This is a genomic window from Chromatium okenii, assembly GCF_002958735.1.
Taxonomy (GTDB): Bacteria; Pseudomonadota; Gammaproteobacteria; order Chromatiales; family Chromatiaceae; genus Chromatium; species Chromatium okenii_A.
In genome coordinates, this window is sequence record NZ_PPGH01000013.1 from 115,344 (window position 1) to 167,735 (window position 52,392).

At 50.2% G+C, this 52,392-nt stretch carries 64 protein-coding genes, 1 tRNA gene and 3 pseudogenes (1 of these 68 cut by a window edge); 32 read left to right on the forward strand and 36 right to left on the reverse strand.

The genetic code is table 11. The features are described from left to right. From CXB77_RS02345 to CXB77_RS02390, 10 genes are all read right to left on the reverse strand, one after another. Positions 1-438, reverse strand: the 5' end (the start) of a protein-coding gene (locus tag CXB77_RS02345) for a molybdopterin molybdotransferase MoeA (RefSeq protein WP_105072643.1). The gene continues 807 nt to the left of window position 1, outside the view; the window shows 438 of its 1,245 coding nt (coding positions 1-438); its start codon is at positions 436-438; the stop codon falls past the left edge of the window. 4 nt (positions 439-442) lie between these two features. Next, on the reverse strand, positions 443-973 hold the full coding sequence (gene moaB / locus CXB77_RS02350) for a molybdenum cofactor biosynthesis protein B (RefSeq protein ID WP_105072644.1): 531 nt from the start codon (positions 971-973) through the stop codon (positions 443-445). Next, the gene (locus CXB77_RS02355) at positions 970-1,854 is read right to left on the reverse strand and encodes a metal ABC transporter solute-binding protein, Zn/Mn family (RefSeq protein ID WP_105072645.1); all 885 of its coding nucleotides are present in this window, start codon (positions 1,852-1,854) and stop codon (positions 970-972) included. The genes moaB and CXB77_RS02355 overlap by 4 nt, the downstream gene beginning before the upstream one ends. 83 nt (positions 1,855-1,937) lie before the next feature. Beyond that, a complete protein-coding gene (locus CXB77_RS02360) occupies positions 1,938-2,165 on the reverse strand; it encodes a hypothetical protein (protein ID WP_105072646.1) in 228 nt (75 codons plus the stop codon). A gap of 17 nt (positions 2,166-2,182) precedes the next feature. After that, the gene (locus tag CXB77_RS02365; RefSeq protein ID WP_105072647.1) at positions 2,183-3,823 is read right to left on the reverse strand and encodes a methyl-accepting chemotaxis protein; all 1,641 of its coding nucleotides are present in this window, start codon (positions 3,821-3,823) and stop codon (positions 2,183-2,185) included. Between the two features lie 117 nt (positions 3,824-3,940). Beyond that, entirely contained in the window at positions 3,941-4,384 is a 444-nt protein-coding gene (locus CXB77_RS02370; RefSeq protein ID WP_105072648.1) for a hydrogenase maturation protease, read from the reverse strand. Further along, positions 4,381-5,823: a Ni/Fe hydrogenase subunit alpha gene (locus CXB77_RS02375; RefSeq protein ID WP_105072649.1), complete on the reverse strand. Its 1,443-nt coding sequence runs from the start codon at positions 5,821-5,823 to the stop codon at positions 4,381-4,383. The genes CXB77_RS02370 and CXB77_RS02375 overlap by 4 nt, the downstream gene beginning before the upstream one ends. A gap of 76 nt (positions 5,824-5,899) precedes the next feature. Next, positions 5,900-7,915 carry a proton-conducting transporter membrane subunit gene (locus CXB77_RS02380; protein ID WP_431520695.1) on the reverse strand — a complete coding sequence of 672 codons (2,016 nt, stop codon included), beginning with the start codon at positions 7,913-7,915 and terminating at the stop codon, positions 5,900-5,902. After that, complete coding sequence (locus CXB77_RS02385; protein WP_105072650.1) at positions 7,912-9,021, reverse strand: NAD-dependent epimerase/dehydratase family protein; 1,110 nt, start codon at positions 9,019-9,021, stop codon at positions 7,912-7,914. Before CXB77_RS02385 ends, CXB77_RS02380 begins: the two co-directional genes overlap by 4 nt. Positions 9,022-9,038: 17 nt before the next feature. Continuing rightward, on the reverse strand, positions 9,039-10,325 hold the full coding sequence (locus tag CXB77_RS02390; protein ID WP_105072651.1) for a nucleotide sugar dehydrogenase: 1,287 nt from the start codon (positions 10,323-10,325) through the stop codon (positions 9,039-9,041). Between the two features lie 227 nt (positions 10,326-10,552). On the opposite strand from CXB77_RS02390, the gene CXB77_RS02395 reads away from it, so the two are divergent. From CXB77_RS02395 to CXB77_RS02490, 22 genes are all read left to right on the forward strand, one after another. Continuing rightward, a complete protein-coding gene (locus CXB77_RS02395) occupies positions 10,553-11,134 on the forward strand; it encodes an Rpn family recombination-promoting nuclease/putative transposase (RefSeq protein ID WP_242445359.1) in 582 nt (193 codons plus the stop codon). Between the two features lie 347 nt (positions 11,135-11,481). Then, positions 11,482-11,718, forward strand: a complete 237-nt coding sequence (locus CXB77_RS02400) for a DUF4351 domain-containing protein (RefSeq protein WP_105072652.1) — start codon at positions 11,482-11,484, stop codon at positions 11,716-11,718. Between the two features lie 266 nt (positions 11,719-11,984). Then, positions 11,985-12,971: a hypothetical protein gene (locus CXB77_RS02405; protein ID WP_146108649.1), complete on the forward strand. Its 987-nt coding sequence runs from the start codon at positions 11,985-11,987 to the stop codon at positions 12,969-12,971. Between the two features lie 113 nt (positions 12,972-13,084). Beyond that, positions 13,085-13,273: a hypothetical protein gene (locus CXB77_RS02410; RefSeq protein WP_105072654.1), complete on the forward strand. Its 189-nt coding sequence runs from the start codon at positions 13,085-13,087 to the stop codon at positions 13,271-13,273. Positions 13,274-13,324: 51 nt separating this feature from the next. Then, positions 13,325-14,344, forward strand: coding sequence for an AAA family ATPase (locus CXB77_RS22780; protein ID WP_277949328.1), 1,020 nt, complete (start codon positions 13,325-13,327; stop codon positions 14,342-14,344). 55 nt (positions 14,345-14,399) lie between these two features. Then, positions 14,400-14,648, forward strand: coding sequence for an AAA family ATPase (locus CXB77_RS22785; RefSeq protein ID WP_277949329.1), 249 nt, complete (start codon positions 14,400-14,402; stop codon positions 14,646-14,648). A 264-nt stretch (positions 14,649-14,912) separates the two neighbouring features. Then, on the forward strand, positions 14,913-16,496 hold the full coding sequence (locus CXB77_RS02420; protein WP_242445360.1) for a hypothetical protein: 1,584 nt from the start codon (positions 14,913-14,915) through the stop codon (positions 16,494-16,496). A gap of 92 nt (positions 16,497-16,588) precedes the next feature. Next, entirely contained in the window at positions 16,589-16,855 is a 267-nt protein-coding gene (locus CXB77_RS02425) for a BrnT family toxin (protein WP_105072693.1), read from the forward strand. Then, positions 16,842-17,117, forward strand: a complete 276-nt coding sequence (locus CXB77_RS02430) for a BrnA antitoxin family protein (RefSeq protein WP_105072656.1) — start codon at positions 16,842-16,844, stop codon at positions 17,115-17,117. The genes CXB77_RS02425 and CXB77_RS02430 overlap by 14 nt, the downstream gene beginning before the upstream one ends. Positions 17,118-17,238: 121 nt before the next feature. Further along, entirely contained in the window at positions 17,239-18,324 is a 1,086-nt protein-coding gene (locus CXB77_RS20860) for a DUF1566 domain-containing protein (RefSeq protein WP_242445361.1), read from the forward strand. 49 nt (positions 18,325-18,373) lie between these two features. After that, on the forward strand, positions 18,374-18,562 hold the full coding sequence (locus CXB77_RS02440) for a hypothetical protein (protein WP_105072657.1): 189 nt from the start codon (positions 18,374-18,376) through the stop codon (positions 18,560-18,562). Between the two features lie 51 nt (positions 18,563-18,613). After that, entirely contained in the window at positions 18,614-19,276 is a 663-nt protein-coding gene (locus CXB77_RS20865; protein ID WP_242445362.1) for a hypothetical protein, read from the forward strand. A gap of 2 nt (positions 19,277-19,278) precedes the next feature. Then, positions 19,279-19,938: an AAA family ATPase gene (locus tag CXB77_RS20870; RefSeq protein WP_242445363.1), complete on the forward strand. Its 660-nt coding sequence runs from the start codon at positions 19,279-19,281 to the stop codon at positions 19,936-19,938. Next, positions 19,887-20,102 (forward strand): hypothetical protein, encoded by a 216-nt coding sequence (locus CXB77_RS20875; protein ID WP_242445364.1) that lies wholly within the window; start codon positions 19,887-19,889, stop codon positions 20,100-20,102. The genes CXB77_RS20870 and CXB77_RS20875 overlap by 52 nt, the downstream gene beginning before the upstream one ends. A 101-nt stretch (positions 20,103-20,203) precedes the next feature. Beyond that, entirely contained in the window at positions 20,204-20,386 is a 183-nt protein-coding gene (locus CXB77_RS02450; RefSeq protein ID WP_146108650.1) for a hypothetical protein, read from the forward strand. Further along, entirely contained in the window at positions 20,383-20,877 is a 495-nt protein-coding gene (locus CXB77_RS02455; protein WP_105072659.1) for a hypothetical protein, read from the forward strand. Before CXB77_RS02450 ends, CXB77_RS02455 begins: the two co-directional genes overlap by 4 nt. A 67-nt stretch (positions 20,878-20,944) precedes the next feature. Beyond that, the gene (locus CXB77_RS02460; RefSeq protein WP_105072660.1) at positions 20,945-21,247 is read left to right on the forward strand and encodes a hypothetical protein; all 303 of its coding nucleotides are present in this window, start codon (positions 20,945-20,947) and stop codon (positions 21,245-21,247) included. A gap of 283 nt (positions 21,248-21,530) precedes the next feature. Next, positions 21,531-21,767, forward strand: coding sequence for a hypothetical protein (locus tag CXB77_RS02465; RefSeq protein WP_105072661.1), 237 nt, complete (start codon positions 21,531-21,533; stop codon positions 21,765-21,767). A 412-nt stretch (positions 21,768-22,179) separates the two neighbouring features. After that, positions 22,180-23,022, forward strand: coding sequence for a KilA-N domain-containing protein (locus CXB77_RS02475; RefSeq protein WP_105072663.1), 843 nt, complete (start codon positions 22,180-22,182; stop codon positions 23,020-23,022). Between the two features lie 77 nt (positions 23,023-23,099). Beyond that, the gene (locus tag CXB77_RS02480) at positions 23,100-24,029 is read left to right on the forward strand and encodes a DUF1566 domain-containing protein (protein ID WP_146108651.1); all 930 of its coding nucleotides are present in this window, start codon (positions 23,100-23,102) and stop codon (positions 24,027-24,029) included. A gap of 98 nt (positions 24,030-24,127) precedes the next feature. Next, positions 24,128-24,361 (forward strand): hypothetical protein, encoded by a 234-nt coding sequence (locus CXB77_RS02485; RefSeq protein WP_105072665.1) that lies wholly within the window; start codon positions 24,128-24,130, stop codon positions 24,359-24,361. Beyond that, positions 24,358-24,639 carry a type II toxin-antitoxin system RelE/ParE family toxin gene (locus CXB77_RS02490; protein WP_105072666.1) on the forward strand — a complete coding sequence of 94 codons (282 nt, stop codon included), beginning with the start codon at positions 24,358-24,360 and terminating at the stop codon, positions 24,637-24,639. The genes CXB77_RS02485 and CXB77_RS02490 overlap by 4 nt, the downstream gene beginning before the upstream one ends. Positions 24,640-24,814: 175 nt before the next feature. On the opposite strand, the gene CXB77_RS24340 is transcribed toward CXB77_RS02490, so the two are convergent. The 8 genes from CXB77_RS24340 to CXB77_RS02515 form a co-directional block, all read right to left on the reverse strand. Continuing rightward, the gene (locus tag CXB77_RS24340; RefSeq protein ID WP_172452495.1) at positions 24,815-24,946 is read right to left on the reverse strand and encodes a DUF599 family protein; all 132 of its coding nucleotides are present in this window, start codon (positions 24,944-24,946) and stop codon (positions 24,815-24,817) included. Next, entirely contained in the window at positions 24,943-25,308 is a 366-nt protein-coding gene (locus CXB77_RS02500; protein ID WP_277949332.1) for a DUF599 family protein, read from the reverse strand. Before CXB77_RS02500 ends, CXB77_RS24340 begins: the two co-directional genes overlap by 4 nt. Positions 25,309-25,691: 383 nt before the next feature. Beyond that, positions 25,692-26,087: an SPFH domain-containing protein gene (locus CXB77_RS20880; protein ID WP_242445365.1), complete on the reverse strand. Its 396-nt coding sequence runs from the start codon at positions 26,085-26,087 to the stop codon at positions 25,692-25,694. Continuing rightward, complete coding sequence (locus CXB77_RS22790) at positions 26,084-26,209, reverse strand: hypothetical protein (protein ID WP_277949330.1); 126 nt, start codon at positions 26,207-26,209, stop codon at positions 26,084-26,086. Before CXB77_RS22790 ends, CXB77_RS20880 begins: the two co-directional genes overlap by 4 nt. A 64-nt stretch (positions 26,210-26,273) precedes the next feature. Then, a complete protein-coding gene (locus CXB77_RS20885) occupies positions 26,274-26,429 on the reverse strand; it encodes a hypothetical protein (protein WP_242445366.1) in 156 nt (51 codons plus the stop codon). Positions 26,430-26,439: 10 nt separating this feature from the next. After that, positions 26,440-26,655, reverse strand: coding sequence for a hypothetical protein (locus CXB77_RS20890; RefSeq protein ID WP_242445367.1), 216 nt, complete (start codon positions 26,653-26,655; stop codon positions 26,440-26,442). A 130-nt stretch (positions 26,656-26,785) separates the two neighbouring features. After that, positions 26,786-27,433, reverse strand: coding sequence for an SPFH domain-containing protein (locus tag CXB77_RS02510; protein ID WP_242445368.1), 648 nt, complete (start codon positions 27,431-27,433; stop codon positions 26,786-26,788). Positions 27,434-27,896: 463 nt separating this feature from the next. Next, positions 27,897-27,986: transfer RNA gene (locus tag CXB77_RS02515), tRNA-Ser, on the reverse strand. A gap of 369 nt (positions 27,987-28,355) precedes the next feature. Between CXB77_RS02515 and dksA the strand changes: the two genes are divergently transcribed. The 4 genes from dksA (at position 28,356) to CXB77_RS02535 (ending at position 31,344) form a co-directional block, all read left to right on the forward strand. Beyond that, positions 28,356-28,802, forward strand: a complete 447-nt coding sequence (dksA, locus tag CXB77_RS02520; protein ID WP_105072669.1) for an RNA polymerase-binding protein DksA — start codon at positions 28,356-28,358, stop codon at positions 28,800-28,802. 333 nt (positions 28,803-29,135) lie between these two features. Beyond that, complete coding sequence (gene gluQRS / locus CXB77_RS02525) at positions 29,136-30,050, forward strand: tRNA glutamyl-Q(34) synthetase GluQRS (RefSeq protein WP_105072670.1); 915 nt, start codon at positions 29,136-29,138, stop codon at positions 30,048-30,050. 132 nt (positions 30,051-30,182) lie between these two features. Continuing rightward, the gene (locus CXB77_RS02530) at positions 30,183-30,728 is read left to right on the forward strand and encodes a cytochrome b (protein WP_105072671.1); all 546 of its coding nucleotides are present in this window, start codon (positions 30,183-30,185) and stop codon (positions 30,726-30,728) included. Positions 30,729-30,846: 118 nt separating this feature from the next. Then, the gene (locus CXB77_RS02535; RefSeq protein ID WP_105072695.1) at positions 30,847-31,344 is read left to right on the forward strand and encodes an outer membrane protein assembly factor BamE; all 498 of its coding nucleotides are present in this window, start codon (positions 30,847-30,849) and stop codon (positions 31,342-31,344) included. A gap of 27 nt (positions 31,345-31,371) precedes the next feature. On the opposite strand, the gene CXB77_RS02540 is transcribed toward CXB77_RS02535, so the two are convergent. The 8 genes and pseudogenes from CXB77_RS02540 to ftsH (CXB77_RS02575) form a co-directional block, all read right to left on the reverse strand. Next, positions 31,372-31,806: a type II toxin-antitoxin system RatA family toxin gene (locus tag CXB77_RS02540; protein ID WP_105072672.1), complete on the reverse strand. Its 435-nt coding sequence runs from the start codon at positions 31,804-31,806 to the stop codon at positions 31,372-31,374. Positions 31,807-31,892: 86 nt separating this feature from the next. After that, positions 31,893-33,227: a phosphoglucosamine mutase gene (gene glmM / locus CXB77_RS02545; protein ID WP_105072673.1), complete on the reverse strand. Its 1,335-nt coding sequence runs from the start codon at positions 33,225-33,227 to the stop codon at positions 31,893-31,895. Positions 33,228-33,230: 3 nt separating this feature from the next. Next, positions 33,231-35,134, reverse strand: a pseudogene (gene ftsH / locus CXB77_RS02550) (ATP-dependent zinc metalloprotease FtsH). Positions 35,135-35,218: 84 nt separating this feature from the next. Next, entirely contained in the window at positions 35,219-35,839 is a 621-nt protein-coding gene (locus CXB77_RS02555; RefSeq protein ID WP_105072674.1) for an RlmE family RNA methyltransferase, read from the reverse strand. A gap of 9 nt (positions 35,840-35,848) precedes the next feature. After that, complete coding sequence (locus CXB77_RS02560) at positions 35,849-36,649, reverse strand: hypothetical protein (RefSeq protein ID WP_242445369.1); 801 nt, start codon at positions 36,647-36,649, stop codon at positions 35,849-35,851. A 122-nt stretch (positions 36,650-36,771) separates the two neighbouring features. After that, a complete protein-coding gene (locus tag CXB77_RS02565; protein ID WP_105072675.1) occupies positions 36,772-37,131 on the reverse strand; it encodes a high-potential iron-sulfur protein in 360 nt (119 codons plus the stop codon). 132 nt (positions 37,132-37,263) lie between these two features. Further along, positions 37,264-37,815, reverse strand: a complete 552-nt coding sequence (locus CXB77_RS02570) for a C40 family peptidase (RefSeq protein ID WP_242445370.1) — start codon at positions 37,813-37,815, stop codon at positions 37,264-37,266. Between the two features lie 7 nt (positions 37,816-37,822). Continuing rightward, positions 37,823-39,730: an ATP-dependent zinc metalloprotease FtsH gene (gene ftsH / locus CXB77_RS02575; protein ID WP_105072676.1), complete on the reverse strand. Its 1,908-nt coding sequence runs from the start codon at positions 39,728-39,730 to the stop codon at positions 37,823-37,825. Between the two features lie 243 nt (positions 39,731-39,973). On the opposite strand from ftsH (CXB77_RS02575), the gene nagZ reads away from it, so the two are divergent. Genes nagZ through CXB77_RS02590 form a run of 3 tightly spaced genes read left to right on the forward strand, consistent with a single transcriptional unit; the run spans position 39,974 to position 41,862 of the window. Continuing rightward, positions 39,974-41,017 carry a beta-N-acetylhexosaminidase gene (gene nagZ / locus CXB77_RS02580; protein WP_105072698.1) on the forward strand — a complete coding sequence of 348 codons (1,044 nt, stop codon included), beginning with the start codon at positions 39,974-39,976 and terminating at the stop codon, positions 41,015-41,017. Beyond that, a complete protein-coding gene (locus CXB77_RS02585) occupies positions 41,017-41,568 on the forward strand; it encodes a hypoxanthine-guanine phosphoribosyltransferase (RefSeq protein WP_105072677.1) in 552 nt (183 codons plus the stop codon). The genes nagZ and CXB77_RS02585 overlap by 1 nt, the downstream gene beginning before the upstream one ends. A 21-nt stretch (positions 41,569-41,589) precedes the next feature. Beyond that, entirely contained in the window at positions 41,590-41,862 is a 273-nt protein-coding gene (locus tag CXB77_RS02590; RefSeq protein WP_105072678.1) for a late competence development ComFB family protein, read from the forward strand. Between the two features lies 1 nt (position 41,863). Here the strand turns inward: CXB77_RS02590 and CXB77_RS02595 are convergent, their stop codons facing one another. Continuing rightward, a complete protein-coding gene (locus tag CXB77_RS02595) occupies positions 41,864-43,270 on the reverse strand; it encodes an HDOD domain-containing protein (RefSeq protein ID WP_105072679.1) in 1,407 nt (468 codons plus the stop codon). A gap of 160 nt (positions 43,271-43,430) precedes the next feature. On the opposite strand from CXB77_RS02595, the gene motA reads away from it, so the two are divergent. Next, positions 43,431-44,285 (forward strand): flagellar motor stator protein MotA, encoded by an 855-nt coding sequence (gene motA, locus CXB77_RS02600; protein ID WP_105072680.1) that lies wholly within the window; start codon positions 43,431-43,433, stop codon positions 44,283-44,285. Positions 44,286-44,300: 15 nt separating this feature from the next. Further along, positions 44,301-45,257: pseudogene (gene motB, locus CXB77_RS02605) on the forward strand (flagellar motor protein MotB). Positions 45,258-45,262: 5 nt separating this feature from the next. Here the strand turns inward: motB and CXB77_RS02610 are convergent. Genes CXB77_RS02610 through folB form a run of 3 tightly spaced genes read right to left on the reverse strand, consistent with a single transcriptional unit; the run spans position 45,263 to position 47,497 of the window. Beyond that, positions 45,263-46,699: a cryptochrome/photolyase family protein gene (locus tag CXB77_RS02610; RefSeq protein WP_105072681.1), complete on the reverse strand. Its 1,437-nt coding sequence runs from the start codon at positions 46,697-46,699 to the stop codon at positions 45,263-45,265. 8 nt (positions 46,700-46,707) lie between these two features. Continuing rightward, a complete protein-coding gene (locus tag CXB77_RS02615) occupies positions 46,708-47,091 on the reverse strand; it encodes a DUF2782 domain-containing protein (RefSeq protein ID WP_242445371.1) in 384 nt (127 codons plus the stop codon). A gap of 46 nt (positions 47,092-47,137) precedes the next feature. Further along, positions 47,138-47,497: a dihydroneopterin aldolase gene (gene folB / locus CXB77_RS02620; RefSeq protein ID WP_105072682.1), complete on the reverse strand. Its 360-nt coding sequence runs from the start codon at positions 47,495-47,497 to the stop codon at positions 47,138-47,140. Between the two features lie 90 nt (positions 47,498-47,587). On the opposite strand from folB, the gene plsY reads away from it, so the two are divergent. Further along, a complete protein-coding gene (gene plsY, locus CXB77_RS02625) occupies positions 47,588-48,196 on the forward strand; it encodes a glycerol-3-phosphate 1-O-acyltransferase PlsY (RefSeq protein WP_105072700.1) in 609 nt (202 codons plus the stop codon). 11 nt (positions 48,197-48,207) lie between these two features. Here plsY and CXB77_RS02630 read toward each other — a convergent pair whose 3' ends face one another. From CXB77_RS02630 to CXB77_RS02640, 6 genes and pseudogenes are all read right to left on the reverse strand, one after another. Then, on the reverse strand, positions 48,208-49,293 hold the full coding sequence (locus tag CXB77_RS02630) for a TRAP transporter substrate-binding protein (RefSeq protein WP_105072683.1): 1,086 nt from the start codon (positions 49,291-49,293) through the stop codon (positions 48,208-48,210). Positions 49,294-49,363: 70 nt separating this feature from the next. Next, on the reverse strand, positions 49,364-50,047 hold the full coding sequence (locus CXB77_RS20895) for a hypothetical protein (RefSeq protein WP_242445372.1): 684 nt from the start codon (positions 50,045-50,047) through the stop codon (positions 49,364-49,366). Between the two features lie 40 nt (positions 50,048-50,087). Further along, a complete protein-coding gene (locus CXB77_RS20900) occupies positions 50,088-50,282 on the reverse strand; it encodes a hypothetical protein (protein ID WP_242445373.1) in 195 nt (64 codons plus the stop codon). Further along, positions 50,266-51,135, reverse strand: a pseudogene (locus CXB77_RS20905) (hypothetical protein). The gene CXB77_RS20900 and the pseudogene CXB77_RS20905 overlap by 17 nt, the downstream one beginning before the upstream one ends. Further along, a complete protein-coding gene (locus tag CXB77_RS20910) occupies positions 51,132-51,602 on the reverse strand; it encodes an Orn/Lys/Arg decarboxylase N-terminal domain-containing protein (RefSeq protein ID WP_242445374.1) in 471 nt (156 codons plus the stop codon). Before CXB77_RS20910 ends, CXB77_RS20905 begins: the two are co-directional and overlap by 4 nt. A 139-nt stretch (positions 51,603-51,741) precedes the next feature. Continuing rightward, complete coding sequence (locus tag CXB77_RS02640) at positions 51,742-52,272, reverse strand: saccharopine dehydrogenase family protein (RefSeq protein WP_242445375.1); 531 nt, start codon at positions 52,270-52,272, stop codon at positions 51,742-51,744. Positions 52,273-52,392: the final 120 nt, after the last annotated feature.

The window sequence follows — 52,392 nt, forward strand, 5'->3', positions numbered from 1 at the left end:
ACCAACGCGGCGGATGTTCGCGCCAGCTTTGCAATCCAGCGGAATGCGCACTTGATCGCCGTTGCGTTCGCAAATTTCCTGCACCACGACGGTATCCGCGCCAGCGGGAATCGGTGCGCCGGTGAAAATCCGTGCTGCCGTGCCTGATTCCAGTGCCACGCCAGTTGCGCCCGCCGGAATCCGTTGCGTCACCAGCAGTTGCCCGTCATGCGTTGCCAAATCGGCGTGACGAATCGCATAACCATCCATCGCGCTGTTATCCCAACTGGGCACGGCGCTGGCACTGGTTAATGGCGCAGCCAACACGCGCCCCAGTGCTGCATCGAGCGGAATGATTTCGCTGGCGGTGATCGGCGTGACGTGCGCCAGCAAAAAATCAATGGCTTCCTGTTTGGTGAGTGGACGGCGCGAATCGGTGCAAGTGTTGGGAATACGCATAAAATCAATGCTCTAACAGGCGCGGCAGCAGTTGCGCGAAATTACAGGGGCGAGTGCGGTTGTCCAATTGCGCCAGCAAAATCTGTTCCCACGCGGTGCGACACGCGCCAGTCGAACCGGGTAAACAGAAAATAAACGTGCCATTCGCCAAACCGCCGAACGCCCGCGATTGCACGGTTGAAGTGCCAATTTCCGCCAGCGACAAGTGCCGAAACAGTTCGCCAAAACCTTCGATCTGTTTATCGAGCAGCGGCAGCACTGCTTCTGGAGTGCTGTCGCGTCCGGTGACGCCAGTGCCGCCGGTGCTCAGAATGACGTGCACTGCGGCATCGGCAATCCACTGCGAAAACACCGCTCGCAATTGGTAAACGTCATCGCGGACGATGGCTTTGGCGACGACCTGATGCCCAGCGCATTCAGCGGATTCCTTGAGAAATTTGCCAGAAGTGTCCTGCGCTTCAGTGCGGCTATCGGAGACGGTGAGGATGGCGATATTGAGCGGTGAAAAGGCTGGCGCAGTGAAAGATGCGGTCATTTGCTGGCAGCCGTTTCTGCGAGCACACGCGCAATGCGCCGCAGCGTTGCAAAATAATCGGCAGCCAGCGGATCAATACTTTCTACTTTGCCATCAATCGCTTGCGCCACCTGCGCTGCAGCTTTGGGAGAGAATTGCGGTTGCACCAAAATGACATGCACTGCTTCGCGCTGCGCTTGTTCAATTAACGCAACAAGCTGACGAGCGCTGGGTTCTTTGCCGGCATGTTCAATCGTGATTTGTTCCAGACCGTAAGCCGCTGCGAAATAACCCCACGCCGGATGAAACACCATAAATCGCCGTTGGCGCAGTCCCATCAATTCAGCGCGAATTTCGTGGTCAAGTGCGTCCAATTCAGCGGTAAATGCGGCGAGATTAGTGCGGTAATCCGCAGCGTGAGTGGAATCAATGTTCGCCAGCGCGGTTTCCATCGTCACCGCCATTTGCTTCACCAACAGCGGACTTGTCCATAGGTGCGGGTCGAGTTCGACGCTGGCGTGCTCATGCGCGGGCTTTTCATTTGCTGCATCGTGCTCATCATCTTCATGCGCAGCCAGCGGTTGCAGCGCGATTCCGTCACGCGCATCAATGATTTTGAGTTGCGGATTTGCCGCTTGAATGCGCGGCAGCCACGCAGTTTCAAACGGAATTCCGATTCGAATGTACAGATCGGCATTTGCTAATCGCTTGATTTGACTCGGCGTTGGTTCGTAAGTGTGCGGATTTGCGCCCGGTTTCACCAACGCTTCAGCGATGACATGACTGCCGCCAATGCGTTCCACAAAAGTTTGTTGCGGCAACACGCTGACGAAAATGTGCAGCGGTTCTGCGCTCTGCGCCAGCGGAATAAACAATAAAAACAAATAACACAATTTTTTCATCAATGAGCGCCTCTTTGCGCTACAACAGAATAATCAACACTGGTGAATTAAATACTTGCGGATTGATGTAAAAAAACAGCGATTTAACGCAATTCAGCGTATCGCTGTTTAATTTTCTGGATTTTATACACCACGCTTTTATTGAGCAGATGAAATACTTTGCGTTGGGTGACGCGATAACTGCTGTGCGAATCACCAATGAGTTCTAATCGCGCTTGAAAATACGCCATATCCGTTTCCAGCCGCGCCAGCCGCAATCTCTGGCGCTGGCGGTCATCAATCTCAGCAACTGGAGTTTTTGGATCAGCCATTGCCGAATTGCTCAATGTTAGCGCGTGTCGCCAAACCGTTCGGCGTGGCTGCGCAATTCTGTTGCCAATTGGATGAGTTTGACGCTTGCAGTTTCCAAATGCGCCAAACCAGTGTTACCGCGATGCGTGGCATCACTAATCGCAATCACGCCTTGATTGATTTCATTTGCCACTGCGGTTTGCTCCTCGGCGGCGCTGGCAATTTGTAGCATTGATGCCGAAATACCACCAATGGCATCTGTCATGGATTTCAACGCCAAACCCGCTTTATTTGCAGCAGTCATGGCGGTTTGCGCACTTTGTTGACTGTGCACAATTACGGTTCCTGCTCGCCGCGAACTCTGTTGCAATTGCGCCACCATCACCTCGATTTCCCGCGCTGAAGCGTGCGTCCGCTGCGCCAAAGTACGCACTTCATCGGCAACCACCGCAAACCCGCGCCCCGCCTCGCCAGCGCGAGCCGCTTCAATTGCCGCGTTAAGCGCCAGCAAATTGGTTTGTTCGGTCACGCTCTGAATCACTTCTAAAACTTTACCAATGCCGAGCATGTCTTGTTCCAGCGAGCGAATGGTGTCGCTGGCATGAGTGACATTTTCAACCAACGTGGTGGTCGCGCTCACGGTATCGGTCACTGCCCCTTGTCCCTGATCGGTAAGCGTTTTTGCCTGTTGCGCAGCGGTCGCAGCATCCGCAGTGTTGCGAGCAATTTCTTCCGCCGAAGCAGTCATTTCGTGCATTGCTGCCGCGACCTGTTCAGTTTCTGAAAGCTGGCGCTGGGCACTGCCCCGTGCTTCCATCAGACCATCTGACATCTGTCCCGTCGCAGCAGCCAGCGTCAGCGCCGAACCGTTGATTTGCTCTACCAGCGTCCGCAGCCATTCAGTCATGCGATCAAAATCCCGCGCCAGCTCGCCAATTTCATTGCGCACCGTCAGATTGACACGCACTGACAAATCCGAGTGCTGAAGAATACGCATCATCGTTGTGCGCAGCTTGCCAAATTGACCAATGATTGAATGGTAGAACCCAAAACCCAATAAAATCACCAGCGCAATTGCGCCAATTGCTAATGCAATAAAAACCATCAGCGCATTATGATAAGTCAATTGCGCTTGTTCGCGTTCCTGTTCAGCAACGCGCAATTGCAAATCCACCAATGCAGTAATGGTTTCGCTAATTGGATCAATTTGTTCATATAGCGGACCGTCAAAATCGTGCAATTGCCCAGCAACGCTACCTTGTTGACTGCGTAATCGCGTTAGCAACCGCATAACGCTGGCATTGGCGGCAGCAAAACGGCTGGTTGCTTGATCAGCAAGGAATTTTTCATCAGCGGTAAGTTGCGTCTGAAGATAGGCTTGCCAATGGTTGCTAATACGCTCTTGCGCCAATTGCACTGCTGCCTGCGTTTGTTCCGCAGTGAAGCGTCCGGCATTGGCTTTATTGACTGCATCAATAATTCGTACTGCGTATTCATCAGCAACACTTTTCAATTGTTCTAATGGCACCACGCGATCCAGATAAATGCGATCAATTCCTTGATTCACTGCTCGCAAAAGACTAATAGAAGTCACGCCAATAAGGAGCATGGCAAGACTTGGTATTAAAGCGAGCAGGATAATTTTTGTGCTGATTTTGGCGTGATCTATCCATTGCATTGCTGGTGTATCTCGGTTGATTTCAAGTGCTCAAGTGCAGCGAAAATTGGGCAACAAGTTAGATTTTCCAATGTTAGCAATGACGGATGACGCTCAAGCGAACGGTCAAAATTGCATTTATGGACGCAGCAGCGGTGCTATTTCTGCGAGCATCGCGGTCATCGCGGTTTCACCCGCAGGTGACAGGCGATAATCGGCGTAATCAAATGACGCGCCGCCGCCGGTGATGAGATAGCTTTCTGGCGTGTGGTTGTAGAGTGCAGCGCACCAGCCCAGCAGTTCACGCGGATCGAGAAAGTGCGCCATGCTGGATGCTGCGCATACGCTTGGAATGAGGCGCTGACTGCGCACTGCGCCGGGTTCGAGATCAACTGCTGCGTCGAGAAAAATCACCCGTTGCACGGCGAGCAGTTCGGTGATCAGTTCAGCCGTGAGAATGTGGCGAGCGATGACGCTCACATGCGCGGGAACGCCGTTTTGTTCCAGTCGATCTGCAACCAACACGCCAAGCGCATCATCGCCACGAATCGGGCTGCCGTAACCAATCACCAAAATCTTCATGCAAAACATCCGTCTGCGCGAGTCAGCGTGTCCACGATTTGCCCAGCAGCATTTTTCAATTCAATGCGCAGTGGCATCTGTCCGAAAGCGTGTGAAGCGCACGACAAACACGGATCGAAGCAGCGAATCACTGCCTCCACGCGATTTAACATGCCTTCTTGCAGGTGGTTTCCATCGACGTAAGTTTCCGCAACCTGCTTAATCGCTTGATTCATCGCCAGATTGTTGTGACCGGTGGCGATAATGAGATTGACCCAAGTAATCAGCCCATCGTCATCAATGCGGTAATGGTGAATGAGCGTGCCGCGTGGCGCTTCGGAAACGCCGATCCCTTCATTGCGATTGCTGCGGGCGCGAGCGCGGACGCGAGAATCCAGAATCGCTGCGTCTTTAAGCAATCGCTCCATCATTTCAATGGCATAAATGATTTCGACCAAACGGGCGTAGTGATAATGAAAGCTGCTGGTGATCGGACCGGATTCCTGCAACATGTGGAATTCCGCCAGCGCGACATCGGCATAAGGCGTTCCGCAGGCTTGCGCGTTATTGAGTCGCGCCAGCGGGCCGACACGATAAATACCTTTCGGATAACCCTGCGGTTTGTAATACGGAAATTTCATGTAACTGAAATCCTCCACCGCCTCGCCAATCAGCCGTTCAAATTCTTCCGGCGGAACCATGTCTTCCACGATGCGCCCTTGCGCGTCCTTAATTCGCAACAGCCCGTCGTAATGTTCCAAATTGCCCTGCGGCGTGACCAAACTCAGAAACATGGTCGGTAACGTGCCGAAATGGTCGGCTTCATGTTTGAACTTCGGCAGCAGCGTCTTGAAAAAAGCGTAGGTGCGCCGCGCAATTTCCAGCGCCTCCGGCAACAGTTTGAGCATGGCATCACGTTTTTCCAGCGTGAGCGGTTCATTGACACCGCCGGGCACAACCCACGTCGGATGAATCTTTTTGCCACCGAGCATTTCGATGATGGTTTGCCCGATCTGGCGCAGGCGAATTCCGTCGCGGGCGAGATCGGGATGCTGGCGCATCACGCCGAAAATGTTGCGCGACGCGGGATCGGAGTCCCAGCCGAGCAGCAAATCCGGCGAGGACAGATGAAAAAACGACAGCGCGTGTGATTGTAAAAACTGCGCTAAGTTCATAATCCGCCGAAGTTTTTCCGCTGTTGGCGGAATACTGACCGCCAGCAAATGATCGCAGGCTTTGTTGGAAGCGAGCAGGTGACTGACTGGGCAAATGCCGCAGGTGCGAGCAGTGAGCGCGGGCATTTCGCGGTAGGGGCGACCTTCGCAGAATTTCTCAAACCCGCGAAATTGGGTGAGATGAAACCGCGCATCTTCTACTGCGCCGTCGTCGCTGAGTTGCAGGCTGATGCGGGCGTGACCTTCGATGCGCGTGACCGGTTCAATGCTGATGGTGCGGCTCATGGTGAAGATTCCTGTAAATGATGAATGCAAAAAATGATGCAATGAATGGAGACAAAACGTTGATCGTGATCAATCTTTAAGTCCACGAAATCACCCACAGCAAGGCTAATAACGTTGCCAACGTCCAACCCAAATAAACCCGCACATTGCCGGATTGCAAACGCACCACGCGCCGTGATGCAGATTCCACTGCCTGCGCGATTGGCAAATACAATAATCCCCACAAACGATCCGTGATTTTAAGTCGATAGCGCGGCATCGTGTCATTCAATGCCGGGTGCGTTTCATCCATTTCAAAGAGCAGACCAAATACGCGCCGCATTGGTTGTGCGAATGCAGTTGCGGTGTATTGCATTCGCGGTGATGGTGGCGCAAACCCGCAATCCCACGGATCACGGCGGCGCATTCGGCGCGGCACTCCACGCAAAAACCACCAGAACGCCGATCCCGCAATCAGCGCCAACAACACAATCGTCAATGGTGCGCTGTAACTTGCAGTGTCTGAGGAAATGGGTGTTAACCACAGCCAACCATTGGCGCTGGCTTGCGGCAAACCGACATGCAGCAGCCCTTCAGATACTGGCTCCAGCAGCGCGATGATTTGCGTCGGCAACACGCCGCAGAGGACGCAGAGCGCCGCTAATATGCCCTGTCCAATGCGCATTCCTAACGCACCTTGGCGCGTGTGGCGCACATGCCGCGATCGCGCTTGTCCCAAAAATGCGATGCCGTAAACCTTGACGAAAGTCGCTGCGACCAGTGCGCCAGTGAGCGCCAGCACGGCGGAAGCAATTGGAATCAAACTGCGCAATACGCCGCTTTCTAATTGCCACGCTTGCAGTGCTGCTTGAAAAATCAGCCATTCAGACACAAAACCGTTGAATGGCGGCAGCGCCGAAATGGATAACGCGCCAATTAAAAAAAACATTCCCGTCCACGGCATTCGGCGCAATAGTCCGCCCATTTGCTCTAAATCGCGTTCGTGGGCGCTGTGCAAAATTGCGCCTGCGCCAAAAAACAGCAGACTTTTGAATAGTGCGTGATTGAGGCTGTGATAGAGCGCCGCAACAAAAGCCAATGCGCCGAGCAGTGGATTGCCGGTGCTGAGAAATACCAGTGCCAGCCCTAAAGCAATGAAAATAATGCCGAGATTCTCGACTGACGAATACGCGAGCAGTCGTTTAAGGTCAGTTTGCATCAATGCGAATAACACGCCCATTAACGCCGATAAACTGCCGATGACAATCAGCGTCACGCCCCATTGCCATTGGAATTGCCCAATCAAATCAAACACGACGCGGATAAATCCGTATACCGCTACTTTTAACATCACGCCGGACATCAGCGCGAAATGTGCGACGGCGCGGCGGGATGCGCTTCTGGTAGCCATGCGTGCAGCGGCACGAGTCCGGCTTTCATGCCAAAACCGATGAATGCCAGCATGAAGGCGATGCTGCCCAGCCAGAGGACAGCGGCGCGGTGCGCATCGCAGCAAATTCAAAGCTGTGTCCGAATGCAGCCAACACGCCAAATCCCAGCAAAATCGCCAGTCCGCCAGGTGCGCCATCAGTAAATATAAAAATGCTGCGCGGCGATTGGCGGCGCTTTCGTGCTGAAACGCGACCAGAAAATAGGACGCGAGCGACATCAATTCCCATGCCACCATAAACACGAAAGCGTCATCGGCCAGTACGACCAGCAACATTCCAGTTAAAAACAAGCCGCTAAATCCGCCCAGCGCAGTCAGTGAATCGCGCCCGCGCTCGAAATCGCGGACGTATGCTGGCGCGTAAATCCCGACTGCGCTGGTGACTAAACCAATCAGCAGCAATAGAAACCCAGACAGTGCGTCCACGCGAATGTGCCACGGCAGCCACGGCAACCCGAACGGCAGCGTCATTGCGACATTGCTGTGCAAAATCAATGCGCTTAATCCCGCTGCCAGCGCCGCTACACCGGATAAACCCAGCAGCGGCGTTGCCACCAACCGCAGCACACGCGGTTCGCGGTTGGCAAATAACGACACTGCGGATGAAGTCAGCGCCAGCGTGATTGCTGCCAGCGCCAATAGCAACACGGGCGGAGCATTCATAAATCCCCCCAACCCCCCTTTTTCAAAGAGGGGCTTTCCTCATCTCCCCCCTTAGAAAAAGGGGGGCTGGGGGGGATTTTTCCCAAATTGGCGACGTACCAATCCATCGCTTCAATCAATCCTTCGCCAATGCGATGCGTGGGTTCATAGCCGAGCAGTGTTTTGGCTTTGGAAATATCGGCGAGCGAATGGCGCACGTCACCAGCGCGGAAATCCTGATAATTCGGTTTGAAATCAGCGAGATGTGGAAAGCGCGGCGCGAGTGCCGAGCGAATCGCTTCACACAATTCGTTGAGCGTGGTGCGTTCGCCCACTGCAACGTTGTAAACCTGATTGGTCGCGTCAGGATGCGTGGCGGTCGCTGCCAGCAAATTAGCCTGTACGGTGTTGGCGATGTAGCAGAAATCGCGGCTGGTTTCGCCATCGCCGTTGATCCACAACGCTTGATTGAAAATCATCTCGGCCGTCCATTTCGGCACGACAGCGGCATACGCGCCGTTGGGGTCTTGACGTGCGCCGAAAATGTTGAAGTAGCGCAAACCGATGGTTTTGAAGCCATAAGCGCGGGCGAACACGTCGGCATATTGCTCATTGACCAACTTGGTCACGGCGTAAGGCGACAACGGTTTGCCAATCGCATCTTCCACTTTGGGCAGCCCGGGATGATCGCCGTAGGTCGAACTCGATGCTGCGTACACAAACCGTTTGACTCGCGCATCCCGCGCTGCCACCAACATGTTGAGAAAACCCGTGATATTGGCGGCATTGGTCGCAATCGGGTCTTCTAATGAACGCGGCACCGAACCGAGCGCCGCCTGATGCAATACATAATCAACACCAACGCAAGCGGCGCGGCAATCATCCAAATGGCAAATATCGCCAACGATCATGCGGAAATGCGCCCACTGCGCAGGTGTCACTGCCTGCTGAATCTGATCAAGATTGTGACGGTGGCCGGTAGCAAAGTTATCCAGACCAATCACATGCTGATCCAATTTCAATAGTGTTTCTAATAGGTTGCAGCCGATAAATCCGGCAACGCCGGTAATCAACCAAGTGCGTGGCGCAGTCGGTAATTGAATGCGAAGTTGATCGTAAGTCGTCATCGTTGAATTCCTAAAATTTACAGTCGCCACAAATTAAAACCCGCAGCACGAATTGCCACCGGATCATAAGCTGATTTGACATCAATAAAGACACCGCCTGCTTTGAGATGCGCAGTTAATTGCGCCAGCGGCATTGCTAAATACTCACGGTGCGATACCGCTGCAACCATTGCCGCAGCGTTATTCGGCAATTGTTCCCACGGCGTGAGCGTTAATCCGTATTCATGTTCAGCTTCTATTGCTGCTGCTAATGGATCGTGTACTACGACGTTGCAGCCAAATGATTGCAATTCCGCAATTAAATCGGCGACTTTTGAATTGCGTAAATCCGGGCAATTTTCCTTAAACGTAAGACCGAGCACGATGACAGTTGCGCCTTTAATTCGGTCGCCGTGTTGAATCATCTGCTTCACTGTTTGCTGGGCGATATGCGCTGCCATGCCATCGTTGATGCGTCGCCCCGCGAGAATAACTTCCGGGTGATAACCGAGCGCCACTGCCTTGTGCGTTAAATAGTACGGATCAACGCCGATGCAGTGTCCACCGACTAAACCGGGACGAAATGGCAGAAAATTCCATTTGGTTCCAGCCGCTTGCAGCACTTCCAACGTATCAATGCCGAGCCGGTCGAAAATCAGCGCCAGCTCATTCATCAGCGCAATGTTGAGATCGCGCTGCGTGTTCTCGATCACCTTCGCCGCCTCCGCAACCTTGATGGAGCTGGCGCGATGCACGCCGGCGGTAATCACCGAAGCGTACAGCGCAGCGACTACATCGGTCGTCAGCGCAGTATCACCCGCAACCACCTTCACGATGCGCGTGATGGTGCGCTCCTTGTCGCCGGGATTGACGCGCTCCGGCGAATAACCGACATGAAAATCCTGTTGCCATTTCAAACCGGAATGCTGCTCCAATAACGGGACGCAGATTTCCTCGGTTGCGCCGGGATAAACCGTTGATTCATAAACGACAATTGCGCCGCGCTTCATGTATTTGCCGACCATCGTCGAGGCACTCACCAGCGGCGAAAAATCGGGAATGTGCGTTTGATCGACCGGCGTCGGCACGGCCACGATGATGACATCGGCGCGATGCAACGTGGACGGCTCCTTGCTTACCGTGAGCCGCTTGGCTGCTCGCAAATCGTCGCTGCTCACTTCGCCAGTTGGATCGCAATAATTAAGGTAATGCGCGATTTTTGTTTCAGAAAGATCATAGCCAATTGTTTCATAGCGTTTGCCAAATTCGACTGCCAGCGGCAAACCGACATAACCCAGACCCACAACAGCAACAATAGTCTTCATAACGTTTCATTCCTATGAATGTGAAAACGGCAGTGTTTAAGCACACGGCAAATTGAATCATAAAACCCTAAGAAGACGAACACAACTTTAATTGACTGGAAATGATGCAATAAATACTTTGAATGGTGATTATGAACAGCGCATTAACGAGGTGCTGCGTAATGATGTCGCAACGCTCAATCATCTGTGATTTACCAATAACACCTGCTATAGCAAAGTAAAAATATATGAACACTCACGATCCTAGCTACAAACTACTGTTTTTGCATCCGCAAATGGTGCGCGATCTTCTTATTGGCTTTGTGAATGAGCCTTGGGTTGCCGATCTTGATTTTGATACGCTCGAACAAGTCAGCGGCAGTTATATCAGCGATGATTTACGCGAACGCGAAGATGATTTGCTCTGGCGAGTACGGTTGCGCGATTATGCGCCACATCTACGTTATCTGTTGCTTGATGAAGGCGCAATTGATGAAAGCACACCTTGGGCATTAAAAAATCTGGTGGCGGCATTATTTCGTTTAGAAAAAAGCCGAGGACCACAACCATTGCAAGCGGCATTAACTGCATTGACTCATTGGCTTGATGCACCTGAGCAAGCGAGTTTACGACGTGCATTTACGGTGTGGATTAAACGGGTATTGATTCCGGCGCGATTGCCGGGCATCAATTTTCCAGAACTAGGTGATTTATTAGAGATTAAAACCATGTTGGCAGAAAGCGTACTTGATTGGACTCAAGAATGGAAACAGCAAGGATTGGAGCAAGGATTGGAGCTAGACTCTAGTATTAAATTAAGTACGTTATAGTGCTCTTTAACCTATAGAAAACACTCTTAGCAGTGACCGCGCCCTACAGATTGAGAATATAAAAAGGTGGATTTTCTTGTTTTTTAGGCATGGTTGTTTGAGAATAAAGTGGTGGATGGTATCCACAAGCGCGAAGGTTTCGCGTCCCGTCGGGTATGAACAACATTTGGTCGCAAAGCCACTCTGCCCAAGGATGATCAGCCGGGTGGCTTTTATGGTAACGCCAGGGCGCAATTGTTCAGTAGTACTCGATGTTGCCAACGCAGGTTGGCCGTTCGGTTGAGACTGCCCAACCAGGACTCCAGTTGCAGTGATGTCACTATCAACGGAGAGCGAATGACCCAGTTGTGCATAAACACTTTTGCGCACATTTTTGGGAGCAGCAAGGATTAGAGCAAGGATTACAGAAGGGACGCTTGGAAGGTGAAACCAGTTTATTAGAGCGCCAGTTCATTAAACGCTTCGGCGCACTCACTGAAGAAACCCGTGCTCGTTTACGCGCAAGCAGCAGCGAGCAGCGCCAATTATGGGCTGAACGCATTTTTGATGCGCTTAATTTAGAGGATGTTTTTATTGATGATTAAGTTATAGACTATGTGTCACCTGTTAAACAGGACGCTGTTGTTCATTGCTTGAGGTCAATCAGGCAATGAACATTTTTTTTAATCATTCCACTGGAGCATTCATCATGCCAAAAGTTATCAAGTTTGATTTACCCATCGACGGCATCAGAGCAAAGAACATTGAGGAAATCCGCGACCATTTCACCCTTGAAATTCTCGCTCATTTCCGCAGCGGGCTGTTGGCAAAATGGCTGGCGGTGCGCAAATTAAGCGAGGAACTGGCAGCAGTGCAAGCATTGGATGGTTTGGACGATCACGCGGTGTTGAAGGGATTGTGCGGCGCGTTTGGTGTGGAAGCAGATGATTTGATTATTGCTGAGGCGTTAAAAGAACCAGTCGGACAAGCGGGAGAAAATGTGTTGGAAGTTGCGCAGCATTACGCGCAATTGGCAGAGGCGATTGATTCTGCGATTTATGAAGCAGTCAGAACGCAAGGCATCGTTAAGAATGAGATGTTTGATTATTACTCTTGGACGGAAGCTGCTTGTTATAAAAGTAAGGCGTTATTTACAAGCAGATCAAAAGAATCTGCACCTGCAATTCCTGTTGCACCGGCTATTGGCAGCGTTATTCACACTTTTGATTTTTCTAATACAAATCGTTCCATCGGTGATATTGTCGGATGGTTTTTGATGTCGGAATATGCAGAAGATTATTGTTCAAACTGGCACAACTTTATTGCTGTATTAAATCAGCGCAAGCAACTTCTGTCTTCGATGACTGAAAAAGTGACGATCCCGCTGCTGAAAAAGGCGCTCAATGATCGCGTCGCGTGGCTTGAAGACATCATTACTTTACTGAAGGATAAGGAAAAAGATTTCAACGCAGAGCAGCGTATGAGCGATCAAGAAAAAGATCGTCGGGGAAAAAGAAATCAGGAGAAGCTCGACATCATCAGAAGCCTTCCAGCAGAGAAGAAAACGATGATTTCACAGCCGCGCACTGGGCAGGTTTCACTTGTGGTGCGACCAAGGAATTCTTTTCATCCTTACTTAGTTGGTAATGATTCTGTTGAATCTAAATACAAAAAAGGTGATTTGATTTGCGCACATGATAAAGTTGGTGGTGTCATTTCAACAGTCACCGGAGTGATTACTGATATAGGAAAAGAAAAGCCTGATGTAAAAATTTTTTGTGAATTAGAAGAAGTATTAGTTGATCAATTAGGTGGATTTATGCGTACTCATGTGTTTGGAATAGACATATCGAATTAAACTACATTCGCCGCCGTGAATACCATATTTTTTGGAGATTCCAATTCATGCCCCACTCCCTCACTGAATGATTAAACCAATCATGGTTCTGAAAACTGAATCGAGGCTAAATAATGACTGCAACTGCACAACAATTTATTTCGATGTTCAAAGCACTGCCTGCTAATGAACAAAAAGAAGTGCTTTTGAATTTACTCCGCTTGCCGATTGAAATCCCTGATGATGCAATCGCTGATGAGGAATTGCGCATTGCTGCTGATAGCTTGTTTTTAGAATTGGATCATCGGGAGCTGCGGCATTGATTATGAGTTTTCAACCATTTTTTATGGCATTCAATATCGAGATTTCAATTCATGCCCAACTCCCTCACTGAAACGATTCGCGCTCATGTTGAATCGCATTATCCGCTGCTTTATTTACTCACTCACGCCGAGAATGAAGCCGACGCGCTAATCCGCGATCTCGCCGACGGCCGCAAAATTCTGGAATGGAATATGGCGCGGGGCATGGTCGATTTCGCCACCAAGCGCCCGCTCATCGCGTGGTGCGATCTCGCCACTGCGCTAGATAACCTGTTAGATCAAGACCTTGAGCATCACGTCATCGTCATCCGCGATGCCCATCTCGGTCTGCGCGATCAGCCGCTGGCCATCGCCCGCCTCAAATTGCTGGTCAATCGCATCCTCGCCGATGACGACAGCGCCGTGACGCTATTCCTGATTTCCTCGCAGGTATTGCTGCCGCCGGAATTGGAAAAATTTATCACGCTATTTGAATTGCCGTTGCCCGATGAAACGGTGATTAGTGAAGAACTCGACAGCTATACAACCGCTTATGACACCAATTTAGATGCTGCCAGCCGCAGCAAACTCGCATTGGCGCTGCAAGGTTTAACCCGTTATGAAATCGGGCAACTCATCAATCGCAGTTATCAACGCAGCGGCAAAATTAGCCTTGATGATTTAGATTTAGTGCTGACAGAAAAAGCGCAGATCATTAAAAAAAGCGGCATTTTAGAAATGCTGACCGTGCGCGAAAAGTTAGAAGACATCGGCGGTCTCGGCAAATTAAAACCTTGGCTGCAACAAAAAAGTCTGGTGCTCTCCAATTGGCCAGAAGCGCGGGCGTTTGGGGTTGAACCACCAAAAGGCGTGATGATTGTCGGAATGCCCGGCTGCGGTAAATCCTTGACCGCCAAAGCCACTGCTGCGTTATTCAATTTGCCCTTATTAAAACTGGATATGGGTTCATTGATGGGCAAATACGTTGGCGAAAGTGAAGGCAATATGCGCCGTGCGATTCAGGTTGCCGAAGCAGTAAGCCCCTGCGTGTTATGGGTGGACGAAGTAGAAAAGCGTTTGTCGGATTGGTAGCGGCGGCGAAGGTTCAGAAGTAGCAACGCGGTTATTCGGCTATTTTTTAACGTGGATGCAAGATAAAACCAAGCAGGTATTTGTGATTGCCACTGCCAATGATATTTCCGCATTGCCGCCAGAATTACTGCGGAAAGGGCGTTTTGATGAGATTTTTTATGTCGATTTTCCCACTGAAACCGAGCGCGTTGAGATTTTCCGCGTGCATTTAGAACGCCGCAACCGTTTATCCGCGCAGATTCAATTGGAAGAATTGGCGCAAAAAACGCAGGCTATTCGGGCGCAGATATTGAAGCAGTCGTAAAAGAAGCGATTGAAAAGGCGTTTGTGCAGAATTGCGCCACGCTTGACAATGCGCGTTATTGCGCGTCATCAATAATACGCATCCGCTGCGTGAAGTGATGAAAAAGAAGGTTCAAGAATATGCGGATCGGTTCGCAGAAATGAAAATTAAACCCGCATCCTGATTGCATTTTTACCCGCATTTTGCTATTCATTTAACCCGACGTTGCCGCTGGCAATGTCGGGTTTTTTATTGTTCACCATTACATTTAATCGGAGCAGCAACATGACTCAAGACACTTCTGCAACCAACGACTTTGAATTACTCAACGATGAACAGGTGCAACAGCAACACGCCAATCAACTCGCGGTGCAAGTGTTTCAGGGTGAAGAAAACGCTAAAACAACCGGCAATCTCATTACAAAATTTGTCGATTCTTATAGCCGCCAGCGCCATGAACTGCCATTAAATGACTGGCTCACCAGTGAGTTTCGTTTATATCCGACGATTTGGCAGGATGAGACGGAAATAGTCACCACCGCCAATGAGATTATTGTCAGCGTCACGGCAGCGAACGAAGCAAAAACGGCGCTGTACACGCATTTAGATAAAGGCAAAAGCCGTGACAGTTGGTTGGCGCAGCGGCTTGAAATGGGCGCTAAACAAGCTGGCGTGGTCAACGTGGGTGAATACGCCGCTGGAATTGATCGCGCTTTAACGGATGCCAACGATCAATTTCGCGGGCGCGTATTCAATCAAGATGGCACCATCAGCACCAATCCGCATTTACACGGTTTGCTGGCGGAAAGCGAAATCGCCAATCAATTTAATATCCGTGCGACCACCACTGGCTCCAAGATTCGCGCCGAGGTCTTAAATGAGACTGGCTGGAATTCGCACGACATTGTATTAAAAGATGCGGCGGGAAAACCGCTTGAAAACATCCAAGTAAAATCCTACGCTGACACCAATCAACTGATTAAAAACCTGAAAGATCACGAGGGTTATCCCGAAGGCACAACCATTGTGGTGCATGAAGAACAGGTGCAGCGGGTGCAAGAAGAATTCCCAGATCGGAAAGTCACCAGCAAGATTGAAGTTGATGATGTTGCGGTGGATATGCCGAGCCGTGAGGAATTAAAACAGCTACAGGAAGATGCACAACGTGATGCTGAAATCCGCGAATACGAATGGAGTGAAGTCAATCGGATGAACGTTGCCAAAGCTATTGGCAAACAAGCATTGGTTGGCGCAGCGATTACTGCTGGAATGCAAGGCGCTCGTATTTTAGGACGGCGGATTTGGAATAGCATCACTGGTAAAGAAAATCCCTCGGCAAATGAAGATTTACAGGAGTTTTTTGAGAGTTCGGTGAAAAGCGGAGCCAATGTTGGCGTACAGGTTGCCGTATCTGGTGCAGTGGTGGTGGCGGCTAAAAATGGTTGGTTGGGAGCGTTATTAAAAAATACTCCCGCCGGACACATTGCCAATATCGTGTATGTCGGTATGGAAAACGCAAAAGTATTATTTAAGTTTGCGACCGGTCAACTCAGCGGTGAAGAAGCCCTTGATGCCGCAGGCAATGTCAGTTGTAGCGCCATTGGCGGTTTAATGGGCGCTGGCTTGGGTGCGGCTAAAGGAGCGACATTGGGCGCAGTTTTTGGCCCAATTGGTATCGCAGTTGGCGGTTTTATTGGTGGCGTGGTCGGTGGGATGGCGGGTAGCACCATTGGCGAGGCAGTTTATGCCGGCGGTAAAGCAATTGTTAAAACTGCGGTCAGCGTGGTGAAAAGTATTGCAGAAGGCGTTAAAGACGTGGTGACCAGCGTTGCCAGCGCACTCAATCCGTTGAATTGGTTTGGTTGGTAAAACAATTGGCGTATATTTACCGCCAATCTTATGATGAAGTTCGATCTGTCTATCGACACCATCAACTTTTAGTATTGATTTGGGAGTGCTGGGTGAAATTCACTTATGACCGGGAAAAAGATGCAGCAAATTTAGCGAAACATTCCGTTTCGTTAGCATTGGCGGCAGATTTAGATTGGGATACAGCATTAACATGGTTGGATAATCGACGCGATTATGGTGAACCACGCCAGTGTGGAATTGGCTATATCGGGCTGCGTTTGTTTTTTGTGGCTTTTGTTGATCGTGCCAATGTACGGCGTATTATTAGCCTACGCAAAGCTAACCCTCGTGAGATAAAACACTATGCCAAAACTTAAACCCGGAACAATCATTCCTACTCCAGAAGAAGATGCTTTAATTACTGCAGCGGCGATGTCTGATCCCGATGCAATGCCATTCACTGATGAAGAATGGGACGCAGTAAAACCCTTTGTGCGTATTGGTTGCTCACCTCAATTCTCTGCCGCAATTCAAATTGATGAAGATGTTTTAGTGGCTCTAAAAGCATTGGGTGATGATTGGGAACAGCGCATTAACGAGGTGCTGCGCAATTATGTCGCAACGCACAACCATCTGTGATGACATTGAGTACTAGGACAGATTGAAATGATGACGCCATTTGCTTATGATTGGTTGCGGGTTCTGCTACGCAAAGCTCCCGCATTTCTTTTCACCACAGTTGTTTATTGGAGCATTCATCATGCCAAAAATTATCAAGTTTGATTTACCCATCGACGGCATCAGAGCAAAGAACATTGAGGAAATCCGCGACCATTTCACCCTTGAAATTCTCGCTCATTTCCGCAGCGGGCTGTTGGCAAAATGGCTGGCGGTGCGCAAATTAAGCGAGGAATTGGCGGCAGTGCAAGCATTGGATGGTTTGGACGATCACGCGGTGTTGAAGGGATTGTGCGGCGCGTTTGGTGTGGAAGCGGATGATGACTTTATTGCGGAAGTGCTGCGTGATCCGACGCCAAAATCTACTCCGACAATAGCGGAACTGATGCAGCAATATGAACAAATAGCCGAGTCAGTTTCAGCGGCTAGCAATTCTGATAACAAGCAAATCATTGATCTTGCCGATGTGCTGCCAATTGAATCTGGTGCAGTAAAGATTATTGAGAATGGTATTGTATGGATGCGTCCGACAAATATCGCGGGCGACGGCGTTTTGATTTTCAAGTCGTGCTCAATTGGTGTTCCGATTGGTTTTGAAGGTCGTTATCTGGATTTAGGCAATGGTGATGTGCTGGATACTCAGACGGGTAAAATGTGTAAGCACTGCGGGCGGCGTTATTTGGATTTAGGTGATGGAACTGTCGTGGATATTCGCACTGGTTTGCAGTGGATGCGCTGCTCATTAGGACAAACTTGGAACGGAACTACCTGCTCTGGAAAGGCTTCATATTATAATCAGTATGATGCTAAACGTGCGATAGAAAAACTGAATCGTGATGGAGGTTATGCTGGACAACGTGATTGGCGATTACCTTCTCTTCAAGAGTTAAAATCTCTGGTTTATTGTTCTTCTGGTCAACCTAAAAAGTGGAACGATACAGATGATAGTTGTAAGGGTGACTATGCTCACCCAACTATTGATCTGGTAGCTTTTCCTATGAGTGATGGTTATTTTTGGTCTAGTTCAAGAGGAACAAGAAGTGGTGGAGTTTTTGGTACAAAAGCTGAATCTGGAGGATGGCAAGTTTGGTTTCACTCGGGACATGCTTCGGTTGAAGAAGATGGCGACAGCAACGGCTACGTTCGCCCCGTTCGCGGTGGACAGTGATTTTGATCTTTTTGATTGATCCAACGTGCAAACTGAATCGAGGTTAATAATGATTGCAACTGCACAACAATTTATTTCGATGTTCAAAGCACTGCCTGCTAATGCACAAAAAGAAGTGCTTTTGAATTTACTCCGCTTGCCGATTGAAATCCCTGATGATGCAGTCGCCGATGAGGAATTGCGCATTGCTGCTGATACCTTGTTTTTAGAATTGGATCATCGGGAGCTGCGGTATTGATTACGAGTTTTCAACCGTTTTTTATGGCATTCAATATCGAGATTTCAATTCATGTCCCAATCTCTCACTGAAACAATTCGCGCTCATGTTGAATCGCATTATCCGCTGCTTTATTTACTCACTCACGCCGAGAATGAAGCCGACGCGCTAATCCGCGATCTCGCCGACGGTCGCAAAATTCTGGAATGGAATATGGCGCGGGGCATGGTCGATTTCGCCACCAAGCGCCCGCTCATCGCGTGGTGCGATCTCGCCACTGCGCTAGATAACCTGTTAGATCAAGACCTTGAGCATCACGTCATCGTCATCCGCGATGCCCATCTCGGTCTGCGCGATCAGCCACTGGCCATCGCCCGCCTCAAATTGTTGGTCAATCGCATCCTCGCCGATGACGACAGCGCCGTGACGCTATTCCTGATTTCCTCGCAGGTATTGCTGCCGCCGGAATTGGAAAAGTTTATCACGCTATTTGAATTACCGTTGCCCGATGAAACGGTGATTAGTGAAGAACTCGACAGCTATACAACCGCTTATGACACCAATTTAGATGCTGCCAGCCGCAGCAAACTCGCATTGGCGCTGCAAGGTTTAACCCGTTATGAAATCGGGCAACTCATCAATCGCAGTTATCAACGCAGCGGCAAAATTAGCCTTGATGATTTAGATTTAGTGCTGACGAAAAAGCGCAGATCATTAAAAAAAGCGGCATTTTAGAAATGCTGACCGTGCGCGAAAAGTTAGAAGACATCGGCGGTCTCGGCAAATTAAAACCTTGGCTGCAACAAAAAAGTCTGGTGCTCTCCAATTGGCCAGAAGCGCGGGCGTTTGGGGTTGAACCACCAAAAGGCGTGATGATTGTCGGAATGCCCGGCTGCGGTAAATCCTTGACCGCCAAAGCCACTGCTGCGTTATTCAATTTGCCCTTATTAAAACTGGATATGGGTTCATTGATGGGCAAATACGTTGGCGAAAGTGAAGGCAATATGCGCCGTGCGATTCAGGTTGCCGAAGCAGTGAGCCCCTGCGTGTTATGGGTGGACGAAGTAGAAAAGGCGTTTGTCGGAATTGGTAGCGGCGGCGAAGGTTCAGAAGTAGCAACGCGGTTATTCGGCTATTTTTTAACGTGGATGCAAGATAAAACCAAGCAGGTATTTGTGATTGCCACTGCCAATGATATTTCCGCATTGCCGCCAGAATTACTGCGGAAAGGACGTTTTGATGAGATTTTTTATGTCGATTTTCCCACTGAAACCGAGCGCGTTGAGATTTTCCGCGTGCATTTAGAACGCCGCAACGTTTATCCACGCAGATTCAATTGGAAGAATTGGCGCAAAAAACGCAGGGCTATTCGGGCGCAGAGATTGAAGCAGTGGTAAAAGAGGCGATTGAAACAGCCTTTGTGCAGAATTGCGCCACGCTTGACAATGCGCGGTTATTGCGCGTCATCAATAATACGCATCCGCTGCGTGAAGTGATGAAAAAGAAGGTTCAAGAATATGCGGATCGGTTCGCAGAAATGAAAATTAAACCCGCATCCTGATTGCATTTTTACCCGCGTTTTGCTATTCATTTGACCCGACGTTGCCGCTGGCAATGTCGGGTTTTTTATTGTTCACCATTACATTCAATCGGAGCAGCAACATGAATCAATCCACTTCTGCAACCAACGACTTTGAATTACTCAACGATGAACAGGTGCAACAGCAACACGCCAATCAAATCGCTGTGCAGGTGTTTCACGGTGAGGAGAATGCAAAAAAACGGGCAATCTCATTACAAGATTTGTCGATTCTTATAGCCGCCAGCGCCATGAACTGCCCTTGAATGAATGGCTCACCAGTGAGTTTCGCTTGTATCCGACGATTTGGCAGGATGACGCGGAAATAATCACCACCACCAATGAGATCATTGTCAGCGTCACGGCAGCAAATGAAGCAAAAACGGCGCTGTATACGCATTTGGATAAAGGCAAAAGCCGCGATAGTTGGTTGGCGCAGCGGCTTGAAATGGGCGCTAAACAAGCTGGCGTGGTCAACGTGGGTGAATACGCCGCTGGAATTGATCGCGCTTTAACGGATGCCAACGATCAATTCCGCGAGGTATTGAATCAAGATGGAACCATCAGCATCAATCCGCATTTACATGGTTTGCTGGCGGAAAGCGAAATCGCCAATCAATTTAATATCCGTGCGACCACCAGCGGCTCCACCGTTCGCGCCGAGGTCTTAAATGAGACTGGCTGGAATTCGCATGACATTGTATTAAAAGATGCGCGGGAAAACCGATTGAAAACATCAAGTAAAATCCTACGCTGACACCGAGCAACTGATTAAAAACCTGAAAGATCACAAGGTTATCCCGAAGGCACGACCATTGTGGTGCATGAAGAGCAAGTGCAGCGGTGCAAGAAGAATTCCAGATCGGAAAGTCACCAGCAAGATTGAAGTTGATGATGTTGCGGTAGATATGCCGAGCCGTGAGGAATTAAAACAGCTACAGGAAGATGCACAACGTGATGCTGAAATCCGCGAATATGAATGGAGTGAAGTCAATCGGGTGAACGTTGCCAAAGCTATTGGCAAACAAGCATTGGCTGGCGCAGCGATTACTGCTGGAATGCAGGGCGCTCGTATTTTAGGACGGCGGATTTGGAATAGTATCACTGGTAAAGAAAATCCTCGGTAAATGAAGATTTACAGGAATTTTTTGAAAGTTCGGTGAAAAGCGGAGCCAATGTCGGCGTACAGGTCGCAGTGTCTGGCAGTGGTTGTGGCTGCTAAAAATGGTTGGTTGGGAGCGTTATTAAAAAATACTCCCGCCGGACGCATTGCCAATATTGTTTATGTCGGTATGGAAAACGCAAAAGTATTATTTAAGTTTGCGACCGGCGAACTCAGCGGTGAAGAAGCCCTTGATGCAGCGGGCAATGTCAGTTGCAGCGCAATTGGCGGTTTAATGGGCGCAGGTTATGGCATGGCAAGGCGCGGCATTGGGCGCGATTTTTGGCCCAATTGGTATCGCAGTCGGCGGTTTTGTTGGCGGCGTGGTCGGCGGCATGGCGGGCAGCACCATTGGCGAGGCAGTTTATGCCGGCGGTAAAGCAATTGTTAAAACTGCGGTGAGTGTGATGAAAAGTATTGCAGAAGGCGTTAAAAACGTGGTGACCAGCGTTGCCAGCGCACTCAATCCGTTGAATTGGTTTTGAGATAAAAACCTATTTTATTGATGACAAAAAAGATGATGCAGTGAATTAAATAATATGGAGATTGTGCGGCGATGAAATTGTGGTTGATTTCGTAGTTGACATTGGTGCGCTGAAGTGAATGTGGCACTTTAAGAAAAAATAAACCACAGACTTGACTCAATTAGCTTTCAGATATAACCTGAATTCACCGTCAACATGACGGTCGGGATTAGTCTCCTGATGTATTGGCGGACATCCGCCGCGCAACGCGGTTTTTTTATGTCTGTCGCATTGACTCCCAGTTTTCATGGTGTAGGACGTGCGGGGAGCTGCAAGGCTCGCCGGTTCCAGTACTCGGTAGACTAACCCGCACTCCTGCCCGCCCCGATTAGTCTCGGAGTTGGCGGTTTATCCGCAGTTACTGGAGTTTTTTATGCCCAACCTCACTACTCCCACCATCACCATCGGCGAGATTTCGATCCGTCAGGATGCTGAAGGGCGCTATAGCCTCAACGATCTACACAAGGCATCCGGTGGTATGAAAATCCATCAACCAAGCAATTGGCTGGCAAATCAGCAGACAAAAGACCTGATTGCTGAATTGTCTAAGCCATTGAATTTACTCACTCCTGAAAATCTAGGACTGGAACAAAATCAACCAGTTAAGGTTATCAACGGCGGCAGTAAGCCCGGCACCTACGTCGTGCGTGAACTGGTCTATGCCTACGCCATGTGGATCAGCGCTGCGTTTCACCTACAGGTTATTCGCACCTTTGATGCAGTTGTCACAGGCGCATTGCAACCACTTACACCTGCATTGCTTTATCAACCAGCAATTGAGATTCAGATTTTTGAATCCGCTATTCGGGAATTGCGCGTTTCAGAAACCAGCAAGATTCGGATGTACGCTGCTTTTTGTAAAAGCAAAGACATCAATTCCGATTTTCTGCCGGATTATGTGAATGAACCACAGGTGAAGGCGATTACATCTCTGCTCAAGGACATGAGTAATCCGCTGTATCATCACGTCGCCAAGCTGGTTAATCCGGCATTGGAAGCAATGGGAATTTTGGAACGGCTGTCACGCAAAAGCACTGGCAATAAAATCAAGCAGTTTTGGAGTTTGACGGAAGAAGGTTTGCAATACGGGCGCAATGAAACCAGCCCGAATAATCCCCGCGAGACGCAACCGCTGTTTTTCGTTAATTGCTTTCCTCAATTATTGATGCGATTAGAAGCGCATCGCGCTGGTAAACTACTACCGCCTGCGCAATAAAGCAGCATTTGTCGATTGGGTTGCCAATAGCAGCAACCCAATTGACGATTGGAACCATTCATTTCGGAGATGCGTTTATGCCCAAAATCATCAAGTTTGATCTGCCAATTGACGGCATCAGAGCGAAGAATATCGAGGAAATCCGCGAGCATTTTACGCTGGAAATTCTCGCGCATTATCGCAGCAGATTGTTGGGAAAATGGCTGGCGGTGCGCAAATTGAATACCGAATTGGAAGCGTTACAGGCAATTGACACCAGCGATGACGATCAAACAGTATTCAAACGCTTGTGCGAGATTTTCGCCGTTGAAGCGGATGATGCCGTGATTGCGGTTTTGTTTAATGATCCTACGCCTAAATTCGGTTTGAACATTGCGGAAGTGGTTACGCATAGCGAGACCGATAACCAAGCGATTGATTTTGCGGAATTGCTGCCGATTCAAGCCAACGCAGTTAAACTATTTAAGAATCGGGTTCTTTTTTTGGATACGCTCGAATCTTTAGACAACATGACGCTTACTTTAGAAGTAAACGACGGCGCGTTGATTTTCAAAGATTGCTCCATTGGCTCATCCATTATTAACGGGCGCTATCGTGATTTAGGCAATGGCATAGTGCTAGATATTAAAACCGATTTGCAATGGATGCGCTGCGCTTTGGGGCAAACTTGGACAGGTGAGACTTGCAACGGAGAAGCGAAAAAATACAACTGGGATGAAGCACATTCAGCAGTCAACGAATTGAATCAACACGGCGGATATGCCGGACACAGCGATTGGCGCTTGCCGTCAATTGATGAATTAAAAACGCTGATAGTCAAAGATCAAAAACCGGCTATTGATCAACAGGCTTTTCCCAATACGCCGAAGTGGTGGTTTTGGTCGGGTTCTCTCCATCATGCCAGCTATTCGGACTTCGCATGGTATGTGGTTTTCAGCAGTGGCGTCGCCTACAACTGCGGTCGGAACAGCGACGGCCACGTTCGCCTCGTTCGCGGCGGACAGTGATTTTGATCTTTTTGATTCTTTAATAAAACCGCATTTCTTTGATAAAAAAAGGGAATGCAGGTTGATTTAGAAATCGCATAAAAAATGAGGTTTTGAATATGTCGGCACTAATGACTTTGGATCAAGCACTTGAAACGGTATTGCAATTGCCATGCGAGCAACAAGAAATGCTGGTGCAGATTTTACAACTGCGCCAAATTGAAATACGCCGCGCTGAAATTGCTGCTGAGGCACAATATGCCGTTAATTCTTTTTATGCAGGTCAATTGCAAGCCAGTTCTGCGGAAGCTGCAATCGCGCAACTACATCAATTTATCGCGCAAGACGAATGAGAAAAATCGTTATCACTCCAAAGTTTCAACGCGCATATCGAAAAGTGACAAAGCGTGATTCTGCACTACAAATTCATCTTGATGATGTCATTCTTATGATGCAACGCGATGTTTTTGCACCGTCATTAGGTACACACAAATTGAGTGGTGCTTTGGCAGGACTATGGGCTTGCACCTGTGGTTATGATTGTCGTCTGATTTTCAAATTGGAAAAAGATTCAGAAAGCTGTGAAGTGATTTTGCTATTAGATATTGGCAATCACAATGAAGTGTACTAACTCCGTACTGGAACATCACTAGCGTGGATTTCTACTATGGCAGAGCAGATAGCACCCACGTTCGCGGCGGACGGTGATTTTGATATTTTTGATTCTTTAATAAAACCGAATTCCTTGATAAAAGGAATGCAGTGCTGATTGAAATAGCTAAAATAATTTAAAATAACCAGCGAAATTATGGCAATTGCTGATCTGTATCTAAAGAATTATGGAAATCAAAACGATATAGCAGCCACAACACAATAAACACTCCAACAAGAAACCAATCTGGACCAATAATCCACAGTGTAAACGGCGTTGCAATCAAGAAAATACGTGTGCCGTTATGATATTGATTCCAGCCAAATTAAGTACGTTAGAGACAACAAGATCAGCATCGCCTTCAAAATAATTCGCTGGCAAATTGATGAGAAAACCACTCTGGTTGTAGTAACGTAATGCCAACGAAAAATGTAAAAACGCATTAAAAAATACGCCAGCCAATGCCAGCAATTTTAGTTTGATCAATAAATCAGAAACTGGTGGAAAAAAACTTAATGCTTGAGATAACGCATAGATTTTTTCACTGGTAAAACTCACTTGCATTATACCTAAACCAATCACCATTGATGTTGATGCAAATAACGTTGCTGACATCACCCAATTGCGCATTGTTTGAATTGCAAGAATATCTTTATCTTTTCACGCAGCGTTTTTACCCAAGCATGACGAAGATAACTAGACCGTCCGCGATGTGTTTGGTGTGGTGTATGGCGCAGAATCCAACTGAGATAAACATGATAACCTGTCAGCAATAATAGACCTATTGCATCAATTATCATTGCCCAAGGATGATATAGCAACGCAGAAATAGAAAAACTTGACATAAAAATGCTCAAATCGACCGTACACTTAAACTCAGTGCTAAAACTAAAGCTGCACTAGAATCTCCGAATTGGCTGGCAATACTTCAACTGTCGCACCGGAATGAATAAGCTGCTCGGTTTCCATCACATTCATTACTGCATCAAGCACTTCAGGGTCTTGACCAGCAATTGCATTGAGTGCCGCTCCTACAATTTCAGGTCGCGTTGCGCAGCTTCAGCCATCTGTTGCGATACTTTAAATGCTGTTTCGCTTTTAATTAAACCAACACGATTATCGCCATCTTGTTTCATTGCGCTTGTCACCTGCACTAAACGTTTTACAACTTTGTCAGTAATGTTATTGACCATTTGCCGATCAGTAAATGCAACCTTGCGAATATACACCGAACCCAATTGATAACCCCATTGCTCTGATAACGGCGACACCGTAGCGCGAACGCGCCGACTCAATTGATGACGATCTTCCAACATCTTATCCATTTCTAAATTGCTCAACGTTGAAATCGTCGAACTTGCAACATTTGCTTGCAATGACGCATCAGGATTCGCATTGCGAAATAAATATGCAACTGGATCGCTCACACGCATTTCATACCAAATGCCACACCCATTGGCGTTCCTTCTTCAGAATTCACCATTTGATCTCGCAAATAATGCTGGCGCAAACTGGTTGAAACACGATAACGCTTGCCGAAAAATGGCACTAATAACGCTTTAGACCAAAATAACCCAACGGAAAGCGCAATCCTGGTTCCGTTAATGTACCAATTACTTGCCGAATAGTGTAAACACTTGCGCTTCACATTCTTTAACAATCGCATACAGTCCTAATGATCGTGCGATTGCTAATAATAGCGGAATGTATACAAGACCGAGAATAAACGAGATCATCATGCTGAATGAATCATCAACGTCAAATAACATTGCATCTCTCCTATGGAACTTTAAATAATCTATTATTATTACCAGTAGTGCGAATAATACGTTTCGCTCTTCCCAGCAAAGGTACGCGCAAATTGCGTAAATAGGCACTTAATGCCGCAGAACCACCAGTTGCTTTAATTCGTGCCAGCGTTTGCGCCAATTCTTTTAATGGTGCTACCTCAGCTTGAGCGTTGTTTCTAGCGATTTCAACGGCGCGTTTACTCATGGTAATTTGCTGCTCGGCATCAGCGCGAGCAGTGCTAATATCAGCAGCAACTTGATTGCGTGTTGTGTTAATTGCCGATAATGCCCGATCTACTTCTTGCGGTGGATCAATTTGGTAATCAGTGCTGCATCTAACTCAATGCCATAACGGGCACTGGTGCAATGACATGTTGTTCCATATAAGCATTAAGTAGCGGTAAATTTTTGCGCAAGTCATTGATTGAAACACCTTCAGCCAATTCAACTTGATTCGTGCTAAGGTCATTATTTGCGACTAAAGGTTGTCCACGCGGATCAACAAATGTCGCAATTCGTTCCCGCAATACAGAAATAAAATAACCCATCACATGCTCTAATGGACTATCCACGCCAAAGCAATAGGCATATAGATTATTCTCAGCGACACGAAATCGAATCTGACCACCAACACCAGTGGTAAGATTATCTTTTGTAACCGCCTCAACAGTGTGTTGAGTTTTAGTTGGATCCCAAGTCAAATCAACTGCTTCAGTGACAACACGCACTCGATGTACTTCTTGCCACGGCCACTTAAAGTAAGGACCACCGGGATTGATAATACGCAAACGTGGTACTTGATAACGAGCCATTTCTTCATCGCTAAGACTGGCATCTTTTACCATCAATTTGCCGAGCCGTTGGGCGCGACCAAATGCAGTGAGTATTGCCCGCTCATCAGGTTTAACGGTATAGAAAGCACGAATCAATACCCGGTAAACTAAGAAGGTAAACACACCGAGCAAAAAACTCGAAATAAACATTTATAGCTCCTGTTCATTTGCTAGAATTTGTTAACCGCATAGGGTATGTTGTGCGCTTCAATTCGCATTCTGTCAAGTGAAAAGTTGTAAACTCTAATTGAAATTATTAAGTCTACGACAGATAAACTGACCGCAACAATTGTTGGCGCTACCAACAAGGCGGTATTGAGACCGCAGCGTATTAGCCAATTCTGAATTGTGTAAATATCCGCTCGAAAAAACAGCAACGCGTCTGCGTCTATTGCGGAGCGCAAAAGATGCCATTAGTAATAAAATGATGGTGATGCTTACGCGAACGCTTGAAAATCAATCTGTATGCGATTGTTTGAAGCGTATTTTAATAGGGATAGTGCGCGGGTAACAGCGTATAGGTAGCGGTTACTTCTTAAGTATTCCGATGTTTTGAGGTGGTCTTGCGAGTTATTCAATACTTCTTATTCTTGATAAGAAGTAATTTAGTTTTTGGCGGAGAGGGTGGGATTCGAACCCACGGAAGGCTTGCGCCTTCTCTTGATTTCGAGTCAAGCCCATTCGGCCACTCTGGCACCTCTCCAATAGTGACGACTCAAATTAGACAAACTCTAAAGTGATTTGCTTTTTTTATTCACTTTGAAGCTCTTTAACGCAAGTCGGGCGCGTATTATAATTTTGCGGCTGCCCCTTGTCCACACAAATCTTTAAATGATTGATTTTTATATGGTAGCAACCATCGTATAAATAAAGTTTCAATTAAATCAGTTGTTTGAAATTCAAGCTGCGTTATTCCTAAATTAAAGTCAAATTCGTACCGATATACGGTTTTCAGTTGCTCCTTTGACCTATATCTGATATCTAAGGGCGTTTTTTGTGACGACCACCTGCGGCATAACCTCCACGGTCGGATGGTCAGCATTCCACGAGTAGCATCTTCGGGAGAAATGAAATGGCCGAAGCAAAGGTACACGCACAAGCTCAAGAGGCAGTGACATTAGGATTTAAACCCTACATTCTCAATGCTGATGAGGAATACATGAACCCCGCGCAGGAGGAACATTTTCGTGGTCTTCTGCTGTCGTGGAAGCAATCGTTGATGGAAGAGGTTGATCGCACCGTGCATCACATGCAGGACGACGCAACTAATTTTCCTGATCCCAACGATCGCGCCACGCAAGAATCCGAGTTTAGTCTCGAGCTGCGCACCCGCGACCGCGAACGTAAACTCATCAAAAAAATTGATGAAGCCATCGACCGCATCAACGAACACGATTACGGTTATTGCGAAGCCTGTGGCGTAGAAATTGGCATCCGTCGCCTCGAAGCCCGCCCAACCGCGACGCTGTGCATTGACTGTAAAACGCTCGACGAAATCCGCGAAAAACAACGCGGTTGATGCATAGTACTCAATAACCTACTAATTTTTACCATTTGCTACTAATCACTGGTTTGACATCATCGCCACATCATGGTTAGTATTTTTATAACAACGTGTACCTTATGGCGATAACCAAGCCCGCGTTGTTAATTGAGCTCTTTAATAAGTTCGAGTATGCGGTAACACGAGTTGTTAGCGTAAAACTTGAAACACATCTTAAGAGTTAGAGCACGAAGTGTTTATTTCGTGCCTTGGTAGATACATCCGACAACGCCGGTTACGGATCAAGTTGTCGCAGTTAACGAAAGTTAAGAAAAATGTATCGGTTAATCCCTATTTTACCTATTGCCCATGCTCGGATCGGCGACTACCACCATCCGAGCACACTATCGAGGACGATTTGCGTCCTTACCAACCGGCAATCTTCATTTCGGTTCACTGTTCACCGCCGTCGCCAGCTATGCCGACGCCCGCGCTCACGGCGGTCTTTGGTTGCTGCGGATTGAAGATTTGGATCGTACCCGCGCAGTCCCTGGCGCAGCAGCGCACCTCATCCACACATTACAAGCCTTTGGTTTTATTTGGGATGAACCGATTATCTTTCAGCGCGACCGCACCGTAGTTTATCAATCTGCACTCGCGCAACTTACTGCGCAAGGTTTAACTTATCCGTGCAGCTGTAGCCGCTCCAACATCGCACAACAAGCACAATTTGGCATTGACGGAGCAATTTATCCTGGCATCTGTCGGCATGGTTTTCGCGCTGGCGCTCAACCACGCACCATACGTTTGCGCACCACCGCGCCAGCGGTTCGCTTTATTGATCGCATTCAGGGACAACGGACGCAACATATTGAAAAAGAAGTGGGTGATTTCGTGCTGCGCCGAGCTGATGGCATTCACGCCTATCAACTTGCAGTCGTGGTCGATGACGCAGCGCAAGGCATTACGCACATCGTGCGCGGCGCTGATTTACTGATTTCCACGCCGCGCCAATTGTTGTTGCAGCAATTTTTGGGGTTGGCGCAACCCAATTACGCGCATCTGCCGCTGATCGTAGACGCAGACGGACGTAAATTGAGCAAATCACTTACTGCTGCGCCGGTTGATCCTGCGTATCCGCTGCCGATTCTTCACCACATTTGGCAGTTGCTCAATCAAGAACCACTTCCGATAACGACATCAGTGACGGCATTTTGGCAACAAGCAATCAGACATTGGCAATGTGCACGAATATCTCCATATTCGACATTGCACATTGATTAAAAGCGCAGCGGTCACTTTTTTTCATCCGGCACAGCGTCAGATTTGAGTATCATAGTGCGCGGTTCGTACCAAACCAAGGTAGCTTGTCACTGTTACTACTTCATTCACATTTGTTACTAGGAGGATAGAATTTTGGAACGCTATAGTTTATTGCAACGCCTTTTACACTGGATCATTGCGCTAATGGTTTTTGGGCTATTAGCTGTGGGTTTAACGTTCATGGCGCTTGAAGATGAAGGAATGAAAAGCGTGTTTGGCGAAGAAATAACTGCCACGCTATTCAAAGTGCACATGACTTTCGGAATCCTGTTATTAGTGCTAATGATTGTGCGCATTATGCTGCGGTTTATGCAACCAACACCAGCTTATAATCCGCCATTAGTTGGAATTGAGGCTTTGATTGGTAAAGGCATCCATTTATTGCTGTATATTTTATTGATTGGATTGCCCATTGGTGGCTGGCTGGCGACTTCTGCTGAAAATATGCCAGTACAGTTTTTCAATATGACACTACCAAGTCTACTTGCCCCAAATCCAGAATTAGCACACACCCTATTTGAATTTCACGGTTTAGGTGGTGTCGCAGTGCTATTACTGGTGCTGGTGCATGTTGCTGCGGCACTTAAACATTGGTTGATTATGAAAGACAATATGATGAATCGCATTAGTCTGCCGTAACTGCCATTGTTTTTTGTGTTTGCCCGCTCATTACGAGCGGGCATATTTTATAGTTTACAAAATCGCATCACCATTCAATCATATCTACTTAAATTCAGAATCTTATACATTGAGCAATATGCAACAGATTTTTCGTTTATTAGTCACTGGTGCTTTAGTTATTTTTTTCAGTGCCGGTTGTGCACAGGAACAAAAACCAGCAGATTATCAAGGTTCTGTTCTGGAAAGTTTACCCTTTGTTTATAAAATGACTGTGCAGCAAGGTAATATCTTGACAGAAGAAATGGTCGATAGCCTCACGCTCGGCATGAATAAACGCCAAGTTAATTTCTTGCTTGGGACGCCATTACTGACTGATTTTTTTCATCAAGATCGTTGGGATTATGCTTATAGCATTCAGCGTGGTCATCAAGCACCTGAAAAACATTCATTGACGTTGTATTTCAAAGATGATGCGTTGGTGCGGATTGAAGGTGATCTCAAACCAAATGCACAACGCGCTGCCGCACATGCAAATGAAGTTAAAGATAGTGTGGTAACCGTGCCCGATTATCAGGCACAGCAAGGATTGATCACGCGGGGTTTAAAAGCGATAGGGTTGGAGCCCAAACAATGAAGAATAGTGTGTAAAAATACCGCTCCATCACTTGTGGTAAACTTCATCGGCACGTTTACAAAACGCATCAACCAGTGAATTAGCAATTTGATTAAATACCGTACCAAATGCTTTGTCAATTAAGCGCCCAGAAAACTCAAAATCTAATTCAAGTTCAACCTTTGACGCATTGGCGCGTAATTCAGTGAAATGCCACGCACCAACTAATTTGCGAAAAGGTCCATCTAATAAGTCAATACTCATGCGCCGGTCGCGTTCATAGCGATTACAAGTACTGAATGATTGATGAATTCCTAAACGAGAAATTTCAATTAACCCACAGATTTGTTCGTCAGTTTCAGAGAGCACTCGTGAACTGTGACACCAAGGTAAAAAACGTGGATATGAACTGACGTCATAAACCAGATTAAACATCTGTGATGCAGAATAGGGAACTAGCGCACTTTTTTTGACAATAGCCACAACAAACCCAATTGATTCAGAATAATTTTCAATCGAAATGACTGTTGATTTAGATCAATAGTCTTGGTGATTACCGCAATTGGTTTTTATGTACCAATTTGTTCACGCACTGCTGCCGCCAGCCATTCTGCCAGCCGTTTCACTTGTGCTGCGTCCACGCCCTCAACCATCACGCGCACCAGCGGTTCCGTCCCCGAAGGTCGCAGCAAAACCCGACCCGTTCCCGCTAATTCCTGTTCCGCAGTGGCAACCGCTGCCTGAATTGCAGGTAAATCAACGATGTTGCGCTGCACATTCAGCCGCACATTAATCAATTCCTGCGGGTAGCGTTCAACCTCAGCGCCAAGATCAGCAAGCGTGGTTTCAAGCCTCGCCAGCGCCGCAAGTACTTGAAGTGAGGCGATAATGCCGTCGCCAGTCGTGGTGCGATCACGGCAGATGATGTGACCGGACGGTTCGCCGCCGAGGACACCATCGGCGCGTTTGAGCTGCTCCATGATGTAGCGGTCGCCAACTTTGGTGCGGGTAAAACCGATGTTGAGTCGTTTGAGCGCGTGCTCAAAACCCAGATTGCTCATCAGCGTGCCGACCACGTCGCCGCGCAATGCGCCAGCAAGTTGCCGAGATTTTGCAATGATATAAAGGAGTTGGTCACCATCAAGCAAATTGCCGCGAGCATCGGACATCAACACGCGGTCGCCGTCACCGTCAAAAGCAATGCCGAGATCAGCGCCTTCGGCAATCACCGTGCGGCAGAGCGTGTCGGGTTTGGTGGAGCCGAGATCGCGGTTGATATTGAAGCCGTCAGGTTCAGTGCCGAGCCGCACCACTGTTGCACCTAGTTCTTCAAACACGTAAGGCGCAGTGTTGTAAGTCGCACCGTTCGCGCAATCGACGACGATTTTTAATCCGCGAAAATTCAGCGCCGCCGGAATGGTGCTTTTGCAAAATTCGATATAACGCCCGTTGGCATCTTCCACGCGCTGCACTTTACCGAGCGCACTCGAATCAACAGTACGCAGCGGTTGATTCAATTCAGTTTCAATCGCCAATTCCACCTCATCAGGCAGCTTGTCGCCCTCAGCGGAAAAAAACTTGATGCCATTGTCTTGATAAGGATTGTGCGACGCGGTGATGACGATGCCGGCGCTGGCGCGAAAGGTGCGCGTGAGATAGGCAACGCCCGGCGTGGTCATCGGTCCAAGCAGCCGCACGTTGACGCCAGCGGCGACCAATCCGGCCTCCAGCGCCGATTCAAACATGTAGCCAGATAGCCGCGTATCCTTGCCGATCAATATCTTACCGCGACCTTTACCGAGCACTTGACCCGCCGCCCAGCCCAGTTTGAGCACGAAATCCGGCGTGATGTAGCCCTCGCCAACCCGTCCACGAATCCCATCAGTGCCAAAATAATGACGCATGATTTAGTGCTCTCCTGCTGGGTGAGCAAGCGGCTCGGCGTTCGCAGCATGATGGTCGTGAGGTTGGCGCGAGTGAATTGAATCGCCGTCATCTTCCCAATCTTTCGGTGGACGCGGCGTCCGTCCATTCATAATGTCATCAATTTGATGCGCATCAATGGTTTCATATTTCATTAACGCATCGACCATTGCGTGCAAATAAACCATGTTATCGAGCAGGATTTGGCGGGCGCGTTCATAATTGCGTTCAACAAGATGACGGATTTCTTCATCAATAATATGCGTCGTTTCGTCCGATACACTTTTATGCTGCGTTACCGAATGACCGAGAAACACTTCTTGCTGTTCATCGCTATAGGTTAATGGTCCCAACTTATCCGATAAACCCCATTTCGTGACCATATTGCGGGCGATTTCAGTGGCGCGATGAATATCATTTTGTGCGCCAGTGGTCACGCTCTCTGCGCCATAAACTAATTCTTCCGCCAAGCGCCCACCGAATAGCCCTGAAATGCTGCTTTCCAATCGCTGTTTGCTATAACTAAACCGATCGCCTTCCGGCAAAAACAGTGTCACACCGAGCGCCCGTCCGCGTGGAATAATGCTGACTTTGTGCACCGGATCATGCGCAGGCACGAGCCGTCCAACGATGACGTGACCCGCCTCGTGATAGGCAGTCAGTTTCTTCTCAGCATCCGACATCACCATCGAACGCCGCTCAGTGCCCATCATAATTTTGTCTTTAGCTTTCTCCATGTCACTCATTTCTACCAATTTTTTTTGGCGCGAGCGGCAAACAGCGCAGCTTCATTGATGAGATTGGCGAGATCAGCGCCAGAAAATCCCGGCGTTCCCCGCGCCAAAATCGACGCCCGCACATCTTCTGCTGCCGGAATTTTGCGCATGTGCACTTTCAAAATCTGCTCACGCCCGCGCACATCCGGCAAACCTACAACTACTTGCCGATCAAAGCGCCCCGGTCGCAGCAGCGCTGGATCGAGCACGTCGGGGCGATTGGTCGCCGCAATCACAATCACGCCCTCATTGCCTTCAAAACCGTCCATTTCCACCAATAATTGATTCAGCGTCTGCTCGCGTTCATCGTGACCGCCGCCGAGACCTGCGCCGCGATGCCGTCCCACTGCGTCGATTTCATCAATGAAAATAATGCAGGGCGCACTTTTTTTCGCTTGTTCAAACATATCGCGCACCCGTGACGCGCCCACGCCGACGAACATTTCTACGAAATCGGAGCCAGAAATGTTGAAAAATGGCACCTTCGCTTCGCCCGCAATCGCTCGCGCCAATAAGGTTTTACCGGTTCCGGGCGGTCCGACCATCAACACGCCTTTGGGAATTTTGCCGCCGAGCTTTTGAAATCGGCTGGGATCGCGCAAGAAATCGACCATTTCGACGACTTCTTCTTTAGCTTCTTCTGCGCCAGCAACATCCTGAAATGTCACTTTAATTTGATCTTCAGACAGCAATCGCGCTCGACTTTTACCAAATGACATCGCGCCGCGTCCGCCAGCACCGCCCTGCATCTGCCGCATGAACACGATCCACACGACAATTAAAAGCAATAGCGGAAACCAGTTAATTAGCAATTGCATCAGAATAGATTGCTTTTCCGGTGGTTCGGCTTTAATTACGACGTTGTTATTTAAAAGATCGCCGACTAAACCATCATCGCCGGGGCTATAGGTTTTAAAACGTTGACCGGAAGTGGTGACGCCTTCAATTAAACGTCCTTGAATCATCACTTCGCGCACGGTGTCCTGTTTTACCTGCGCGATAAAATCAGAATAGTTCAAATTGCGCGGCAGCGTTTTGGTAGTGGTGAAATTATTAAAAACAGACATCAGTACAATGGCGATAACCAGCCATAGCAATAAATTTTTAGCCATATCACTCACAGCATTTAATCCCTGTTAATTGTCGATTGACGCTATTGTGTTGAAATGAAAATGCAGAATCGAGCGCCGTTAGTGTTAACGATGAAACTCGCGTGCTACCAAATAAACTTCGCGGCTTTCAGCGCGAGAGGCGTGCGGTTTACGACTATTCACGCGGCGAAAATGCTGGCGCAATTCACGCAAAAACGCATCAAAACCTTCACCTTGAAATGCTTTTAACACCAGCGTTCCACCGGGCTTCAACTGTTCCTGCGCCAGTTCCAGCGCCAGCTCCAGCAGATACACGCCTCGCGCTTGATCGGTCACTGCGGTGCCCGTGATGTTGGGCGACATGTCCGATAACACCACATCCAACTGTTGCGTTCCAATCAGATCGCGCAGCTGCGCCAGCACAGTATCTTCCCGAAAATCACCCTGCAATATGGTGACGCCGGCGAGCGGCTCCATCAGCAACAGATCAAGCGCGATAACGCAGCCGCTGGCGCCGACCAAACGGCTGGCAATTTGCGACCAACTGCCCGGCGCTGCACCAAGATCAAGAACGCGAATGCCGGAGCGGAAAATTCGATCTTTCTCTTGGATTTCCAACAGTTTATAAGCTGCTCGCGAGCGATAACCGTCACGCAGCGATTGTTTAACGTAGGGATCGTTGACGTGGCGGTCGAGCCAGCGCCGACTGGATTTACTTTTTGCCATCAGTTTGGCTCACAGATCGCTGACCCACGACAGCCGGAACAGCTCCAGCGTCATTCCCGCGAGACCGCCGCCGACCAAACCGCCGAGGATCGCTTGCGGCAGTTGAGCGTGCATGGCGAGGCTGGCGGTTTGCCACAGGCTGCCGTCGCTGTCCATCAATGGGCCGCTTACCATCCACACACTGCCTGCTGCGACCATCGCCAACAGCGCCATGATTGCCGTTTCAATGAGATAGCAGGGATAATTGGTGTGAAATAACCGCTGTAGCAGTGCGACCCAGCCGCGCAGACTTAACACATACAGCAAACCATTAAGGCTGACCAATACCGCCAGCGCGAGAAATAGTGAAACTGGTGTCATTTGCCAAAATTCTAGCAACATCAGCAAACTACCGCCCAATGCGCCAGCGACTAAACCCGACATTGCTTTGGCGCCGACGTGTGTTGAACAGCGGGTAGGAAAATGAATGGTGAGACCAGCGGCAGTGGCAACCACGCCAGTAATCACGATGGTTGGAATAAACGCCGATTGTTCGCCTAACAGAATCAACAGCACCACACCCACGCCTGCGCCAATACCAGAGCTGATGAGCGATAGTTCGCGGGCGCCATACAGCACGGCAGTGCTGGTTCCGGTCACAGTGGCAGCGATGATGTAAGTGGTTGAACCGAAACCAAATCCTTTCAACAGTTCAGCAAGTCCGGTAAAGAGCGGGGCATAAATCATCCCGTACATGCTCCAAATGATTCCGCGAATCAAGGCGAGTCGCCATCGAGATATTTCCACTGGATCAGTTGGTTCCTGAAGCATTTGACGGCGTTCAAATCGAGTTGAAGTTGTCTCTGGAATGGTCATAATTTTTTGAACATACAATGAAAAACGGGGCCAATGGCCCCGTTTTGAATGCGCTTCGCGGAGCGTGTTGGCTCAGATTAGCCGGCTTTCAGAGTCCAAGAGGAGCACCAGCCGTTAATGCTGATCAACTTGCCGGGGAATAACGAGCAGCCTTTCCATTCCGCATCGCCTTGATCAGGCAGCATGAACATGCAAGTTGCGCAATGCTGTTCGCTGGTTGGTGCACCTGGACGAGCGGCACTGTCACGAATCGATTTGGTGGCGTCTTGGCTGTACTTCAATGCCTGTGCGGTCGGATCGTCTGGTGTTACTGCGTTGGCAGGAGCGGCGTGCGCAGTGCTAAAACCGACCAAGTTAATCATGGGGATCGCTACAGCAGTACCCAAAATCACTTTGACGGCATCGCGACGGCTCTGACTGATTGGCTTATCGGACATTGATGTCACTCCTAAAAAATATCAAAACGTTTATGTGGCTTTAATACTCCCGACTACTGCCGGAAGGCGTCGAACATTGTGCTACAGGACATCGGAAAATACGAGTGTTTACCAACCATTCCTGCGCCAGCTTTAATTGAGATAGGTTCCGGCGCCGAGATAACGCGCCGTCCAATAAGGTGTTTTTAATCGATCAATTTTCACTTGCTGGCGCGAGGTTGAAGCGTGCACAAAGCGATCTTGATCAACCATTAATCCGACGTGATACACCCCGGGTTTAGTTTCAAAAAACACCATATCACCGGGGCGTGGATTGGCTTTAACCGGTTGGGCAGCGCGTTGTTGTTCCCGTGCCATGCGCGGAATAGAAACGCCAGCCGCTTGATAGGCGTACAGCGTCAAGCCGCTACAGTCAAAACCAGTCGTTGGGCTTTTGCCGCCGTAAACATAAGGCGTTCCGATCTGCGCCAGCCCAACTCGCACCACTTCCGCTCGGCGTTTACCTGAACCGGAATCGACGCTTTTGGTAGCGCAGCCGCTAACTACCGCGAGCGTCAGAATTAAAAAACAGTGTATTGCTCCACGTATCATGTTGATGGTCATCGTTTTGAAAAATAAGGTGGCAAAACAATAGCGGCATTGCCAGATCGTTGGCGATCCCTCAATGCCGCTTGTTTGTTCCAACTAAAGATCAAACGCCATCCGCAACCACTGGCGGCGACGGCTGAACACCCTGACTGCGTAACACTTCACCTGTTTTTGACGGTGGACGTCCAGAATCATCATCTGGTTCGCGCATCGGACGCCCTTCCATAATGTCGTCAATTTGATCGCGGGCAATGGTTTCAAACCGCAGCAGCGCCTCCGCCATGAGGTGCAGCTTGTCCAGATGTTTTTCCAAAATCTGCTGCGCCCGTTGATAGTTGCGGTCGATGATGATCCGCACTTCTTGATCAATCGTCAGCGCCGTTTCTGGCGACACGTGCCGATGCTGCGTCACTGAGCGCCCTAAAAACACCTCGCCTTCATCCTCGGCATACGCGAGCGGTCCCAGCCCATCCGACAACCCGAAGCGCGTCACCATGTTGCGGGCGATCAACGTTGCCCGTTCGATGTCGTTGGAGGCGCCAGTCGTCACCTGCTCGGCTCCGAAAATGATCTCTTCTGCCAACCGCCCGCCGAACAGACTGGAAATCTGACTTTCGAGCTGGCGCTTGCTCATGCTGTAGCGATCCCGCTCCGGCAAAAACAGCGTCACGCCCAGCGCCCGTCCGCGTGGAATGATGCTCACTTTGTGCACTGGATCGTGTTCTGGCACACAGCGCCCAACAATCACATGCCCAGCTTCGTGATACGCGGTGAGTTTTTTCTCGGCATCCGACATCACCAGACTGCGCCGCTCTGCGCCCATCATGATTTTGTCTTTTGCCTTTTCAAACATCGCCATTCCAACCTCGCTATGACCTGAACGCGCCGCAAACAACGCTGCTTCATTGACCAAATTGGCTAAATCTGCGCCAGAAAACCCCGGCGTCCCCCGCGCCAGCGTTCGCGCATCGACATCGTTAGCGAGCGGAACTTTGCGCATGTGCACTTCCAGAATCGCTGCTCGTCCCGCCAAATCCGGCAGCCCGACGACGACTTGCCGATCAAAACGCCCGGGGCGCAGCAGTGCCGGATCAAGCACATCAGCGCGGTTGGTCGCTGCAATCACAATCACGCCCTCGCTGCCGGTAAAACCGTCCATTTCCACCAGCAACTGATTCAACGTCTGCTCGCGTTCATCGTGACCGCCGCCGAGACCCGCGCCGCGTTTGCGTCCCACCGCGTCGATTTCGTCGATGAAAATAATGCACGGCGCACTTTTTTTCGCCTGTTCAAATAGATCGCGCACTCGTGACGCGCCGACGCCGACAAACATTTCCACGAAATCCGAGCCGGAAATACTGAAAAACGGCACCTTCGCCTCGCCCGCAATCGCTCGCGCCAGCAGCGTTTTACCCGTTCCGGGCGGACCGACCATCAGCACACCACGCGGAATACGTCCGCCGAGATTGGTGAACTTTTGCGGATTACGCAGAAAATCCACCAGTTCGCCGACTTCCTCTTTAGCCTCATCGACGCCAGCAACATCGCGCAACGTGACCTTCACGTCGCCTTCGGCATGTTGGCGGGCGCGGCTTTTGCCAAAATTAAATAGTCCGCCCGCGCCGCCGCCCGCACTGCGTCGCATCAGCCAAATCCACACGCCAGCCAGCAAAACAAACGGCAGCCACGCAGCGACCAATTGCATTAACACGCTCGGCGTGACTGGCGGCTCGGCGCGAATGGTGACACCGCGTTTGAGCAAATCGCTCACCAGACCGGGATCGCCCGGATCGTAGGTTTCAAAGCGCGAGCCGTCAGTGCGCACACCCTGCACGGTTTGATCTTGAATTGTCACTTCTTGAATTGCGCCGCCGCTGATTTCTTGTAAAAACTGGCTGTAACTCATGGGGCGAGTTTCAATTTTATCTTTGAAAATCAAATTACTGAGCGTCATCAATAGCCACAGAGTGACGCCTGTCCACAGCAAAATATGCACAATCTTGGCATTCATAAAACGACATTACCTCGTGAATCGTGACGTGATGCGCCGTGCCCGATGCCGGTGCGCTGCGACCTAAATCAGGTCGAAGAGATGAAAAAACCAATCGCCACCGCGCAGCAGCGGAGCGCGACGTTGAGTTTACCGGAGATTGGCGCAGCGGCGGCGTCGATTGGTGTGGTGCAAAAGCGAAAAGCGCCGCGCTTTTTCTACTATCCTTGCCATTGTTTTAAACCTGATGCAGTGCAAAGCCACATGTTGCTTGGTCCGATCATGCTTGATTGTGCGGGAACGGCACTCACTGCCGAAGACCGCGACCTATTGCGTCATCCGGCTGTCGGGGGCGTGATTTTATTTGCGCGTAATTACACCGATCCGGCGCAACTTGCCGCGCTCACCGCCGAGATTACTGCGCTGCGTGATCCGCCATTATTGATTGCGGTCGATCAAGAAGGAGGACGGGTGCAACGGTTTCGAGATGGTTTTACGCGCCTGCCGGCGGTGGGACAATTTGGCGCGATGTACGCCGCTGATCCGACAATCGCTGGTCAAATCTGTGAAGCAGCAGGCTGGCTGATGGCAACGGAATTGCGGGCGCTGGGCGTCGATTTCAGTTTTGCGCCGGTGCTGGATTTGAATCGCGGCATTAGCCAAGTCATTGGCGATCGTGGTTTTTCCGCACATCCGGCGGCAGTGACGGCGCTGGCGCTGGCATGGCAGCGCGGAGTGCAACGAGCAGGAATGATCGCAGTCGGCAAACATTTTCCCGGTCACGGCGGAGTCGCCGCAGATTCACACACCGAGCTGCCGACCGATTCGCGTTCGCTGGCAGCCATTGAGCAAGATGATCTCGAACCATTCCGTCAATTAATCGCGAACGGATTGGCGGCAATCATGCCCGCGCATGTGATTTATTCACAGATTGACGCGCAACCGGCTGGCTTTTCCATAATTTGGTTGCAGCGCATTTTGCGCGAACGTTTAGGTTTTCAAGGTGTTATCTTTAGCGATGATTTGAATATGGCAGCAGCAGCGGCGGGTGGCGATCATGTGGAGCGAGCGCAGGCGGCGTTACTGGCGGGTTGCGACATGCTATTGATTTGCAACAATCGTCCGGCGGCGATCAGGATTGTTGACGCGCTGGCGGTAACGTCTGCACCGCTGACCTCGCAGCGTTTATCCGCATTGCGCGGCGCACCGGCAGCGATGAACTGGGCACAATTGCCCGAAAATTCGGATTGGCAACGTGCGCGGCAATGGCTGGCGCAGCTTGATTCCACGCATTTGGAGACTTGTTAATGAAACTCACTGCAACGCAATACGACGCCGTCGCTGCTCGCGCCGAGTGTTTGGTGACTGCGGCGGAAATGGACGCCGCACTTGACAGCATGGCTGCCGCATTAACCGCGCAACTGGCGGATAAAGACCCGCTGGTGCTGTGCGTGATGACCGGCGCAGTGATTGCTGCTGGGCTGTTATTGCCGCGCCTCAACTTCCAACTGCGTGTCGATTATCTTCACGCCAGCCGTTATCAGGGCGCGACTCGCGGCGGCGAATTGGCGTGGCGGCATCGCCCATCGGCAGCAATTCGTGGCGAACACATTTTGATTTTGGATGACATTCTCGACGAGGGCATCACGCTGGCGCAGGTGATTCGCGCCTGTCACGAGGACGGCGCAGCAAGCGTGTTATCGGCAGTGCTGGTGGAAAAACAGCGCCCGCATCAATGTCAGGCGGACGTGGTAGGCGTGGTGGTTGCAGATCGTTATTTATACGGCTATGGGCTTGATTATAAAAATTATTTCCGCAATGCGCCGGGCATCTTTGCGGTCGCCGACGCTGACATCTAACCGCAGACTGGTGAGCTTCTCATGCTATCGAGTATCAGCAATTATTATGAGCGTCTGGTTTTAGAACGCCTCTACGATGTGTTCAAATCTGAGCACACACCGCTTGAGGACGACTACATGGATGATCTTGCCTGCGTCGCGTTGAATTATTTGCCAGCGCGTTATGTGCGCCACTGCGTTGATTTTGCATCGCATTTAAGCGATTCCGAACTGGACGATCTTCATATCGAGGTTGCAGATGCCGTCAGTTTTGCGATGGCAACAACGCAGCGCCGTACTGCCGAGCGTGAGTGATTTAATCGCGCCGCGCCAGACACGCGCCCGCTTCATTCACCAGTTGTTTGAACGTATTGAAACTGCGGGCGTCAAGTTGACAGCTTTCACTGCGTCGATCGGCATAAACCACACCAATCACTTGCGTTTTCACCCATAGCGACGCCATGAAAAAATGTTTGACGCCAATCAATTCTAAAACCGCTGGCGGAATGCGCGGCAATAATTCCGCTGCGTTATTGTCGTTAATCCACAGCGCAGCAGACACAGCAAGCAATTCTTGAATGACGCTGTCATCATCAATCGTTAATCGAAAACGATTAAATAATGGCTCAAAATCAGTGCCCGCCAGAAATTCTGCCGACAACATTTGTAAACGCGGGTGATAGCGGGCAAACACCACCCGATTTAATCCCACGCCGCGATGCAGAGTGCGCACCAATTGAATTAACACGTCGTCGCGGTCGGGCGGTACTTCCGCAGTAAATACTGCGCGACACTGCGCCACTTCATCCGCTCGCGGAGCCAGACAAAAACCCACTGACCATGGTGTGCTGATGTTCGTAATGCCATCCATCGGCAACAATTTCAGTGGTTTAACGCCATAATCGCCCACGTTGCGATTGAATCCGATCAGCAAACCGTTAATGCGGCGTATCAGCGGCTGGAGTTCCAGTGCCAGCAAATCTGCCGTCAAACGCAGATCATTCATCAGCGTCGGACGCTGCCAACTCGAAAACGCATGACGGGCAATTTGCGTCGCCAGCATCACGCACAGTGCGCGGGGATATTGCGCATTTCGTGCTCGCATTGCCTCGCGCACCATTTCTGGCAATTTCCACTGCTGCGCCAGCACATAACCCAATTCTTCCAAACTTTCGCCGAGCGATAGATATTCTGCTTCGTGTGGCAGCAGATGACTGATTTCCACCAAATCGAGATAGCGATTGATGCGCGGATCGCCGTGCGCCAGCAAAAACAATTCGCCGAGATGATTGAGCAACGCCGCCAAACTCACTTCGGCTGGAAACCGGTCGTGATCAACTTCCGCCCAATCCTGCGCCAGCAATGCCGCAAGTACCGCTCGTCCAGCACTGCGCTGATAAGACGCCAGCCGCTCATCAGTCAGAACCGCATCGGCGACATTCGCTTCGGCTTCCAAACGCATGAGGGTTTGTGTGCCGAGCATGTGCCCAGCATCTTCCAATAACGCAACTTCCGCGCTGAAGTGACGATGCGGCACGGCGTTGGCGCGTTGCAACACGCGCAGCGCCAGTGCCGGATCGCCCATGATAAACATCGCAATTTTCCGCAGCGGAGCCAGCTCGTCGGCGAGTAAAGCAGCACATTCACGGCGCGTTCGTGCTAACACCGGAAGCTCCTCTGGTGTCGCGTTGCTTGTCACTGCCGTCAGCCAGTTTGAATGCACGGTAAAATCTCCAGTTATCAGTCGTCGATGGGCAACTACACTTGCATCAGATTTGTGATTCGTGTCACAGCAATAATCTGATGCGCTATTATTGGTTGCGGATAACCCGCCTCACAAGCGGGTTGATACTGCAACTCAACGCCTCTGAGGACTCGACAGCGTGAATCTGATCCTAGGCTCCATTATCGTCTTCGCCTCGGTGCTCGGTGGCTTTGCTGCCGGTGGTGGTCATATCGCAGCACTGTGGCAACCTTTTGAATTGGTCATTATTTTAGGCGCTGCGCTCGGCGGTTTTATCATTGCCAATCCGATGAGCGTGGTGATGGCATCGCTCAAATCAATTCCCGGCTTATTCACTGGAGCAAAATACAAAAAAGCAGATTATCTCGACGCACTCGGCTTCATGTACGACCTATTTACCAAAGCGCGTAAAGAAGGATTGATGGGCATTGAAGGCGATGTGGAAGAGCCAGCGAATAGCGCCCTATTCCAGAAATATCCTCGGCTATTAAAAGATCATCATGCGACTGAATTTATTTCGGATTACATGCGCTTAGTGGTTAGCGGCAATATGAATCCGTTTGAACTTGATAATTTGATGGATATTGAAATCAACAATCATCATCACGAAGCAGAAGCAGGTGCTCACGCGGTGCAACGGGTTGGTGACGGTTTACCCGCTTTCGGTATTGTCGCAGCCGTGCTCGGTATCGTGCACACGATGGCAGCACTCGGTGGACCAATGAGCGAACTCGGCACACTCGTTGCCGCTGCGCTGGTCGGCACTCTCAGCGGTATTTTGATTGCCTACGGTTTTGTCAGTCCGATTTCGACCGTGATGGAACGCTACGCTGCCGAGGAAACGCGCTATTTATCCTGTTTGAAAGCGTGCATCCTCGCCAACGTGCAGGGTTATAGCCCGCAAGTTGCCGTTGAATTTGGACGTAAAACGATGAGTTCAGGGTTCCGCCCCAGTTTTTCCGAACTCGAAAAACATCTGCGCGGCGGCGCTTAATCAGGATCATTCAGCATGGCCATCGACAACAGCAAACAACCGATCATCATCAAAAAAATCTTCAAGGCGGAGGTCATCACGGCGGCGCGTGGAAGATTGCCTTTGCGGATTTTGCCACTGCGATGATGGCGTTTTTCATGCTGCTGTGGATCATGGCATCAACGACAAAAGAGCAGAAAGCCGCGATTTCGACGTATTTCAAAAATCCCTCCGCATTTGAAGGTGCCAGCACTGCGCCTTCGCAAGCGCAGGGCGAAGGGTCTGGATCGAGTCCATCGCTGATTTCGTTTGATGGCGCAGTGGATATGGCACCGGAAGCGCCTTCATCAGTGCTCGATGCGCAACAGGCGGAAGAAGCGGCGCAGGCACTGGATCAAGCGCGTTTGGAAGCATTAAAAGAGCAAATTGAAGAAGCAGTGGATAAAAGCGACATCATTGCGCCGTATAAAGAACAACTGTTAATTGACATCGTTTCCGAAGGGCTGCGCATTCAAATTGTCGATAAAGAAAACCGCCCGATGTTTGATTCCGGCAGTGCGCAATTGAAAAGTTATACTGATGCGATTCTAAAAGAATTGTCGAAGATGATTAACCAAGTGCCCAATCGGATTAGTTTGACCGGTCACACCGATTCAAAAATTCTGGCGCGGCGCGGGTTTAGCAATTGGGAATTGTCTGCGATCGGGCGAATGCAGCGCGGCGTACTCTGGTTGCTGGGGAATGCTTGAAGATAAAATTGGGCGAGTGGTTGGTTTTGCTGACACCATTCCCTTTGATAAAAACGCGCCTGATAATCCGATCAATCGGCGAATTAGTATCATCGTTTTGAATAAAAAAGCCGATGAAACAATTCATGAAGAAGATAAAGGCGCTCCGCCAGCACCTGCTGCTGCCCCGCAATTCCCGCCCCACCCGCACATTAGAATTTTCGCTGTTGCCGACGGTGATGCCATCACCGTCGCGCTGGTTTGAAACCGTCATTTCGGCGTGATTTTGATCCGTTCCCATGCTGCCAACGCCTGTTGCCGCGACGCAGCCAAATCGACAATTGGCGCAGGATAATCGCTGCCGAGCCGAATCCCCGCTGCCGTGAGTATTGACGCTGGCGCAGTCCACGGTTGATGCAGATAAGCCTTGGGTAAACGCGCCAGCTCTGGACACCAACGGCGAATGTAATTGCCATCAGGATCAAATCGCTGCCCCTGCAACACCGGATTGAACACGCGAAAATAGGGCGCAGCATCCGCGCCACAGCCCGCCGTCCACTGCCAACCCGCTGTATTACAAGCTAAATCTGCATCAACCAACGTATCCCAAAACCATTGCGCCCCGGCTTGCCACGGCAGCAGCAGATTTTTAGTCAACAGCGACGCGACGATCATGCGCACTCGGTTGTGCATCCAGCCGGTGTGCCAGAGTTCGCGCATTCCGGCGTCCACCAACGGAATTCCGGTGTGTCCGCGCTGCCACGCAGCGAGCAATTCGGCTGCGCGGTCACTGCGCCACGGAAACGCGGCAAACCGTGTGTCCAATGGTTCGGTCGTGGTGTGCGGAAAGTGATACAGCAGGTGATAACCAAACTCGCGCCAGCCCAGTTCGCGCATCCACGGGTCAGTCAGTGGATCAACGCTGCGCTCGCGGAGCATTGCCAGCAGGCGACGTGGACTGATTTCGCCGAAATGCAGCGGCGCAGATAACCGCGAAGTGCCGGAAATTGCAGGAAAATCCCTCTGAACGCCGTAATCGTTTAACTGCGTATTGAGAAAGGCGGTGGCCTGTTGCAGCGCACTGATTTCGCCCGGCGTCCACGTTTCGCGCAAACCTTGATCCCACGCGATACGCGGCAGCAATTCGAGATCAGCGACGCTGAGGCTGGTTGGTAAATTGTGCAGTGGCGGAAGCGCAGCTGGCGCAGGTTGCGGCTGCAACTGCTGCAACTGTTTGACGCAAGCTCGCCAAAACGCAGTAAACACGCGATATGGCTGACCGCTGCCGTTGCGAATTTCCCAGGGTTCAAATAACAACGCGGCGTTATGGCTGGCGCAGTGCAGACCGTCATCGCGCAGCGCCTGTTTGATCTGCGTATCGCGCTCGCAAGTCACTGGATCATAAAGACGATTCCAGCGCACTTGCGTTGCGCCAGTCAGTGCGGCGATGCGGCGCAGTTCGCCCAAACTGTCGCCCCGCGCAATCCACAACTGGCTGCCGCGCTGGTGCAGGGCTTGATCCAGCGCCAGCAAACTGCCGTGTAACCACCAGCGACTTGCTGCGCCAGCCATCCATGGCATTTCTTCATTCGGCGCGTGAATGTAAACCGGAATTACTCGCGCTCCATCCGCCAGCGCCGCGAGCAGCGCCGGATTGTCATCAAGCCGCAGATCGCGGCGAAACCAAAGAATTGTGGTGTTGGACATGATGCAGCTCAATTCCAGTGGAACAGTTCCCACTGTGGCACGGCGGTATTGTGCGCAGAGCGTTCATGGGCATCGATCATGCCGTCGCCATTCAAATCGTAAAAATAATACGCCGGACCAATTTGCGGCTGCACCCGCACCATGTACAGCGCCCCGCGTACCCGATATTCGTACACCACATCGCTGCCAGATTCGGTGATGGTGATTTCTGGCTCCACCGCATCACCGGTCACTGCCGAGGGTTCAACGGTTGGCGCTTGCAAAAATCCACCGCTGGCGCTGGTTGCTGCGGGCGCATCATCCGGTGCTGGCGCGTCGTTTTGCGCGATGACGGTCGCGGCAGTAAGTGAGAGGAATAATCCCAAAAGTATTCGATTGCGCAAGTAAATCACCGTGATGTCATGGAAATGAAGACCTGCATGATAACGAGTTCATCGTTTACGGGATGCGCTCGCCGCGTTCGATGATGACGCCAACTGCCACGCCAGCGCCCACGGCGTCCGGTTTATTGAGTGTCAGCCGCAGCCACGGAATGGCGAATTCTTCGCGCAAACAGGTCGCGCAGTGTTCGGCCAGCGTTTCGACCAATTCAAAACGGTTATCAGCGACGAGCTGCATCAGGCGCTCGGTGACGGCGGCATAATCGAGCGCGTCGCTAATCTGATCGGTTGCGGCAGCGCGGCGAATATCACAGCCCAATTCCAGATCCAAGAGCAACGGACGACGCTGCTGCTTCTCCCAGTCGTGAATGCCAATGATCGCGTCAATCCGCAAACCTCGAATAAAAACAATATCCATCGCGTTTAATTCCTGACATCGTTTGGGCAATTAATAGCGGTTTATCGTAATCTTGTGCGCCATTTCTGTTCACTCAAATTCACGATCATCATGCTGATTTCTCTTGTGCTTATTATCGCTGCTTATCTGCTCGGTTCTGTATCGAGCGCCATTCTCGTGTGCCGAATCATGGGTTTACCCGATCCGCGCACTCAGGGTTCCAACAATCCCGGCGCAACCAATGTGCTGCGCATCGGCGGTAAAAAACCCGCTGCCATCACGCTCGTCGGTGACAGTCTTAAAGGCTTGATTCCGATGGTTATTGGTCATCTACTGGGCGCAGAACCGCTGGCGCTGGCGGGAATCGGGCTGGCAGCATTTCTCGGTCATTTATATCCGATCTTTTTTGGATTTCAGGGCGGCAAAGGCGTGGCCACTGCGCTGGGCGTGCAATTTGGATTGTATTGGCCGATTGGTTTGGCAGTCGCAGCGATCTGGCTGTTTGTCGCCAAGATTTTGAAGATTTCGTCGTTATCAGGACTGATTTCGATGGCGCTGGCGCCGGTGCTGGTGTGGCTGCTGTGGCCACACCCGGATTCGGTGCGGATATTGGCGGGAATGCAGTTGATTATCAGCGGCTTATTGATTTGGCGACATCGCAGCAACATCCGCAATTTGCTGGCAGGCACGGAAGGGCGCTTGACGAAAACGCCCGACTAACCCGCTCGCAGTTATTTGTGCCGCTGCACTGCCTGCATGAAATTCGCCATTGAAGATTCCGCCACAGTCCACCACGCATCGGAGCGTTTTTGGAACTCGCGCATAGAATCATAAAGCGTCTTAAACGTCGGATTTTGCGCAGATTCTTCGGCGTAAATCTGCTGCGCAATCGCATAGGCTTTGAGCAACACGTCATCGGGGAAACGGCGCAACTCCGCGCCGTTTTGCAACAAACGCTGCAACGCTGGCGGATTCTTCGCGTCATACGCCGCCAACATTTGCAGATGCGCTTCCTGCGCAGCGGCGGTGAACGCTGCCTGATACGCCGGAGGCAACGCTGCCCACTGCGCCTGATTCACATAAAACACCAGATGTGTGCCCGGCTCCCACCAGCCGGGCGCGTAGTAATACTTCGCAACCTTTTGAAAACCCAACTTTTCATCGTCATACGGCACTGTCCATTCGGCAGCGTCAATCGCACCGCGCTCCAGCGCCGGATAGATTTCACCGCCCGGCAGCGACTGCGGCACTGCGCCCATCTGCGAGAAAATTTCTGCACCAAATCCGGGAATACGAATTTTTAGCCCGTCGAGATCGGCGAGTGATTTGATTTCCTTGCGAAACCAACCGCCCATTTGTGCGCCAGTGCTGCCGCCGGGGAAATGTACGATGTTGTAAGCAGCGAACATCTCGCGCAGCAGCTCCATGCCACCAGCGCCATAAACCCAGCCGGTCATTTGGCGCGTGTTGAGTCCGAACGGCCAGGTGCTTTCCAGCGCCAACGCCTTGTTTTTACCGTAATAATAATAAGATGCAGTGTGACCGCATTCGACGGTGTTCTGTTGCACTGCGTCGAGCACACCAAATGCCGGAACCAGTTCACCGCCAGCAAACACGCGGATTTCAAACTGTCCATCCGTCAGTTCAGCGACCCGTTTGGCGAGCATTTCCGCACCGCCATAAATGGTGTCGAGGCTTTTGGGAAAGCTCGACGCCAGCCGCCATTTCACCGTTGTTGTTTCTGCCTGCGCTGGCAATGCCACTCCCGCAGCAAGTGCGCCAATTCCCGCCGATTTCAAAAAATCACGTCGCTGCATATCACCACCTTTAACGATTGATTTAATGGTGAGTTGTCAGCAGAAAAGCGGTTACTGACAACTCAATTTCCTATACAGGTTTTACACAATCAACGAAATAGCCAATTTCGCCATCGACACTCTTTTTAACCAGACCGTGAATGTCGGTTTCAAAACCCGGGAATCGGGTATTGAATTCACGCGCAAACTGCAAATAACGCACGATGGTGCTATTGAAACGCTCGCCCGGAATTAACAACGGAATGCCGGGCGGATAAGGCGTGAGCAATACGCTGGTAATGCGGCCTTCAAGATCATCAATTCTGACGCGGTCGATTTCGCGGTGCGCAGTCTTGGCAAATGCAACTGCGGGTTTCATTGCTGGAACGAAATCAGAAAGATACATTTCGGTGGTTAAACGGGCGACATCGTTCGCTTTATAAATCCCGTGAATCTGATCACAGAGATCACGCAGCCCGATTTTTTCATAACAAGGATGCGCCTGAATAAACTCAGGCAGCACTCGCCACAGCGGTTGATTGCGGTCGTAGTCATCTTTGAATTGTTGTAATTCAGTCACCATCGTATTCCAGCGCCCTTTGGTAATACCGATGGTGAACATAATGAAAAACGAATACAGCCCAGTCTTTTCAACAACAACGCCGTGTTCGGCGAGATATTTAGTGACAATGGCTGCGGGAATTCCTGAATTGGCGATTTCACCATCTACATTTAATCCCGGAGTAATGATGGTGGCTTTAATTGGGTCAAGCATATTGAAATCGGTCGCCAGATCGCCGAAACCGTGCCAGCGATCATCGCTTTAATACCCAATCGTTGCGGTCGCCGATGCCTTCCTCGCGAGATAATCCGGCCCCCAGACTTAAACCACCAATCCGCGCCAAATTCCGCGTCAACCTTGCGCATGGCGCGGCGAAAATCCAAGGCTTCCATAATTGATTCATGCACCAACGCAGCCGCCCGGCGGTTCCATCATGGCGCGGCGACATCGCAGGACGCGATAATGGCGTACTGCGGACTGGTCGAAGAGTGCATCAAATAGGCTTCGTTAAATGTGCCAATCCAAAGTGCGCGTGTCGGATTCCTGAACCAGAATCTGCGAGGCTGCGATAAACCCGCCAGCAATTTGTGCGTGGATTGCGTGCGAACACCATCGAATCACGGCAGCGCGAGCGATCTTTGTCGATGGCGTGCATTCCGAGATAGAAATCGTGAAATGTGGCGTGGGGCAACCAGGCTTCATCAAATAGCAGCGTATCAATCTGACCATCTAACAGATTTGATGGTGTCCACGTTGTAGAGCACGCCGTCATAAGTGCTTTGCGTGATCGTCAAAATGCGCGGTTTAGATGGAATTCCTTTGGTAAACGGATTGGCTTCGATCTTTCGTTGAATGTTTTCTGGACGGAATTCATCCAGCGGAATCGGTCCAATAATTCCGTAATGATTGCGCGTCGGCATCAGAAAAACGGGAATCGCGCCAGTCATAATGATGGCGTGAAGAATCGACTTGTGGCAGTTGCGATCTACAACCACGATGTCATCCGGGGCGACGGTCGAATGCCAGACGATTTTGTTTGAGGTGGACGTGCCGTTGGTGACAAAAAACAGATGATCGCAGTTGAAAATACGCGCTGCGTTACGTTCCGAAGCTGCAACTGGTCCCGAATGATCAAGCAGTTGTCCCAGTTCATCAACGGCGTTGCAGACATCCGCTCGCAGCATGTTTTCGCCAAAGAACTGGTGAAACATTTGCCCGACCGGACTTTTGAGAAAGGCGACGCCGCCGGAATGTCCCGGACAGTGCCAAGAATAGGAACTGTCTGCTGCGTAGTGGGTCAGCGCCCGGAAAAAGGTGGCGCCAAACTGTCGAGATAAACCCGCGCTTCACGCACGACGTAGCGAGCAATGAACTCCGGCGTGTCCTCGAACATGTGAATAAAACCATGGAGTTCCTTCAGCACGTCATTGGGAATGTGGCGCGAGGTGCGGGTTTCGCCGTAAAGAAAAATCGGAATGTCTTCGTTGCGGACGCGAACTTCTTTGACGAATTCACGCAGTCTTGAGATCACCTCTTGAACTTCTTCCGGCAAACCCGTGCCGAATTCCTCATCGTCAATCGAGAGAATGAAGCATGAGGCGCGACTTTGCTGCTGGGCGAAGGAGGCGAGATCGCCGTAACTGGTGACGCCGAGCACCTCCAGCCCTTCGTTTTCGAGCGCCTTGGCGAGGGCGCGAATGCCAAAACCGCTCGCGTTCTCAGAGCGGAAATCTTCATCAATGATGATGACTGGAAAGCGGAAACGCATCGCGTACTCCTCGATAACAAATCGCTGGGCGCTTGACTGGGACGTGATTGGGTTAAGCGCGGAAGTTGAAAAAATGGCTGGCGCAGCGGGCGCTGGAATGCGGCTCTGCCTGCGGGTAAACGCAGGCAGCAATCAAACATCAACGCGGTTTTGGCGCAACAGCAATCATCGGATTCGCCGCCGAAACTGTGACGGTCGCCGTCGATTCGGACAATTCCTGCGCTAAATCGCGCACCGTGCCATCGAAAGTTGCAGCACTGCAGGGTTCGATTTCTTTGATTTCGGTCGGCAGCCCAATGCGGTCGAGAATCGCAATAAACGGTTCTGGATCAAGCTCTTCAACATTCACCATCGTCTTGGCATCCCAAGTGCCATCAGCGACCAACATCGCCGCAGCGACTGGCGGCACACCGGCGGTATAGCTGATGCCCTGCGATTCCACTTCTTCATAACAGGCGTGGTGGTCGGACACTTGATAAATGAAGACCTCACGGCGCTGCCCGTCTTTCCAACCTTTGACGACATTGCCGATGCAGGTGTTGCCGATGTAGCCGGGCGCCAGCGTCATCGGATCAGGCAGCAGCGCCTTCACCACTTTGAGCGGCACTACTTCCTGTCCGGTGGTCAATGTGACCGGCAGATGTGACAGGAAACCGAGGGTGCGCAACACTGTGAAAAATTGATGTAATGGTCGCCAAAACCCATCCAAAAACGAATGCTGTCAGCGTCGATATTCTTCGATAACGAATGCAATTCATCGTGTCCGTTCAGATACACCGGGCATGAACCA

Coding starts and splice junctions, on each gene's coding strand:
- CXB77_RS02410 (WP_105072654.1), top strand. CDS start 13,085: ATGACTGCAACTGCACAACAATTTATTTCGATGTTCAAAGCACTGCCT.
- plsY (WP_105072700.1), top strand. CDS start 47,588: ATGCTGATTTCTCTTGTGCTTATTATCGCTGCTTATCTGCTCGGTTCT.
- CXB77_RS02535 (WP_105072695.1), top strand. CDS start 30,847: ATGCAACAGATTTTTCGTTTATTAGTCACTGGTGCTTTAGTTATTTTT.
- CXB77_RS02450 (WP_146108650.1), top strand. CDS start 20,204: ATGAATCAATCCACTTCTGCAACCAACGACTTTGAATTACTCAACGAT.
- CXB77_RS02630 (WP_105072683.1), bottom strand. CDS start 49,293: ATGCAGCGACGTGATTTTTTGAAATCGGCGGGAATTGGCGCACTTGCT.
- ftsH (WP_105072676.1), bottom strand. CDS start 39,730: ATGAATGCCAAGATTGTGCATATTTTGCTGTGGACAGGCGTCACTCTG.
- moaB (WP_105072644.1), bottom strand. CDS start 973: ATGACCGCATCTTTCACTGCGCCAGCCTTTTCACCGCTCAATATCGCC.
- CXB77_RS20890 (WP_242445367.1), bottom strand. CDS start 26,655: ATGAGTAAACGCGCCGTTGAAATCGCTAGAAACAACGCTCAAGCTGAG.
- CXB77_RS02590 (WP_105072678.1), top strand. CDS start 41,590: ATGCTATCGAGTATCAGCAATTATTATGAGCGTCTGGTTTTAGAACGC.
- CXB77_RS20895 (WP_242445372.1), bottom strand. CDS start 50,047: ATGCTTGACCCAATTAAAGCCACCATCATTACTCCGGGATTAAATGTA.
- CXB77_RS02420 (WP_242445360.1), top strand. CDS start 14,913: ATGACTCAAGACACTTCTGCAACCAACGACTTTGAATTACTCAACGAT.
- CXB77_RS02585 (WP_105072677.1), top strand. CDS start 41,017: ATGAAACTCACTGCAACGCAATACGACGCCGTCGCTGCTCGCGCCGAG.
- CXB77_RS02365 (WP_105072647.1), bottom strand. CDS start 3,823: ATGCAATGGATAGATCACGCCAAAATCAGCACAAAAATTATCCTGCTC.
- CXB77_RS02385 (WP_105072650.1), bottom strand. CDS start 9,021: ATGACGACTTACGATCAACTTCGCATTCAATTACCGACTGCGCCACGC.
- gluQRS (WP_105072670.1), top strand. CDS start 29,136: ATGCTCGGATCGGCGACTACCACCATCCGAGCACACTATCGAGGACGA.
- CXB77_RS02440 (WP_105072657.1), top strand. CDS start 18,374: ATGATTGCAACTGCACAACAATTTATTTCGATGTTCAAAGCACTGCCT.
- CXB77_RS20870 (WP_242445363.1), top strand. CDS start 19,279: ATGCTGACCGTGCGCGAAAAGTTAGAAGACATCGGCGGTCTCGGCAAA.
- CXB77_RS02475 (WP_105072663.1), top strand. CDS start 22,180: ATGCCCAACCTCACTACTCCCACCATCACCATCGGCGAGATTTCGATC.
- CXB77_RS02560 (WP_242445369.1), bottom strand. CDS start 36,649: ATGCTTCAGGAACCAACTGATCCAGTGGAAATATCTCGATGGCGACTC.
- CXB77_RS20900 (WP_242445373.1), bottom strand. CDS start 50,282: ATGTCGCCGCGCCATGATGGAACCGCCGGGCGGCTGCGTTGGTGCATG.
- CXB77_RS02555 (WP_105072674.1), bottom strand. CDS start 35,839: ATGGCAAAAAGTAAATCCAGTCGGCGCTGGCTCGACCGCCACGTCAAC.
- CXB77_RS20910 (WP_242445374.1), bottom strand. CDS start 51,602: ATGCGTTTCCGCTTTCCAGTCATCATCATTGATGAAGATTTCCGCTCT.
- CXB77_RS02610 (WP_105072681.1), bottom strand. CDS start 46,699: ATGTCCAACACCACAATTCTTTGGTTTCGCCGCGATCTGCGGCTTGAT.
- CXB77_RS20885 (WP_242445366.1), bottom strand. CDS start 26,429: ATGTTATTTGACGTTGATGATTCATTCAGCATGATGATCTCGTTTATT.
- CXB77_RS20860 (WP_242445361.1), top strand. CDS start 17,239: ATGCCAAAAATTATCAAGTTTGATTTACCCATCGACGGCATCAGAGCA.
- CXB77_RS22785 (WP_277949329.1), top strand. CDS start 14,400: ATGCAAGATAAAACCAAGCAGGTATTTGTGATTGCCACTGCCAATGAT.
- CXB77_RS02485 (WP_105072665.1), top strand. CDS start 24,128: ATGTCGGCACTAATGACTTTGGATCAAGCACTTGAAACGGTATTGCAA.
- CXB77_RS22780 (WP_277949328.1), top strand. CDS start 13,325: ATGCCCAACTCCCTCACTGAAACGATTCGCGCTCATGTTGAATCGCAT.
- CXB77_RS02370 (WP_105072648.1), bottom strand. CDS start 4,384: ATGAAGATTTTGGTGATTGGTTACGGCAGCCCGATTCGTGGCGATGAT.
- CXB77_RS02380 (WP_431520695.1), bottom strand. CDS start 7,915: ATGAATGCTCCGCCCGTGTTGCTATTGGCGCTGGCAGCAATCACGCTG.
- CXB77_RS02430 (WP_105072656.1), top strand. CDS start 16,842: ATGCCAAAACTTAAACCCGGAACAATCATTCCTACTCCAGAAGAAGAT.
- CXB77_RS02375 (WP_105072649.1), bottom strand. CDS start 5,823: ATGAGCCGCACCATCAGCATTGAACCGGTCACGCGCATCGAAGGTCAC.
- nagZ (WP_105072698.1), top strand. CDS start 39,974: ATGTTGCTTGGTCCGATCATGCTTGATTGTGCGGGAACGGCACTCACT.
- CXB77_RS02360 (WP_105072646.1), bottom strand. CDS start 2,165: ATGGCTGATCCAAAAACTCCAGTTGCTGAGATTGATGACCGCCAGCGC.
- CXB77_RS02510 (WP_242445368.1), bottom strand. CDS start 27,433: ATGTTTATTTCGAGTTTTTTGCTCGGTGTGTTTACCTTCTTAGTTTAC.
- CXB77_RS02465 (WP_105072661.1), top strand. CDS start 21,531: ATGGCATGGCAAGGCGCGGCATTGGGCGCGATTTTTGGCCCAATTGGT.
- folB (WP_105072682.1), bottom strand. CDS start 47,497: ATGGATATTGTTTTTATTCGAGGTTTGCGGATTGACGCGATCATTGGC.
- CXB77_RS02565 (WP_105072675.1), bottom strand. CDS start 37,131: ATGTCCGATAAGCCAATCAGTCAGAGCCGTCGCGATGCCGTCAAAGTG.
- CXB77_RS02355 (WP_105072645.1), bottom strand. CDS start 1,854: ATGAAAAAATTGTGTTATTTGTTTTTATTGTTTATTCCGCTGGCGCAG.
- CXB77_RS02395 (WP_242445359.1), top strand. CDS start 10,553: ATGAACACTCACGATCCTAGCTACAAACTACTGTTTTTGCATCCGCAA.
- CXB77_RS02490 (WP_105072666.1), top strand. CDS start 24,358: ATGAGAAAAATCGTTATCACTCCAAAGTTTCAACGCGCATATCGAAAA.
- CXB77_RS02390 (WP_105072651.1), bottom strand. CDS start 10,325: ATGAAGACTATTGTTGCTGTTGTGGGTCTGGGTTATGTCGGTTTGCCG.
- glmM (WP_105072673.1), bottom strand. CDS start 33,227: ATGCGTCATTATTTTGGCACTGATGGGATTCGTGGACGGGTTGGCGAG.
- dksA (WP_105072669.1), top strand. CDS start 28,356: ATGGCCGAAGCAAAGGTACACGCACAAGCTCAAGAGGCAGTGACATTA.
- CXB77_RS02480 (WP_146108651.1), top strand. CDS start 23,100: ATGCCCAAAATCATCAAGTTTGATCTGCCAATTGACGGCATCAGAGCG.
- CXB77_RS20865 (WP_242445362.1), top strand. CDS start 18,614: ATGTCCCAATCTCTCACTGAAACAATTCGCGCTCATGTTGAATCGCAT.
- CXB77_RS02460 (WP_105072660.1), top strand. CDS start 20,945: ATGAAGAGCAAGTGCAGCGGTGCAAGAAGAATTCCAGATCGGAAAGTC.